This window comes from Rhizobium rosettiformans W3 (assembly GCF_004912135.1).
Lineage (GTDB): Bacteria > Pseudomonadota > Alphaproteobacteria > Rhizobiales > Rhizobiaceae > Allorhizobium > Allorhizobium rosettiformans.
This window is the reverse complement of sequence record NZ_STGU01000003.1, coordinates 1-57,494: the sequence shown is the minus strand read 5'-3', so window position 1 is coordinate 57,494 and position 57,494 is coordinate 1. Positions and strand designations below refer to the sequence as shown.

General features: G+C 62.0%; 51 protein-coding genes (1 of these 51 running past the window's edge). 25 read left to right on the top strand and 26 right to left on the bottom strand.

Features of this window, described 5'->3' with window-relative positions:
- Positions 1-344: the 3' portion of a dephospho-CoA kinase gene (gene coaE / locus FAA86_RS06385; RefSeq protein ID WP_136539118.1), read on the top strand. 262 nt of this gene lie to the left of the window's left edge; only the last 344 of its 606 coding nucleotides appear in the window; its start codon lies beyond the left edge, outside the window; it ends in the stop codon at positions 342-344.
- The gene (dnaQ, locus tag FAA86_RS06380; protein WP_136539116.1) at positions 337-1,035 is read left to right on the top strand and encodes a DNA polymerase III subunit epsilon; all 699 of its coding nucleotides are present in this window, start codon (positions 337-339) and stop codon (positions 1,033-1,035) included. Before coaE ends, dnaQ begins: the two co-directional genes overlap by 8 nt.
- A gap of 51 nt (positions 1,036-1,086) precedes the next feature.
- Here the strand turns inward: dnaQ and secB are convergent, their stop codons facing one another.
- Entirely contained in the window at positions 1,087-1,563 is a 477-nt protein-coding gene (secB, locus tag FAA86_RS06375; RefSeq protein WP_113459132.1) for a protein-export chaperone SecB, read from the bottom strand.
- Positions 1,564-1,650: 87 nt separating this feature from the next.
- Positions 1,651-2,154: an FxsA family protein gene (locus FAA86_RS06370; RefSeq protein WP_136539114.1), complete on the bottom strand. Its 504-nt coding sequence runs from the start codon at positions 2,152-2,154 to the stop codon at positions 1,651-1,653.
- 148 nt (positions 2,155-2,302) lie between these two features.
- On the opposite strand from FAA86_RS06370, the gene FAA86_RS06365 reads away from it, so the two are divergent.
- The 5 genes from FAA86_RS06365 (at position 2,303) to gyrB (ending at position 7,613) form a co-directional block, all read left to right on the top strand.
- Complete coding sequence (locus FAA86_RS06365; RefSeq protein ID WP_136539112.1) at positions 2,303-3,001, top strand: Tim44/TimA family putative adaptor protein; 699 nt, start codon at positions 2,303-2,305, stop codon at positions 2,999-3,001.
- Positions 2,998-4,113: a murein transglycosylase A gene (gene mltA / locus FAA86_RS06360; protein ID WP_136539110.1), complete on the top strand. Its 1,116-nt coding sequence runs from the start codon at positions 2,998-3,000 to the stop codon at positions 4,111-4,113. The genes FAA86_RS06365 and mltA overlap by 4 nt, the downstream gene beginning before the upstream one ends.
- Positions 4,114-4,671 (top strand): Smr/MutS family protein, encoded by a 558-nt coding sequence (locus tag FAA86_RS06355; protein WP_113459136.1) that lies wholly within the window; start codon positions 4,114-4,116, stop codon positions 4,669-4,671.
- Positions 4,671-5,036, top strand: a complete 366-nt coding sequence (locus FAA86_RS06350; protein ID WP_113459137.1) for a helix-turn-helix domain-containing protein — start codon at positions 4,671-4,673, stop codon at positions 5,034-5,036. Before FAA86_RS06355 ends, FAA86_RS06350 begins: the two co-directional genes overlap by 1 nt.
- Positions 5,037-5,177: 141 nt before the next feature.
- The gene (gyrB, locus tag FAA86_RS06345; protein WP_136539108.1) at positions 5,178-7,613 is read left to right on the top strand and encodes a DNA topoisomerase (ATP-hydrolyzing) subunit B; all 2,436 of its coding nucleotides are present in this window, start codon (positions 5,178-5,180) and stop codon (positions 7,611-7,613) included.
- A 113-nt stretch (positions 7,614-7,726) separates the two neighbouring features.
- On the opposite strand, the gene FAA86_RS06340 is transcribed toward gyrB, so the two are convergent.
- Positions 7,727-8,317, bottom strand: a complete 591-nt coding sequence (locus tag FAA86_RS06340; protein ID WP_136539106.1) for a nitroreductase family protein — start codon at positions 8,315-8,317, stop codon at positions 7,727-7,729.
- A gap of 275 nt (positions 8,318-8,592) precedes the next feature.
- Here FAA86_RS06340 and FAA86_RS06335 point away from each other — a divergent pair, with 275 nt between their 5' ends.
- From FAA86_RS06335 to FAA86_RS06300, 8 genes are all read left to right on the top strand, one after another.
- Entirely contained in the window at positions 8,593-9,876 is a 1,284-nt protein-coding gene (locus FAA86_RS06335) for a polyhydroxyalkanoate depolymerase (protein ID WP_136539104.1), read from the top strand.
- Between the two features lie 143 nt (positions 9,877-10,019).
- Positions 10,020-10,451 carry a DUF2852 domain-containing protein gene (locus FAA86_RS06330; protein ID WP_136539102.1) on the top strand — a complete coding sequence of 144 codons (432 nt, stop codon included), beginning with the start codon at positions 10,020-10,022 and terminating at the stop codon, positions 10,449-10,451.
- 94 nt (positions 10,452-10,545) lie between these two features.
- Positions 10,546-11,304 carry a M48 family metallopeptidase gene (locus FAA86_RS06325; protein WP_136539100.1) on the top strand — a complete coding sequence of 253 codons (759 nt, stop codon included), beginning with the start codon at positions 10,546-10,548 and terminating at the stop codon, positions 11,302-11,304.
- 73 nt (positions 11,305-11,377) lie between these two features.
- Positions 11,378-12,052 carry a phosphoribosylanthranilate isomerase gene (locus FAA86_RS06320; RefSeq protein ID WP_136539098.1) on the top strand — a complete coding sequence of 225 codons (675 nt, stop codon included), beginning with the start codon at positions 11,378-11,380 and terminating at the stop codon, positions 12,050-12,052.
- Positions 12,049-13,269 carry a tryptophan synthase subunit beta gene (gene trpB, locus FAA86_RS06315; protein ID WP_136539096.1) on the top strand — a complete coding sequence of 407 codons (1,221 nt, stop codon included), beginning with the start codon at positions 12,049-12,051 and terminating at the stop codon, positions 13,267-13,269. Before FAA86_RS06320 ends, trpB begins: the two co-directional genes overlap by 4 nt.
- A gap of 2 nt (positions 13,270-13,271) precedes the next feature.
- A complete protein-coding gene (trpA, locus tag FAA86_RS06310) occupies positions 13,272-14,111 on the top strand; it encodes a tryptophan synthase subunit alpha (protein WP_136539094.1) in 840 nt (279 codons plus the stop codon).
- A 38-nt stretch (positions 14,112-14,149) separates the two neighbouring features.
- Positions 14,150-15,058, top strand: a complete 909-nt coding sequence (gene accD / locus FAA86_RS06305) for an acetyl-CoA carboxylase, carboxyltransferase subunit beta (protein ID WP_136539092.1) — start codon at positions 14,150-14,152, stop codon at positions 15,056-15,058.
- Between the two features lie 40 nt (positions 15,059-15,098).
- Entirely contained in the window at positions 15,099-16,439 is a 1,341-nt protein-coding gene (locus FAA86_RS06300) for a bifunctional folylpolyglutamate synthase/dihydrofolate synthase (protein ID WP_183954614.1), read from the top strand.
- A 49-nt stretch (positions 16,440-16,488) separates the two neighbouring features.
- Here FAA86_RS06300 and trxA read toward each other — a convergent pair whose 3' ends face one another.
- The 12 genes from trxA to FAA86_RS06240 all read right to left on the bottom strand — a co-directional run bounded on the left by trxA (position 16,489) and on the right by FAA86_RS06240 (position 34,062).
- Positions 16,489-16,809, bottom strand: coding sequence for a thioredoxin (trxA, locus tag FAA86_RS06295; protein ID WP_113459144.1), 321 nt, complete (start codon positions 16,807-16,809; stop codon positions 16,489-16,491).
- Positions 16,810-16,883: 74 nt separating this feature from the next.
- Positions 16,884-20,441: a double-strand break repair helicase AddA gene (gene addA, locus FAA86_RS06290; RefSeq protein WP_136539090.1), complete on the bottom strand. Its 3,558-nt coding sequence runs from the start codon at positions 20,439-20,441 to the stop codon at positions 16,884-16,886.
- Positions 20,434-23,622, bottom strand: coding sequence for a double-strand break repair protein AddB (gene addB, locus FAA86_RS06285; RefSeq protein ID WP_136539088.1), 3,189 nt, complete (start codon positions 23,620-23,622; stop codon positions 20,434-20,436). Before addB ends, addA begins: the two co-directional genes overlap by 8 nt.
- A 1-nt stretch (position 23,623) precedes the next feature.
- The gene (locus tag FAA86_RS06280) at positions 23,624-24,358 is read right to left on the bottom strand and encodes a nucleotidyltransferase family protein (protein WP_136539086.1); all 735 of its coding nucleotides are present in this window, start codon (positions 24,356-24,358) and stop codon (positions 23,624-23,626) included.
- A 4-nt stretch (positions 24,359-24,362) separates the two neighbouring features.
- Positions 24,363-25,892 carry a tRNA (adenosine(37)-N6)-threonylcarbamoyltransferase complex ATPase subunit type 1 TsaE gene (tsaE, locus tag FAA86_RS06275; RefSeq protein WP_136539084.1) on the bottom strand — a complete coding sequence of 510 codons (1,530 nt, stop codon included), beginning with the start codon at positions 25,890-25,892 and terminating at the stop codon, positions 24,363-24,365.
- The gene (locus FAA86_RS06270) at positions 25,889-28,429 is read right to left on the bottom strand and encodes a PAS domain-containing sensor histidine kinase (protein WP_136539684.1); all 2,541 of its coding nucleotides are present in this window, start codon (positions 28,427-28,429) and stop codon (positions 25,889-25,891) included. Before FAA86_RS06270 ends, tsaE begins: the two co-directional genes overlap by 4 nt.
- Positions 28,430-28,669: 240 nt before the next feature.
- On the bottom strand, positions 28,670-30,067 hold the full coding sequence (gene ahcY, locus FAA86_RS06265) for an adenosylhomocysteinase (protein WP_136539082.1): 1,398 nt from the start codon (positions 30,065-30,067) through the stop codon (positions 28,670-28,672).
- 160 nt (positions 30,068-30,227) lie between these two features.
- Positions 30,228-30,506 carry an HPr family phosphocarrier protein gene (locus tag FAA86_RS06260; RefSeq protein WP_136539080.1) on the bottom strand — a complete coding sequence of 93 codons (279 nt, stop codon included), beginning with the start codon at positions 30,504-30,506 and terminating at the stop codon, positions 30,228-30,230.
- 6 nt (positions 30,507-30,512) lie between these two features.
- Positions 30,513-30,914 carry a PTS sugar transporter subunit IIA gene (locus FAA86_RS06255; RefSeq protein WP_113459152.1) on the bottom strand — a complete coding sequence of 134 codons (402 nt, stop codon included), beginning with the start codon at positions 30,912-30,914 and terminating at the stop codon, positions 30,513-30,515.
- A gap of 117 nt (positions 30,915-31,031) precedes the next feature.
- On the bottom strand, positions 31,032-31,490 hold the full coding sequence (locus FAA86_RS06250) for an HPr kinase/phosphorylase (protein ID WP_136539078.1): 459 nt from the start codon (positions 31,488-31,490) through the stop codon (positions 31,032-31,034).
- The gene (locus tag FAA86_RS06245; RefSeq protein WP_113459154.1) at positions 31,487-33,268 is read right to left on the bottom strand and encodes a sensor histidine kinase; all 1,782 of its coding nucleotides are present in this window, start codon (positions 33,266-33,268) and stop codon (positions 31,487-31,489) included. Before FAA86_RS06245 ends, FAA86_RS06250 begins: the two co-directional genes overlap by 4 nt.
- 68 nt (positions 33,269-33,336) lie before the next feature.
- The gene (locus tag FAA86_RS06240; RefSeq protein WP_205910028.1) at positions 33,337-34,062 is read right to left on the bottom strand and encodes a response regulator transcription factor; all 726 of its coding nucleotides are present in this window, start codon (positions 34,060-34,062) and stop codon (positions 33,337-33,339) included.
- Positions 34,063-34,401: 339 nt separating this feature from the next.
- Here FAA86_RS06240 and FAA86_RS06235 point away from each other — a divergent pair, with 339 nt between their 5' ends.
- The 3 genes from FAA86_RS06235 to FAA86_RS06225 all read left to right on the top strand — a co-directional run bounded on the left by FAA86_RS06235 (position 34,402) and on the right by FAA86_RS06225 (position 37,197).
- Complete coding sequence (locus FAA86_RS06235; protein WP_136539076.1) at positions 34,402-36,012, top strand: phosphoenolpyruvate carboxykinase; 1,611 nt, start codon at positions 34,402-34,404, stop codon at positions 36,010-36,012.
- A 116-nt stretch (positions 36,013-36,128) separates the two neighbouring features.
- Positions 36,129-36,563, top strand: coding sequence for an alternative ribosome rescue aminoacyl-tRNA hydrolase ArfB (arfB, locus tag FAA86_RS06230; protein ID WP_136539074.1), 435 nt, complete (start codon positions 36,129-36,131; stop codon positions 36,561-36,563).
- A 4-nt stretch (positions 36,564-36,567) separates the two neighbouring features.
- A complete protein-coding gene (locus FAA86_RS06225; RefSeq protein WP_246035013.1) occupies positions 36,568-37,197 on the top strand; it encodes an alpha-ketoglutarate-dependent dioxygenase AlkB in 630 nt (209 codons plus the stop codon).
- Between the two features lie 15 nt (positions 37,198-37,212).
- Here the strand turns inward: FAA86_RS06225 and coaA are convergent, their stop codons facing one another.
- The 6 genes from coaA to hisB all read right to left on the bottom strand — a co-directional run bounded on the left by coaA (position 37,213) and on the right by hisB (position 41,417).
- Positions 37,213-38,208 carry a type I pantothenate kinase gene (coaA, locus tag FAA86_RS06220; RefSeq protein WP_136539070.1) on the bottom strand — a complete coding sequence of 332 codons (996 nt, stop codon included), beginning with the start codon at positions 38,206-38,208 and terminating at the stop codon, positions 37,213-37,215.
- Positions 38,205-38,528 (bottom strand): phosphoribosyl-ATP diphosphatase, encoded by a 324-nt coding sequence (locus FAA86_RS06215; protein ID WP_136539068.1) that lies wholly within the window; start codon positions 38,526-38,528, stop codon positions 38,205-38,207. The genes coaA and FAA86_RS06215 overlap by 4 nt, the downstream gene beginning before the upstream one ends.
- Before the next feature lie 16 nt (positions 38,529-38,544).
- Complete coding sequence (gene hisF, locus FAA86_RS06210; protein ID WP_136539066.1) at positions 38,545-39,321, bottom strand: imidazole glycerol phosphate synthase subunit HisF; 777 nt, start codon at positions 39,319-39,321, stop codon at positions 38,545-38,547.
- Positions 39,322-39,331: 10 nt separating this feature from the next.
- Entirely contained in the window at positions 39,332-40,066 is a 735-nt protein-coding gene (gene hisA, locus FAA86_RS06205) for a 1-(5-phosphoribosyl)-5-[(5-phosphoribosylamino)methylideneamino]imidazole-4-carboxamide isomerase (protein WP_113459159.1), read from the bottom strand.
- A 17-nt stretch (positions 40,067-40,083) separates the two neighbouring features.
- Entirely contained in the window at positions 40,084-40,734 is a 651-nt protein-coding gene (gene hisH, locus FAA86_RS06200) for an imidazole glycerol phosphate synthase subunit HisH (protein WP_136539064.1), read from the bottom strand.
- An 86-nt stretch (positions 40,735-40,820) separates the two neighbouring features.
- The gene (hisB, locus tag FAA86_RS06195; protein WP_136539062.1) at positions 40,821-41,417 is read right to left on the bottom strand and encodes an imidazoleglycerol-phosphate dehydratase HisB; all 597 of its coding nucleotides are present in this window, start codon (positions 41,415-41,417) and stop codon (positions 40,821-40,823) included.
- A 203-nt stretch (positions 41,418-41,620) separates the two neighbouring features.
- On the opposite strand from hisB, the gene hslV reads away from it, so the two are divergent.
- The 6 genes from hslV to FAA86_RS06165 all read left to right on the top strand — a co-directional run bounded on the left by hslV (position 41,621) and on the right by FAA86_RS06165 (position 50,457).
- Positions 41,621-42,148 carry an ATP-dependent protease subunit HslV gene (gene hslV, locus FAA86_RS06190; protein ID WP_136539060.1) on the top strand — a complete coding sequence of 176 codons (528 nt, stop codon included), beginning with the start codon at positions 41,621-41,623 and terminating at the stop codon, positions 42,146-42,148.
- Positions 42,149-42,217: 69 nt separating this feature from the next.
- Positions 42,218-43,525 (top strand): ATP-dependent protease ATPase subunit HslU, encoded by a 1,308-nt coding sequence (hslU, locus tag FAA86_RS06185; RefSeq protein ID WP_136539058.1) that lies wholly within the window; start codon positions 42,218-42,220, stop codon positions 43,523-43,525.
- Positions 43,526-43,713: 188 nt separating this feature from the next.
- Entirely contained in the window at positions 43,714-44,640 is a 927-nt protein-coding gene (locus FAA86_RS06180) for a DUF1402 family protein (RefSeq protein ID WP_246035023.1), read from the top strand.
- A gap of 39 nt (positions 44,641-44,679) precedes the next feature.
- Positions 44,680-46,077, top strand: a complete 1,398-nt coding sequence (locus tag FAA86_RS06175; RefSeq protein WP_136539056.1) for a cytochrome P450 — start codon at positions 44,680-44,682, stop codon at positions 46,075-46,077.
- 104 nt (positions 46,078-46,181) lie between these two features.
- The gene (locus FAA86_RS06170) at positions 46,182-48,185 is read left to right on the top strand and encodes a hydantoinase/oxoprolinase N-terminal domain-containing protein (protein WP_136539054.1); all 2,004 of its coding nucleotides are present in this window, start codon (positions 46,182-46,184) and stop codon (positions 48,183-48,185) included.
- 103 nt (positions 48,186-48,288) lie between these two features.
- A complete protein-coding gene (locus FAA86_RS06165; RefSeq protein WP_136539053.1) occupies positions 48,289-50,457 on the top strand; it encodes a malate synthase G in 2,169 nt (722 codons plus the stop codon).
- An 81-nt stretch (positions 50,458-50,538) separates the two neighbouring features.
- Here the strand turns inward: FAA86_RS06165 and FAA86_RS06160 are convergent, their stop codons facing one another.
- Complete coding sequence (locus tag FAA86_RS06160) at positions 50,539-51,204, bottom strand: L,D-transpeptidase (RefSeq protein ID WP_113459166.1); 666 nt, start codon at positions 51,202-51,204, stop codon at positions 50,539-50,541.
- A 177-nt stretch (positions 51,205-51,381) separates the two neighbouring features.
- On the opposite strand from FAA86_RS06160, the gene FAA86_RS06155 reads away from it, so the two are divergent.
- The gene (locus FAA86_RS06155; protein WP_136539051.1) at positions 51,382-51,864 is read left to right on the top strand and encodes an MmcB family DNA repair protein; all 483 of its coding nucleotides are present in this window, start codon (positions 51,382-51,384) and stop codon (positions 51,862-51,864) included.
- A gap of 1 nt (position 51,865) precedes the next feature.
- Here the strand turns inward: FAA86_RS06155 and FAA86_RS06150 are convergent, their stop codons facing one another.
- The 4 genes from FAA86_RS06150 to lhpI all read right to left on the bottom strand — a co-directional run bounded on the left by FAA86_RS06150 (position 51,866) and on the right by lhpI (position 57,292).
- Positions 51,866-52,462 (bottom strand): ActR/PrrA/RegA family redox response regulator transcription factor, encoded by a 597-nt coding sequence (locus FAA86_RS06150; protein WP_113459168.1) that lies wholly within the window; start codon positions 52,460-52,462, stop codon positions 51,866-51,868.
- Positions 52,463-52,534: 72 nt separating this feature from the next.
- Positions 52,535-53,836, bottom strand: coding sequence for an ActS/PrrB/RegB family redox-sensitive histidine kinase (locus FAA86_RS06145; protein ID WP_136539049.1), 1,302 nt, complete (start codon positions 53,834-53,836; stop codon positions 52,535-52,537).
- A 22-nt stretch (positions 53,837-53,858) separates the two neighbouring features.
- Complete coding sequence (gene hrpB / locus FAA86_RS06140) at positions 53,859-56,342, bottom strand: ATP-dependent helicase HrpB (protein WP_136539047.1); 2,484 nt, start codon at positions 56,340-56,342, stop codon at positions 53,859-53,861.
- Complete coding sequence (gene lhpI, locus FAA86_RS06135) at positions 56,339-57,292, bottom strand: bifunctional Delta(1)-pyrroline-2-carboxylate/Delta(1)-piperideine-2-carboxylate reductase (protein ID WP_136539045.1); 954 nt, start codon at positions 57,290-57,292, stop codon at positions 56,339-56,341. The genes hrpB and lhpI overlap by 4 nt, the downstream gene beginning before the upstream one ends.
- Positions 57,293-57,494 lie beyond the last annotated feature (202 nt).

Here is a 57,494-nt window from a genome sequence, read left to right as displayed (position 1 = left end):
GGGCCAGAGAGAAGGCGTTTCTGGATGAGCAGCGGGCGCTCGGGAAAAAGGTCGTGGTGCTCGACATCCCGCTTCTTTTCGAAACGGGGGCTGATCGCCGAGTCGACAAGATCGTGGTGGTGAGCTGCGAGCCGGCCGTGCAGAGGCAGCGGGTTCTGTCCCGCCCCGGCATGACGCCGGAGAAGTTCGAGCTCATCCTGTCCCGGCAGACGCCGGATGCGGAGAAGCGTGCGCGTGCAGATTATGTGATCGACACCGGCCATGGGATTGACATGGCACGGTCACAGGTCAAAACCCTGTTGAAGAAACTGGGCGAGCAGGCGGAGCGAGCTAAAGATGCGTGAGATCATTTTCGATACGGAAACGACGGGCCTCGACAACAAGGCCGACCGCGTCATCGAAATCGGCGGCATTGAGTTGATGAACCACTTCCCGACCGGCCGGACATTTCACGTCTATATCAATCCAGGCGATCGGAAGGTGCATCCGGACGCGCTGGCCGTGCACGGCATCACGGACGAATTCCTGAAGGACAAGCCCTCCTTCGCGGGCATCGTGGCTGAACTTCAGGAATTCTTCGACGGTGCCAAGTGGATCGCCCACAACGCCACCTTCGACATGGGCTTCATCAACGCGGAATTCGACCGCCTAGGCATACCGCCAGTTCCGGCCGACATGGTCATCGACACGCTGGCATTGGCTCGCCGCAAGCATCCGATGGGCCCCAACTCGCTGGACGCGCTTTGCCGTCGCTATGGCATCGACAATTCGCATCGTACCAAACACGGCGCTCTGCTCGACTCCGAATTGCTGGCCGAAGTCTATATCGAGATGCTGGGTGGTCGCCAGGCGGCGCTCGGTCTGACGAGTGTGGACAACAGGCGCCAGACCACCGAGATCACGGAAGTCATCGAGATCAGCTACGAGCGGCCGAGACCGCTTGCGGCCCGTCTCTCTGCCGTCGAGGCCGAGGGTCACGGACGACTGGTGGCACGCCTCGGAGGCAAGGCGATCTGGTCGAAATACAGCGCATGAAAAAAGGGCCCGCTTGAGGGCCCTTTCTCATACAAGACTGCGGAACGCGTCTTAGTTCGGAGCGGCCTGGTTCTTGGCGCGCGACTGTTCTTCCGACACGCGCTGAGCAAACATCTGCGCGAAATCGATCGGGTCGATCATCAGCGGCGGGAAGCCGCCATTGCGGGTGGCATCGGCGATGATCTGACGTGCAAACGGGAACAGCAGGCGCGGGCACTCGATGAAGAGGACCGGCAGCATGTGCTCCTGCGGGAAGCCGGAGATGCGGAAGACGCCGCCATAGATCAGCTCGGTGACGAAAACGACCTTGTCGCCGTCCTTGGCCTCAGCGTTCAAGGCCAGCACGACGTCGAAGTCAGTATCCGAAAGCGGATTGGCATTCACGTTGACATTGATGTTGATGGCCGGCGCCTTGTCACGGGCCTGAAGCGACCGCGGTGCACCCGGATTTTCAAAGGAGAAATCCTTGATGTACTGGGCGAGAATATTGAGGGACGGAGAAGTCGTTCCCTGAGTGTTGTCGGCCATAGGGCGTGTCCTTGAAGATGAATTGCTAACGCCATCTAACATCTGAGACTTGACCTTACAACCCTGGGCGCCGGATGGCGGAGCCGCTTACTCGCGACCAATGCGCTGATCTCGCCAAGGCGAATCAGGCTTTCCCGGCTGGCTGCCAGGCTCGCGCTGAAACTCGTCATCGCCGAGATCGACGACGTTGTCATCAGGGCGCCGGGCGGTCCGGAAACCACCGTCGGCAAAGCCGCGGCTCACAACGATGCGCGGCTTGATCAGCCGCCAGGCGAAATCGCGGATGAAGGGGAGGAAGAGCAGAATGCCGATGATGTCGCCGAAGAAGCCGGGCACGATCAGCAGGAAGGCCGCAACGACGAGAAGCGCGGCATGCACCAGTTCCCGCCCCGGATCGACGCCGCGTTGGGCTTCGCTCTGAAGCCGACGCAGGATGCCCGCGCCCTGAAAGCGAAGCAGGGCAACGCCGGCGACGGCCGACAGCACGATGAGAGCAAGCGTCGGCAACACACCGATTGCCTGCCCGACAATGATGAAGCTCGCGATCTCGATGAGTGGTGCGATCAGGAAAAGCACCAGGGGAAGGCGCATGGCTTGCTCCAAACGCCTTTGTGATCCGGATATCGCAAGAGTCGGCGCTTACTCGATGCAAAGAATGCATTGCGCCATTTGAATGATGCGGCGCTGGAGACTATATGGGAGATGGAAAAATCAAATTCAATCAAGCCTGGCGGTATTCATGGGATCTAGCGATTTCGTTACATTGTTCTTCCTGGTCGCGGCGGTGCTGATCTTCTTTCAGCTTCGCAGCGTGCTTGGACGCCGCACGGGTCATGAAAAACCGCCATTCGATCCTTTTGCCCAGCGTGACCTGCCGAAGGGCGCGACCCGCGATGATGGCAAGGTTGTCACCCTCCCGCGGCGGGAAGAAGCGACAGGCGAAGAGCGTTTCACCGCAATCGATGCCTATGCACCGGCTGGAACGCCGCTGAACGACCAGCTGCGCGAACTGCTTCGTCACGATCCGAGCTTCAATCCGAAGGAGTTCCTCAACGGTGCGAAGATCGCTTACGAGATGATCGTGATGGCCTATGCCGACGGCGACCGCAAAACCCTGAAGGGTCTGCTCTCGCGTGAAGTGTTCGACGGCTTCGAAAGCGCCATCGCCGATCGCGAAAGCCGTGGTGAGAGTGTGAAGTCGACCTTTGTCGGCATCGAGAAAGCCGAGATCACACAGGCCTCTGCCCGTGACAACGAAGAGCAGGTCACCGTTCGCATCATCAGCCAGTTGATCACTGCCACCTACGACAAGGACGGCACGATGATCGACGGCGATTCCGAGGCGGTGTCTGAAGTCAACGACGTCTGGACCTTCGCACGCGATGTCCGCTCTCGCGATCCGAACTGGAAGCTGATCGCGACCGAAGCGGAACAATGAGTGTCGCATCCTCTTGCCGCTTGAAGCCGGTGTCGTTCGACGATCTGCCCGGCTGGCGCTCAGATGATCCGTCTCCCTTGTGGGATGCCATGGCCGACTGCCGGACTTACCTGCAGTCGGTCAAGCCGTATAAGGCCGGTGCTCTCGGTCTGACCGCCGATGATCTGCTGGCGCTTTTGGAACGAGCGGGCGAGACAAAGCCTGCAGGCGCCGACGAGGCGCGTTCTTTCTTTGAACGCGAAACCAGACCGTTTCTGATTGAACCGCGCGAGACTGCCTCAGGTCTGGTTACCGCATTCTACGAGCCGGAAGTCGCGGTCAGCGACCGGCGCGACGACGCGTACCGCCATCCCTTCTATCGCCGCCCCCGCGATCTGGTCGACATCGACGAGAGCAACCGTCCCAGTGGTTTCGATCCCGCCTATGCTTTCGCTCTGCAAACGGATTCGGGGCTCGCGCCCTATCCGGATCGCCGCGCGATCGACGAAGGCTGGCTTGAGGGCAGGGGCCTCGAGATCGCCTGGGCTCGGTCGAAGGTCGATGTCTTCTTCGCCCATGTGCAGGGTGCGGCCCGACTGCGCTACCCCGATGGAAGGTTGCGACGCATCACATATGCCGCGAAAGCGGGACATCCCTTCTCAGGCATCGGTCGCCTCTTGATCGACCTCGGCGAGATTTCCGAGGTAGAGATCTCTATGCAATCCATCCGCGCCTGGCTTGCTGCCCATCCCGAGCGCGTCGACGAGATCCTCTGGCACAACAGATCCTACATCTTCTTCCGAGAAGCGGAGGTCGATGATCTCTCCCGTGGCCCCATCGCAGCAGCCAAGGTGCCGTTGATTGCCGGGCGGTCGCTAGCCGTCGATCGTCAGATCCACACCTTCGGCTTTCCCTTCTTCATTCACGCCAGGGGCCTGACCCACATGGATGGGGGCAGGGACTTTGCCCGCACCATGATGGCACTCGACACGGGATCGGCGATTGTCGGTCCCGCTCGAGGAGACATCTTCACCGGTTCGGGAGATCAGGCGGGAGAACTGGCCGGCGCTGTGCGCAACGCGGCCGACTTCTATATACTGATCCCGAAACAGGCGGCAGAGAGGTTTGTTTGAGTGTCGGGTGGACCAAAGCTCAATCCGGAAGATCGCATTCTCTGGGGCAAGGTCGCGCGGTCGACCCGCCCCATGCCCGGGCGCATGGAAGAGCTTCTGGCCTTCGAAGATCAATTCGAAGCCCCGCCCGAAGAAAAGGATGTGCCTGCGCTGAACAGAGCTGCGCTGCCTTCCTCGACCGGCGGTACCGAAGCCGAGCGCAAACGCACGCAGCATCTGCATCATCCGTTGGAAAAACCGGTCAAGCGCAAGCTGTCACGCGGTCATCTGGCGCTCGAAGCGCGGATAGACCTGCACGGCCTCATCCAGAGCGAAGCGCATGGCATGCTCCTCGACTTCCTTATCCGAGCTCATGAGCGCGGCTTGCGGCACGTGCTGGTGATTACGGGCAAGGGAAGTTCGCTTGGCAGCGAAGGAGCCTTGAAGCGCGCGGTTCCCCTGTGGTTCGCCATGCCCGAATTTCGGTTTCTGATCTCGTCTTATGAACCGGCGGCCCGCCAGCATGGCGGGGAAGGCGCTCTCTACGTGCGGCTTTCTCGCCGCGGTCAGGAGCGCTGATGACACCCTTCGGCGACGCGCTTCGACAGCTCAGGGAACGAAAGGGCGTTTCCCAGAAGGAGATGGCTGCGGCGATCGGAGTTTCACCCGCCTATCTTTCGGCGCTGGAGCACGGCAAACGCGGCCTGCCGAACTTCGACTTTCTCCAGCGGGTGGCCGGCTACTTCAACATCATCTGGGACGAGGCCGAAGAGCTTTTTTCCGTGGCCGGGCGATCCGATCCCAAAGTGGTCGTCGATACCGCCGGCATGAAGCCGGAATACACCGCGTTTGCCAACGATCTGGCAAAGCTGATTCGCCACCTGTCACCGGATGTGATACGACAGATGCAGGATATTCTGGATAGCGCCAAAAAACGGCCTTGAAGGGGTTGAAAAGCCCTGTCTATCCACGAGAAACGACGCCCTCGCCTTTGGAACTCAGGCCAAAACCCATATAGTCGGGACGCTTGAAGCTGCTGATTCGGATCAGCCGGGCCTTTGAGAATTGACTGGAAAGATTGCTGAATGACCGACTTGCCGATCGCGGAAAATGGTGAACCGGCCGAATATGGCGCGGATTCGATCAAGGTTCTGAAGGGACTGGACGCTGTCCGCAAGCGCCCCGGCATGTATATCGGTGACACCGACGACGGTTCCGGCCTGCACCACATGGTCTACGAAGTCGTCGACAACGCGATCGATGAAGCGCTGGCAGGGCATGCTGATATCGTGACCGTCACCCTCAACCCGGACGGCTCCGTCACCGTGACCGATAACGGACGCGGCATCCCGACCGATATCCATACCGGCGAGGGCGTGTCCGCTGCCGAAGTCATCATGACCCAGCTGCATGCCGGCGGCAAGTTCGACCAGAATTCCTACAAGGTCTCGGGCGGTCTGCACGGCGTCGGCGTCTCGGTGGTCAACGCGCTTTCCGTCAGCCTCAGCCTGAAGATCCGTCGCTCCGGCAAGATCCACGAGATGAGCTTCACCCACGGTGTCGCCGATGCTCCGCTGAAGGTCACGGGCGACTACGAAGGCCGGTCGGGCACGGAAGTCACCTTCCTGCCGAGCCCGGAGACCTTCACCAAGACCGAATTCGACTACGGAACGCTCGAGCATCGTCTGCGCGAACTCGCCTTCCTGAACTCCGGCGTCCGCATCCTTCTGACCGACAAGCGCAAGTCCGACATCCGTCAGGAAGAAATGCTCTATGACGGCGGCCTCGAAGCCTTTGTCCGCTATCTCGACCGCTCCAAGAAGCCGCTGGTCGACAAGCCGGTCGCGATCAAGGGCGAGAAGGACGGCATCACCGTCGAAGTCGCCATGTGGTGGAATGACAGCTACCACGAGAACGTGCTCTGCTTCACCAACAACATTCCCCAGCGCGATGGCGGCACCCATATGGCCGGCTTCCGCGCGGCGCTGACCCGCCAGGTGACCTCCTATGCCGATACGTCCGGCATTACCAAGAAGGAAAAGGTCACGCTGCAGGGCGAAGACTGCCGCGAAGGTTTGACCGCCGTTCTCTCCGTCAAGGTTCCGGATCCGAAGTTCTCGTCCCAGACCAAGGATAAGCTCGTTTCCTCGGAAGTCCGCCCGGTCGTCGAAAACCTCGTCAACGAGGCGCTGAGCACCTGGTTCGAAGAGCATCCGACGGAAGCCAAGATCCTGGTCGGCAAGGTCGTCGAAGCGGCTGTCGCCCGCGAAGCAGCACGCAAGGCTCGTGAACTGACCCGCCGCAAGGGCGCTCTCGACATCGCATCCTTGCCGGGCAAGCTGGCAGACTGCTCCGAGCGCGATCCGGCCAAATCCGAACTCTTCCTCGTCGAGGGTGACTCCGCAGGTGGCTCCGCCAAGCAGGGCCGTTCGCGTGAAAGCCAGGCCATCCTGCCGCTGCGCGGTAAGATCCTGAATGTCGAACGCGCCCGTTTCGACAAGATGCTGTCCAGCCAGGAAATCGGAACCCTGATCACGGCCCTTGGCACCTCGATCGGCAAGGACGAGTTCAACGCCGACAAGCTGCGCTACCACAAGATCATCATCATGACCGATGCTGACGTGGACGGCGCGCATATCAGAACCCTGCTCTTGACCTTCTTCTTCCGTCAGATGCCAGAGCTGATCGAGCGCGGACACCTCTATATCGCCCAGCCGCCGCTCTATAAGGTCGCGCGCGGCAAGTCGGTGCAGTATCTGAAGGACGAAAAGGCCCTCGAGGATTACCTCATCACCATGGGTCTCGAGGAAGCCACGCTTACTCTCGCCAATGGCGAAGTCCGTGCCGGACAGGACCTGCGCGATGTCATCCAGGATGCGCTGCGCCTGCGATCCCTGATCGACGGCCTTCATTCCCGCTACAACCGCAATGTCATCGAGCAGGCAGCGATCGCCGGGGCGCTCAATCCCGAACTGACGGGCAACCGCGAGCAGGCCGAAGCCACGGCCGCTCTGGTGGCGAGCCGTCTGGACATGATTGCTGAAGACACCGAGCGCGGCTGGCAAGGTTTCGTCACCGATGAAGGCGGCCTGCGCTTCGAGCGCATGGTGCGCGGCGTCAAGGAAGTGGCCTCTGTCGACGTGGCGCTGATCGGCTCGGCCGATGCCCGCCATATGGACCAGATGTCGGCCCGCTTGCGCGAGATCTATTCGCAGCCGCCCGTGCTGACCCGCAAGGATGGCCGCAGCGATATGTCTGGTCCGCGGGCCCTTCTGGACTCGATCTTCGCAGCGGGCCGCAAGGGCCTGTCGATGCAGCGATACAAGGGTCTTGGCGAGATGAACGCCGAGCAGCTCTGGGAAACCACGCTCGATCCGAACGTCCGTTCGCTGCTGCAGGTAAAGGTCAATGATGCGACCGATGCCGACGGCCTCTTCTCGCGCCTGATGGGCGACGAAGTCGAACCGCGCCGCGAATTCATCCAGGACAACGCCTTGAGCGTCGCCAATCTGGACATCTAACCGCTGAAGCGGAGATGCGAAAAAGGGCCGCAAACATGCGGCCCTTTTGCTTTTCAACAGACTTGATGGCGCAGTTGGTTAACGTGATTCACGTGAAACCATTAATGCAGCGCTCAGAAGCCGCCTTCCAGCGCGACTTCCGCCAACGGCTTGCGATCATTCGGTGCCTCGCGGGCGCGCAAGCTTTCAGGAAGCACGCTTTTGTCACCCGGCTTGCCGATCGCAACGACGGCGTTGACATGGAACCCTTCCGGCGCACCGAGTTCAGAAAGCGCGCGGTCGAAACTAAAGCCAGTCATCGCGTGCGCGAAGTAGCCGGACTTGACCGCCTGCAGGGAAAGAAGTCCCCAGGCGGCACCCGCATCGAAGCTGTGGCTGCGAAAGGGCTTCGGCTCCGACCCGTCGGCCGGGCGGCTCAAGGTGTCCGAGAAAACGAAAACAAGCGCGGAAGCAGTCTTGGCCCAGCCTTGGTTGAACTCGTTCAGGATGTCGAGAAATTTGTCGAAGGCAGGTGTGCCCTTCAGTGCATAGACGAAGCGCCAGGGCTGGTAGTTGAAGGCGGAGGGTGCCCAATGGCCGGCATCCAGGATGGTAAGCAAGTCGTCTTTCGGCATGGTGCTGCCATCGAAGGCGCGGGGCGACCAGCGATCGAGGAAGATCGGATCGACATTGTATTCAGACGTACGGTGATTGCTGGTGGTCATGATGTTCCTTCATTTATGTCTTGGGACGACGCATGGAACAAACATCAATTCGCAAGCCTCGGAAAGGGTAGGGAGCGCACATTCGGTTGAACACAGTGAACGTTGATTAACTGCGTCCTGGGAGGGAACCTTAAGTCTTTTGGAACATCATCGGATGCCTGAGGCTTTTGGTGCCAAGCTCGCGAGGAGAAATCCGGGCTTTTGCGTTGCACAAAGTCTGTTAGTGTAGCGAATGAACGCGGACGACTTTGGTCCGGTACAAAGGTGCAGAACCCATGTTCTATCAGCTCTACGAACTCAACCATGCATTCATGGCACCCTTCCGGGCGACGGCTGATGCCATGAACCTTGCCTGGAAGAACCCCTTGAACCCATGGTCCCACACGGTCGTGGGTCGGTCCTTCTCAGCAGGCTTCGAGGTTTTCGAGCGCGTGACCCGTCGCTATGGCAAACCGGCCTTCGGATTGCCAACGACGACGGTAGAAGGCGAGAATGTTGCGGTCGAGGAAGAGATCGTCTGGCGCCGCCCCTTCTGTGATCTGATCCACTTCAAGCGCCACCTCCCGGCTGGAGCGGAAAAGGGCCCGCGCATCCTGATCGTCGCGCCGATGTCCGGCCACTACGCCACCTTGCTGCGCGGCACTGTCGAGGCACTGCTCCCGAGCGCCGACCTCTACATTACCGACTGGATCGACGCGCGCATGGTGCCTGTCACCGAGGGCGATTTCGATCTCGATGATTACATCGATTATGTCATCGAGATGCTGCATCACCTGGGTCCGGATACTCATGTAGTTGCCGTCTGCCAACCTTCGGTTCCGGTTCTGGCGGCCGTTGCCGTGATGGAAGGGGATGGTGATACCTGCGCCCCGTCATCGATGACGCTGATGGGCGGCCCGATCGATACCCGCATCAATCCGACCGCCGTGAACCAGCTGGCGCAGGACAAGCCGCTCGAATGGTTCCGAGACAACGTCATCATGCAGGTGCCGTGGCCACAGCCCGGTTTCATGCGCCAGGTCTATCCGGGCTTCCTGCAGCTCTCCGGCTTCATGTCGATGAACCTCGATCGTCACATGATCGCGCACAAGGACTTCTACATGCACCTCGTCAAGAACGACGGAGACTCGGCCGAGAAGCATCGCGATTTCTACGACGAGTATCTGGCCGTCATGGACCTGACGGCGGAGTTCTACCTGCAGACAGTCGACACCGTCTTCATCAAACATGCCCTGCCGAAGGGCGAGATGATGCACCGCACGAAGCGCGTCGACACCACGGCCATCCGCAACGTGGCGCTGCTGACCGTCGAAGGCGAAAACGACGATATTTCCGGCGTCGGCCAGACCAAGGCCGCACAGACGATCTGCACCAATATTCCCGACCATATGCGTCTGCATTACATGCAGCCGGATGTCGGCCACTACGGTGTCTTCAACGGCTCGCGCTTCCGCCGCGAGATCGCGCCGCGCATCGTCCAGTTTGCCAAGACGCACACCAAGAACGTCAAGGCGCAGACACCGGTCAAGCGCGTCATCAAGGGCGGCAAGGCTCTCTGATACTTTTGACAATCCGAATTTAAGAAGCGGATTCAGTCGGTTCTCCGATTGGGTCCGCTTCTTTCTTGAAGCCCGCCTGCGCATTTCCCACATCGAAACCATCGGACGGCATTCCGCCGCCCGCGAGAACGAGGTTATCGATGATGAACCAGTCAGCACTGCTTCGGCCGGATTGGACTCCGGCAACCGTCGCCCTGATGGTGCTCGGCTTCATGGTCTTCTGGCCGCTCGGTCTGGCCATGCTCGCCTACATCCTGTTTGGCGAGAAGTTTCAGAACTTCAAGCGCGAAGCCAATCGCAAGGCAGATACGGCTTTTGCCTGGTGCCGCACCAACAGCTACTCCGCCTCTGGCTCGACCGGCAACGTCGCCTTCGACGACTGGCGTAAAGCCGAGCTCGAGCGCCTGGACGAAGAGCGTCGCCGTCTGGACGAGATGCGTGCCGAATTCGACACCTATGCCCGCGAACTGCGTCGGGCCAAGGACCAGGAAGAGTTCGATCGCTTCATGCGCGATCGCCAGCAGGTGAAAACCGCGGACCAGTCCGGTCCGACCCAGGGCTTCACCGGCAACTGATCCGGCACATAGCTCTGAAAAGACGAGGTCGGCGCCATCGCGCCGACCTTTTTTCGTTGCTGTACAAGACCCAGAATCGGCTAGAACACGAATCATGTTCCCCCTGCTGAAAAAGCTGACACCGCAGAGAGCACCGGCGATCCAGCTGGAGCGGGCGATCGCCGTTGACGGCAGGTCCATCCCGCTCACCATTCGTAGGAACAGCCGCGCGACCCGGATCACGCTGAGGATAGAGCCCGGCGGACGCGCGCTGAAAATGACCATTCCGCCGGGACTGCGCGAACGCGATATCGACGACTTCCTCGATCGGCACCAGGGCTGGCTCAGCACCAAGCTCAAGCGCCAGAAGACCGCAGGAAGCATCGAGGATGGCGGTGAGATTCTCGTCCGGGGCGTCCCGCACCGCATCGTTCATACGGGACAGCTCCGCGGGCTGACCCAATCGATCGACAGCGATATCGGCCACGTCCTGAGCGTCAGCGGTCTTGAAGATCACTTGCCTCGGCGTGTCGCCGACTTCCTGAAGAAGGAAGCGCGCCGCGATCTGGAGCAACTCGTGGCGCTTCATGCCAAGACGGTCGGGAAGCCGGTCAAGAGCATGACCTTGAAGGACACCCGCAGCCGGTGGGGCTCCTGTTCCTGGGACGGCAAGCTGAGTTTTTCCTGGCGCATCGTCATGGCGCCGCCACTTGTCATCGATTATCTCGCAGCCCATGAAGTCGCCCATCTGCGCGAGATGAACCACGGTCCGGCCTTCTGGGCACTCTGCGGCAAGCTCTGCCCTCAGATGGATGAGGCCAAGGCCTGGCTGAAGCGCCACGGTTCGGCGCTGCATGCCATCGACTTCGACTGAGCGACCCTGAGACCTTTCAGCCTTTGTCGCAAATTGGCTCGACTCTTTTTTGATTTCGTGCGACTTCGCTGCCATGAGACCCGATATCAAGATCTGCGGACTGAAGACGCCGGAGGCGGTCGATCGTGCGGCTGACCGCGGCGCGAGCCATATCGGCTTCATCTTCTTCGAGAAGAGCCCGCGCAACATCGAGCCCGACATTGCAGGTACACTCGCCGATCGCGTCCGCGGCCGGGTGAAAAGCGTTGCGGTGACGGTTGATGCCGACAACGACGATCTCGATGAGATCATCGCCTTAATGCGTCCGGATATCTTGCAGTTCCATGGTCATGAAAGCCCGGAACGCCTTTTGACCGTCAAGGCAGTGACCGGTCTGCCGATTATGAAGGCATTTTCCATCCGCGATGCCGATGACCTGAAGCGGATCGAGCCCTATATCGGCATTGCCGATCGTTTTCTCTTCGATGCCAAGCCGCCGGTAGGCTCCGACCTGCCGGGCGGTAACGGCGTCACCTTCGATTGGCGTCTCCTGCGGTCGCTTGACGACAGCGTCGATTACATGCTTTCCGGAGGCCTCAACAAGGCCAACATCGCAGAAGCCCTGCGAGAGACCGGGGCGCGGGCGATCGACATCTCATCCGGAGTGGAATCTGCCCCGGGCGTCAAGGATCTGCAGATGATGGACGAGTTTTTTGCGGCCGTTGCCGAAGCAAGTCGTGCAAAGCCGGTTTCAGGGAGTGTCAAGTGAACCAGTCACCCAAGCCCAATTCCTTCCGTGAAGGTCCCGACGAAGACGGCCGTTTCGGCATCTTCGGTGGGCGCTTCGTCGCCGAGACGCTGATGCCGCTGATCCTCGACCTGCAGGCGGAGTGGGAAAAGGCAAAGACGGATCCGGAATTCCAGGCGGAGCTGGCGCATCTCAACACCCATTATACCGGTCGTCCGAGCCCGCTTTATTTTGCCGAGCGCCTGACGGAAGAACTCGGTGGCGCGAAGATCTACTTCAAGCGTGACGAGCTCAACCACACCGGCTCGCACAAGATCAACAACTGCCTCGGCCAGATTCTGCTCGCCAAGCGCATGGGCAAGACCCGCATCATCGCCGAAACCGGCGCCGGCCAGCACGGCGTTGCCTCAGCGACCGTCGCCGCCCGCTTCGGCATTCCCTGCGTCGTCTACATGGGCGCGACCGACGTCGAGCGTCAGGCGCCGAACGTCTTCCGCATGAAGCTCCTCGGTGCCGAAGTGAAGCCGGTCACCGCTGGTCACGGCACGCTGAAAGATGCCATGAACGAGGCTTTGCGCGACTGGGTCACCAATGTCGACGACACCTATTACATGATCGGCACCGCCGCCGGCCCGCATCCTTATCCGGAAATGGTCCGCGAGTTCCAGTCGGTCATTGGCCGCGAAACGCGCGAGCAGATGCTGGCTGCCGAAGGCCGCCTGCCGGACATGCTGGTTGCCGCCGTCGGCGGTGGTTCGAACGCTATCGGCCTCTTCCATCCCTTCCTGGATGACGAAAGCGTGCGCATCGTCGGCGTCGAAGCCGGTGGCAAGGGTTTGGAAGGCGAGGAGCACTGCGCTTCGCTGACCGCGGGCACGCCGGGCGTCCTTCACGGCAACCGCACCTATCTGCTGCAGGATGGTGACGGCCAGATCAAGGAAGGTCATTCGATCTCCGCCGGCCTCGACTATCCTGGCATCGGCCCGGAGCATTCCTGGTTGAAGGATATGGGCCGCGTCGAATACGTCCCGATCAAGGACGACGAAGCGCTTGCCGCCTTCCAGCTCCTGACGCGCACCGAAGGCATCATTCCGGCGCTCGAGCCGAGTCACGCGCTCGCCGAAGTCATCAAGCGCGCGCCTGGCATGGACAAGGACCAGATCATCGTGATGAACCTCTGCGGCCGCGGCGACAAGGACATCTTCACTGTCGGCAAGATTCTCGGTATGGGGCTCTGATCATGACTGCTCGTATGGACCAACGTTTCGCTGCTCTGAAGGCAGAAGGCCGCCCGGCTCTCGTCACCTATTTCATGGGCGGCGATCCGGATTACGACACGTCGCTGGCGATCATGAAGGCCCTGCCGGAAGCCGGCGCCGACGTCATCGAGCTCGGCATGCCCTTCTCGGATCCGATGGCCGATGGTCCGGCAATCCAGCTTGCCGGTCAGCGGGCGCTGAAGGCCGGTCAGACCCTCGTGCGCACGCTCGATCTCGCCCGCGAATTCCGCAAGACCGACAACGAAACGCCGATCGTCATGATGGGCTATTACAACCCGATCTACGTCTATGGCGTCGAACGCTTTCTCGATGATGCATTGGCTGCCGGCATCGACGGCCTGATCGTCGTGGATCTGCCGCCGGAAATGGATGACGAACTCTGCATCCCGGCCCGCAGCCGCGATATCAACTTCATCCGCCTGGCGACCCCGACCACCGACGACAAGCGTCTGCCCACCGTTCTCAAGAACACCTCGGGCTTCGTCTATTACGTGTCGATGAACGGCATCACCGGTTCGTCGCTGCCCGATCCGTCGCGTGTTGCCGGTGCCGTCCAGCGCATCAAGGCGCATACCGATCTGCCGATCTGTGTGGGCTTCGGCGTCAAAACCGCCGAACATGCGCGCCTGATCGGTGCCAATGCCGATGGTGTCGTGGTCGGTACTGCGATCGTCAATCAGGTTGCCACCAACCTCACAGCCGATGGAAAAGCGACGGCGGACACGGTTCAGGCCGTCGCCACGCTGGTGTGCGGACTGGCAAGCGGCGTGCGTTCCGCCCGCCTTGCTGCTGCCGAATAAGCACCCCATATGGGCTTCAAACATCAGGAGTAAGCCGCGTGAACTGGATCACCAACTATGTGCGCCCGCGCATCAATTCCATGCTGGGCCGCCGCGAAGTTCCGGAAAACCTCTGGATCAAGTGCCCGGAGACGGGCGAGATGGTCTTCCACAAGGACCTCGAAGAGAACAAGTGGGTGATCCCGGCTTCCGGCTATCACATGAAGATGCCGGCCAAGGCTCGCTTGGCGGACCTTTTTGACGATGGCGCTTACGAAGCCCTGCCGCAGCCGAAGGTGGCGCAGGATCCCTTGAAGTTCCGCGATTCCAAGAAATACACCGACCGCCTTCGCGACAGCCGCGTGAAGACGGATCAGGAAGACACGATCGTCGCTGGCGTCGGCACGGTGCAGGGCCTGAAGCTCGTGGCCGTCGTTCACGAATTCAATTTCATGGGCGGTTCGCTCGGCATTGCCGCCGGCGAAGCGATCGTGAAGGCCTTCGAACGCGCGATCAAGGAAAAGTGCCCGCTGGTCATGTTCCCGGCTTCGGGTGGCGCTCGCATGCAGGAAGGCATCCTCTCCCTCATGCAGCTGCCGCGCACGACGGTCGCCGTCGACATGCTGAAGGAAGCCGGCCAGCCCTATATCGTGGTTTTGACCAACCCGACCACGGGCGGCGTCACAGCGTCCTATGCCATGCTGGGCGACCTCCACATCGCAGAACCAGGTGCCGAAATCTGCTTTGCCGGCAAGCGCGTCATCGAACAGACGATCCGAGAGAAGCTGCCCGAGGGCTTCCAGACCTCGGAATATCTGCTGGAACACGGCATGGTCGACATGGTGGTCAAGCGTCACGACATTCCGGGCACGCTGGCGCGCGTCCTGAAGATCATGACCAAGCGCCCGGCAAACGACGTTGCCCTGCCTGTGACGGTTGCAAAGCCGGCCAAAAAGGCCTCGGCCTGAGCCGGTTTTTCTGTGAGGCCGCGGCAGCGGGACCAATGTGATGACAGCCCCCATCGTCAGTCAGGCCGATGCCGAGATCGAAAAACTCATGGGGCTGCACCCCAAGGGCTATGATCTCTCGCTCGACCGCATCCGTCGCCTCCTCGAGGTTCTGGGCAACCCGCATCTGAAACTGCCGCCGGTCATTCATGTGGCCGGCACCAATGGCAAGGGCTCGACCACGGCCTTCTGCCGTGCGCTTCTTGAAGCCCAGGGCCTCTCCGTCCATGTCCACACCTCGCCGCATCTCGTGCGCTGGCACGAACGCTATCGGATCGGCGTAAAGGGTGGCTCGGGTCAGATCGTCGATGATGCGATGTTCGCCGATGCCCTGCGCCGCGTGGCCGAGGCTAACGGCGGCAAGTCGATCACCGTCTTCGAGATCCTGACGGCGGTGACGTTCATTCTCTTTTCCGAACAGCCTGCCGACGTCGTCGTGCTGGAGGTCGGTCTTGGCGGCCGCTTCGACGCCACCAATGTCGTCGAAAAACCGGCTGTCTGCATCATTCAGCCGATCTCGCTCGATCACCAGGCCTATCTCGGGGATCGCGTCGAACTGATCGCCGCTGAAAAGGCCGGTATCATGAAACGCGGCGTGCCCGTGGTCATCGGTCACCAGGAATTCGACGGCGCCAAGGATGTGCTGATCAGCACCGCCGAGCGTCTCGGCTGTCCGCTCGCAGTTTTCGCCCAGGATTTCCTCGCTTATGAAGAATTCGGGCGGCTCGTCTATCAGGACGAGTTCGGTCTGATGGACCTGCCGCTGCCGCGTCTGCCGGGTCGTCACCAGATCGGCAATGCCGCCACCGCGATCCGTGCGGTCAAGGCAGCCGGCTATCCGGTGACGGAAGAAATTGCGGAAAAGGCGATGTTGTCGGTCGAATGGCCGGGCCGCCTGCAGAGGCTGACCGAAGGTCGGCTGGTGGAGCGTGCGCCGGCCGGTGCCGAAATCTGGCTCGACGGCGGGCATAATCCCGGGGCAGGCGAGGTGATCGCCGAAGCCATGGCTGCCATGGAAGAACGTCAGGCACGCCCGCTGCATCTCGTCATCGGCATGATCAACACGAAGGACCCGATCGGCTTCTTCCGCGCCTTTGTCGATATCGCCCATAATGTCTACACCGTGCCGATCTCAGGCTCCGATGTCGGCCTTGACCCGGTGGCTCTGGCCCAGTCCGCGGCAGAAGCCGGGCTGAAAGCCCTTCCGATGGGCTCGCTCGGTCAGGCGCTGGACGCCATCCGCGAGCGAAGCGAAGGCGGCATTCCACCGCGCATCATGATCGGCGGCTCCCTTTATCTCGCGGGCAATGTGCTCGCCGAAAACGGCACCATCCCCAAATGAAAAAAGCCCGGCGAGACCGGGCTTTTTCTTTATTCATCAGCGCTGAGACTTAGGCTGCGCCCGAGATCCAGCTGGACAGCGCGGTCTTCGGGGCTGCACCCACCTTGATGTCGGCCACTTCGCCACCCTTGAAGACGGCCAGCGTAGGGATCGAGCGAACGCCGAACTGGGCGGCCAGTTCCGGGTTCTCGTCGATGTTGAGCTTGGCGATCTTCACCTTGCCGGCGAGTTCGTTGGAGATTTCTTCGAGGCTCGGTGCAATCATCTTGCACGGGCCGCACCATTCGGCCCAGAAATCCACGACAACCGGTTCGGAAGCGTTGAGCACCTCGGCCTGGAAATTGGACTTGTCGACTTTAACGGTAGCCATGGGGCTCTCCTTCATAGATGCGGAATTGACTAGATATGTGATGCCGCACGGCAACGATTTCAATATGCGGTATCTCACGATGTTTCGAGGTCGGCAAGAGAGCGCTGAAGCAGCGCGTCATCAAGCCGGATGAGGCTCCCGTTTTCGGTGTAGATCAGCCAGCATTCGATCTGTTTGCCAGGGTAAAGCGGCTGCAGGATCTCCCGATAGATCGCAAGCTGCACCCGGTAGGAGAGGGGAGCTTGCGCGGCCTCCAGCGGCGGATTTCGGTTGGTCTTGTAGTCGGCGATGATCACCCGGTCGCCGAGTACGGCCATGCGGTCGATCCGGCCGGAGACCGCACGCAACTCGCCCTTGAGCCGCATGGTTCCCATGACCGACACTTCGGCACGGCTGCCGACATCGAACAGCGGGTGAAGCGCCTCGTCTTCCAGAGCAGCCATGACGGTAGAGACCAATCGCTGGCGCTGCTCTGCCGGCCAGAACCGGGCGGCCCGTTCCGCATAGCGCTCGGCTGCCGCACGGCGCTCACCTTCCGGAAAACCTGGCAGGTTCTGCAGCATGCGATGGATGAGCCGCCCACGCTGGAGGGCGAGATCCGCTTTCTCCGACGTGGAAAACAGCGCAGAGGCCGTCAGCGCATCCTCGTCTTCGTCCACGGTGATGCTGCCGGCACCCGATGGGCTGAGCGGTCGCGGCAAGCTGACCGGAGGCGGCAGCGGCTTCCAGAGCGCCTGGGGCAGGCTATGGCGCTCCTCAGCCTCGGCGCGCTCTTCCGTCACGGGCAGATCATCATCTGCCTCGCCGAGCGACCAGCGCAAACCGTTCCAGCTGCCATCGGGCCCGGAAAATTCGACCGGCTTGCAGCGCGTTTCGTCGGCACTGAGCGAGCGCGCGATCATCTTGTGCCAGATCTCGCCCGTGTCCTGCACGCCGCGATAGCCGCCGACGATCAGGCGATCGGCAGCGCGCGTCATCGCGACATAGAGCAGCCGGCGATATTCTTCCTCGGCCTGATCCTTGCGTCGATCCATATCGGCGGCTGAGATCGAATTGCCGAGTGATTTCGACGGCACCCAGATCGGGAAGGGCAGGCCCTCGGCCGTCTCGATGATCCGGAGCTTGGCCACGTGGTTCGAATTGAAAGGCTTCGAGCCGCCATCGATCAGGAAGACGATCGGCGCTTCGAGACCCTTCGAGGCATGCACCGTCATGATGCGGACTTCGTCGCGTTCCTTGTCTTGCTCACGCTTGACCTCCGGCGCCTCCATCTCGAGCGTTGAGACAAAGGATTGCAGCCCTGGCAAACCGCTGGTCTCGAAAGAAAGCGCAAAGGTCAGGAACTCGTCGATGATGTCGCTCACCTCGGAGCCGAGGCGACCGAGATAGGCCCTGCGGCCACCATGGACGCTGAGCACGCGAGCGTAGAAATCATGGACCGAGTACTCTCGCGCCTGTTCCAGAAACAGGGTGAGCCGGTCGCTGGTTGTCTTCCACGCCAAATCCGTCTCAGCCAGTGCCGTCAGTCTCGCCCAGAGGCTCTGCGCTTCCGGCCGCTCGGCTGCCAGCGCCATCAGATCGTCTTCGCTGTGATTGAAGAGCGGGCTCTTCAACAGGGAAGCCAGTGAGAGATCGTCACCGGGCAGCAGCAGAAAACGCCCAAGTGCCAGCATGTCCTGTACGGCGATATGGCTGGTCAGCTTCAGGCGGTCTGCACCGGCGACCGGAATGTTGTAAGGGCGTTTCAGCGCCCGGGTCAGCGCATTGACGAAGCCATCGCGCTTGCGCACGAGCACGAGGATATCGCCCGGGCGGATCAGACGCTTGTTGCCCTTCTCGATGATCGTTTCCCGTCCGACGATCTGGCTGATCTGATGCGCCACGCGTCGTGCAAGGATCGCGGACGGTGCGCTTTCCGGCGTCGCGTCGAAGGGCGCGGTCCAGTCCTCGTCCTTCTCCTGCTTTTCGGCAGCGATCATGTCCCACACATCGACCGTTCCCGGATGGCCGATGCGGCTCGACTGGTGGATGACGGGGTCGCCACTGGCACTGAGGCCACGGCTATTTTCCGGCAAGCTGAAGACCTGGTCGACGGCCGCGAGCACCGATTGCGTCGAGCGGAAGGACAGCGGCAGACGCACCGTGTTGAAGCTTTGCCCGCTTTCGGTGACCGCGCGTTCCGTCTGGCGGGCTTCCTGCGAGAACTGCTCCGGACGTGCGCCCTGGAAGGAATAGATCGACTGCTTCTCGTCCCCCACGGCAAAGAAGGTGCGGATCCCAGGCCGGGCGCTTAATCCCGTGAAAAAGTCTTCCCGCAGCGATCGGATGACATCCCATTGCACCGGGCTCGTGTCCTGTGCCTCGTCGACGAGGATATGGTCGATGCCCTGGTCGAGCTTGTAATGCACCCAGGCGCCGACATCGCCGCGCGTCAGCAGCCGGGCGGTGCGCACGATCAGATCCTCGAAATCGAGCTGCGAGCGTCGCTTCTTCAGTTCCTCATAGTCCGTGTCGAGACGTACGGCGAGCGTCAGTGCAGACCGCGTTGCCTCATACATGCGGAAGATCCGCAGCCGGTCCCGCATGGCGACCACATGGTCGCGCGCCGCAATCACGGAATCCTTGAGATCCGGGGCCACCTTGGTCATGGCGGCGGCAATGAGCGAGCTGTCGGCTTTCGGCGCTTCCTGCGCCGTCAGGAAAGCCTGGTCCAGAAGCTTCGACCGCTCCAGGGCATCGGTTTCCACCAGCGCCCGTTCCAGCACTTCCGCGACGGCGCGCACTTTCTCGCCGCCCTTTTCAAGCGCAAGCTGGATGTAGCGGCTGAAATTGCCCCCCGAGAGGCCGGCAAGCGGCCAGTAATCCTCGGCGCGACTGATCTCGCTCTCCAGCGGACCGATGCCCAAGCCCTTCCGCAGGGTCGCATCAAGCCCACCCGCCCGTTCCGCCCGCTGCCGAAACTCGCGAATCGCATGCCGGTTGGCCACGGTATCGGCGATCAGACCTTCGAGCCCGCTTTCATCGGCGATGCTCAGGACCTGCGAGAAGGCTTCGGCGAGTGCTGCATCATTCTCCGTCGATGTGGCCGTCAGCAGCGATCGTCGTGCTTCGGCAAGAACGGTGACGGCAGCACGATCGTCGAGCACGTTGAAATGCCCGGCGACATTGGCCTCCAGGGGAAACTGGTGCAGCAGCGCTTCGCAGAAGGCGTGGATGGTCTGGATCTTCAGGCCACCCGGCGTTTCCAGCGCCTTGGCAAAGAGCCGCCGGGCGGCCGCCAGCGTTGCCCGATCCGGCTCCTTCTGCTCGATGGCAGCAATCCGCTTCGCCAGTTCCCGGTCATCCAGCGTCGCCCATTCCGCCAGCCGCTCGAAGACTCGGTTCGACATTTCGGACGCCGCAGCCTTGGTGTAGGTGAGGCAGAGAATGGAGGAGGGGCGGGCACCGGCGAGCAGAAGCCGGATCACCCGCTGCGTCAGCACATGCGTCTTGCCGGAGCCGGCATTGGCCGACACCCAGGCCGACTGGCCGGGATGGGATGCGCGCGATTGGGCAAGTGTCGTCCAGCCAAGCCAAGTGGCGGGATCGTTGCCGGTCGGCAGCTTGTCCAGGGCGAAGCGCTGGTCACTCATCGCCGGCTCCTTCCTCGGCTTCCGCCGTCGACCACTCCGCGACACGCGCCAGATGATCGTATTCGCCGCCATAGGCGTTCTGTTCGGCCGGGATGAGACGGGAGACATAACCGCGCTCGCCGCTCTGCAGGGCGTGGACGAAGCGACCGAGCTCGTCGACTGATTGTGTGGCAAGCTCAAGCGCAGACTTCTTGTTGTCGCCCCGCGTCGCCATCTCGTTGTTCACCTGATCCGCCGAAAATCGATCGCCGGGTCGCAGCCGGACATAGGTCAGGTTGAGCGGCTTGATGTCACCGGCCGGCTTGAAGGCGCCTTGGAGAAGGGCTGCCGCTTCCAGGGCCAATTGCGGGTCGAGCAGGCTGCGCGCCTGGTTGACGCTGGGGTTGAGCCCCGTCTTGTAGTCGATGATGTCGGCAAAGCCGCCGCCCCTGATATCGATCCGGTCGGCGATCCCGCTGATGGTGATATCAACAGGGCGGAGCAGCACATTGCCTCTGACTTCCGTCAACGAGCGCTTGATCTCCGGTCTCCGCTGCCGCTCCCAGCCAAGGAAAGCCGAGGCGACGCTATAGAAGCGCTGCCGCCAGACGATGTCGATGTGGAGCGGCAGAGCTTCTTTCAGAAACTCCTCGTCGGTGATCCGGTGCAGGATATCGAGTGCGTCCAGCCGGGCCGGGTCATGATCCTCTCGGATGAAGCGCTCGACGATCCGGTGATAGAGCGTCCCGCGTTCGGCAGCCCCCGGATCCTGGTTGAAGGGATGGACGGGATCGAGACGCAGGATACGCCGCGCATAGATGGAATAGGGGTCCCGACGGAAGCGCCCGACTTCGGAAAAGCTGAAACTACGCGGCTGCAGTTCCGCGCGCGGCCTTGGCGCGGGGCGTTGCGCCGGAGCCTGATTTTCGCCCTCGTCGATCAGGTCCGCATAGCGCCGGTAGATCTGGCCGCGCTTTCGCATCTCGTCTTCAAGCAGGGGTCCGCCAAGCGCCATCAGACGCTGGAGCCAGCGCGAGGCAACCGTCGGTGCCGATCCCTGTCGCAGCGCGCGCGAAAAGATCAGCTTCCGCGTGCCACAGGCCATCTGGAAATCATGCGCCACCTGGCCGATCTGCCGTTCCGGTGGCTCAAGCCCGACTTCCGTTTTCATCACGCGCGAGAGGAAAGGGTTGTTCTTGGTCTGGCCGGGCCAGCTCCCTTCGTTCATGCCGCCGATCACCATCATGTCGACATTCTGCAGGCGTGCTTCGAGCGTGCCGAAGATGAAGACGCGCGGATGCCGCATGGCCCGCGGCTTCACCGCCTGGCCGGCCATCAGCGCCGTCAGGATATCGACCCATTGCGGGCCGTCGGCCTCGATCTGCCCGTCTGTCTCCAGGACTTCCGCGAGAAGCCGTGCCAAAGCCTCACCCGCCGCATCGCCCCAGAGGCCGGCAAGGTCACCGCGCTCGTCGACCGTGACCGCCTCCAGCACGCGACCCGTGCGCTCGGCCCAATCGCTCACGGTCAGACTCTGCGACAGCACACCCCCGTCGGTTGACCGGATCACCGCCGAGACGAGCGGCTCGACAGCTTGCGTCACACGGCTCGCGAGCAGACGAGCGAGCTCAATCTCTTCGGGCGTAATCGAAATGCGCCATTGCGGCTTGTGGCGGTCGGCCAGATGCGCCTCGAGCCCCTCGGCAAACAGCGGTTCCATCTCGGCAAGATCGAGGCTCTTCAGGCCCCCACGCAGCGCGATGCGTTCCAGCGCGTCGGCAGCCTTGCGCATCTCCTCGGCGGTGAAGCCGAAACGGGCCAGCGGATGTTTGATGAGCGAGACGATCGCCACCGGGTCACCCGGACGCAGGCAGGCCTCGGCCACCACCTGGGTCAGCATGGCAGCCTGGGTACCGGTCATCGGCGTACCCGCCGAATCATCCGCCTCGATCCCGAACCGCGCGAGTTCGGACATCACACGCCGCGCCAGCGCGCGGTCGGGCGTGATCAGCGCCACCCGGCTTTCGGGATTGTCGGAAACCTCCTCAAGCCCCAGCCGCAGCGCAATCGCAATCGCCGTTGCTTCCTCGCGCTCATTGGCCGTCTCGATCAGCGCGACATCCCCCAATGCCGCAAGCACGCGGGAATCGTCGATGTCCTGCCGCCAGGCCTTCCAGCTATCGGTCGCCTCGGCGGGCGCCATGGCGCGCGACAGAAACTCAGCCCGGTCCTGAAGCGCCGGATCGGAGGTTTCGAGAACCCGAACGTCAGCGCGTCCCAGTTTCATGTGCCGCAGCAGATGGGCAAGACCATATTGCGGATGCCCGCGCACGGCAGGGCTTGGACGGATCACCGAGATCTCGCGGTCGTTGAGCTTCGCCCAGTCCTCCTCCGGCATGTCGAGATCGAGCCCGGGCAGCACCACGACACCCTGGTCTAGCTCGGCAATCGCGGCAATCAGTTCGGCCGCTGCCGGGATCGAGCCGGTGGAGCCTGCGACGATGACGGGACCGGAAGCACCCTGCCTGCGGAAGCGTTCCGCCTCGGCCCGGAGTACCGCATCGCGGTGGCGCGCCGGAGAGGACCGCACCAGTTCCTGTAGTCGTGCCGGCCAGAACTGCGTCGCGATGGTGAGAAACTCAAGCGTCAGCTGCCACCAGGAGCCGAAATCCGCCGATTGCAGATTGTCGAGATCCTTCCAATCACAGCCTTCGGTTTCCGCCGCTTCGATCAGCTCGACCAGCGCTCGGGCCAGCCAGACGGCGTCGGCGGGGCTTGCGGGTGCGACGAGCGGCGTGTCCGAATGGATCGACCGGACGATCTCGGGAAGCTGGTTGCGCCAGGCCAGGATCAGCCGAGCGAGCTCCAGAAGCATGACGGTCCCGCTTACCGGCGGAGCGAGATCCATCAGCTGCGGCGCATCGAGATCGAAGAAACCGCTGTCGTCATCCGTTTCGCCCAACGTGCGAATATCGGGGAGGATCGCAGCGCGTCCGCCGAGCAGATCGACGAATTCCGAGCGCAACACGCGGGCCGCGCGCCGGGTCGGAACCAGCAGAGTGACGCCTGCCAGAGAAAGCGGATCCGTGGGGTCGTAGCGAAAACCATCGGTCAGGCGACCGTCGAGCAGCGCCTGCGTGAGCGTCCTGAGAAAAGGCCGGCCCGGAGGGATCGTCAGGAGACGCGGCGCCTTGCCCACCATTTCAACGGCTCCTGCCGTAGCGGGCCACCACGGCTTCGGCAGGCGCGATCGCATCGGGGGTGCCCACGGTCAGCCACTGTCCAATAAGGTCCGTACCGAACAGCCGGCCTGCGGCAATCGCACGATCGAAATAGATGTTGAGGTTGAAGGGACCATCGGGCGCGTCATCGAAGAGATGCGGCATCAGCGCGAGAGCCCCGGCATAAACGACCGGGTTCGGCGCGCCCGAGACATAGCGGGTGAGCCGACCGTCATCCGCCATCGAGAAATCATTCTTGCCGTTATGGCCCGTGGTCCGTTCCTGCTCGACACAGAGCATCGCCATGTCCATCCGGGAAGGATCGAACTGCTGCGCCAGCCGGACAAGATTGCTCGGCTCATCATGCCGCTCGCCGACCCAGAAGAGATCGGCATTCATGACGAGTGCCGGCTGGTCCGGATCAAGCAGCTTGAGGCCCTTCACGAGACCACCGCCCGAATCCATCAACTGAGCCCGTTCGTCGGAAATGCGGATCCTGGCGCGCGTCTCGTTCGTCAAATGCGCTTCCATCTGGTCCGCATGGTGGTGAACGTTGACGGCGACCGTCTCGACGCCAGCTTCAACAAGCGCGTCGAGCACATAGTCGATTATCGGCTTATCCCCGATGCGGACCAGTGGCTTCGGCATGGTCTCTGTAATGGGGCGCATCCGCGTGCCGAGGCCGGCCGCGAGCACCATGGCTTGCTTGATGATCATTTGCTCAGGCCGGTGATTCGGGAAGCTCGATTCCAGCCTCTATGCACCAGTTCCGCAAGGGGGCGAGCACAGGATGTTCGAAAGCAACATTTAAGTGCCAGAGTGTGCGGGGAAGATGGCGCAAATAGCCCGGCTTGCCGTCCCGCTCCTTCAACCGCACCCAGAGCCCGTTCAGCTTGCAGGCACGCTGCGCGGACATGATCGCCCAGCTCTTCAGAAAGGCGGCTTCATCGAAATCGGGTTTTGTGGCGCGTGCCGAAAGATAGTTTGCCATCAGCTGATCCATCAACGGTCGCTCGATCGTCACCCGCGCGTCCTGGACCAGTGAAACGAGATCATAGGCCGAGGGGCCGATCATCGCGTCCTGGAAATCGATGAGGCCGACCCGGTCATGACCTTCACGATCATCGCGCCAGATAATGTTGGGCGAATGAAAGTCACGCATGACGATGGATGTATCGGAGCCCGCCAACTCGTCGATCAACTGGTCCCAGATGGCGAGATAGCGGGCACGTTCCTCCGCCGTTGCCGGTTGCCCGTCGCGTTTCCACGGCAGGTGCCAGTCGAGAAGCAGCTCTACCTCGAACTTCATCGCCGCACGATCGAAATCGGGAATGACATGTTTATGCCCGCCGGCAATGACGATCTCCCGATCGAAGGGCGTGTCATGAATGGCCGCGAGACAGGCCGCGCTGGCGCGGTAGCGATCGGCAATCGGCTTTCCCTGTTCGTCGAGAACACTACCTTCGCCGAGATCTTCGAGAAGCAGGATCCCGGCATCCAGATCCTGAGCCAGGACTTCGGGAGCCGCAAAGCCCCGCTCGCGCAGCGCCTGTCCGATGGCCACGAAGGGACGCACGTCCTCCGCCAGATGCACGAGCTTCGAATAGGGTTTGCTGTCGCGGATCGGCGGACCATTCGGCCGCTTCGGCGCGTCCATCAGGACTAGGCGGGCGCTTCCGTCGGCCGGATAGACATGCTCATAGGCGCGGTTGGAGGCGTCGCCCGTCAGATGACGTCTCTGCGCACCCTCTTGATGATGCCCGTCGAGGAAGCGGCGGATCTCAGTGACGCGCCGCAGCCGCGCAAGCTTGGCCTCCGGCGCGTTGATGGTGACGGTCCTGCCGCCGGTGGCAGCAAAGGCGATATGGATGTCGATCCGGGTCTTCGGCAGCGCACGGCCGGCCTTGCTTGGCCATTCGATCAGGCAGATCCCGTCGGCCAATGCTTCCTGAAGGCCAAGCTCATCCAGCTCGCTTTCGTCGGAGAGCCGGTAGAGGTCGAAATGGGCAACGGGGATCGTAAGGTCGTAGGTCTGGACCAGGGTGAAAGTCGGGCTCGGAACCTCAAGCTCCGGATCATCCGCCAACGCCCGGATCAGGGCTCGACTGAGGGTCGACTTGCCCGCGCCGAGATCGCCATGCAGCGCGACACAATCGCCGATCTCAAGGGCAAGCAGCAGATCCTCGCCGAGCAGGGCGGTGGCGCGATCGTCGGCGAGATCAATGGCAAGCGGGGCGGGCTCGACGCTCATTCCGCGGCGGCGATCAACTGCGGTAGACTGGCATTGGGAATGCGGCAATGAACCGTGGTCCCACGTCCCGGCTCGCTTTCGATCTTGACCTCGCCATTGTGCAGGTTGACGAAGCTCTGCACGATCGAGAGGCCGAGACCCGGTCCACTGCGCTTGCCGCCCTTGGCGCTTGTCGAGAAGCGGTCGAAGGCCGAGGAAACGAGATCCGGGCTCATGCCGCAGCCGGTGTCACTGACGGAAAATGCGAAATCACTGCCATCACGCCAGCACTTCATCGAGACAACAGAGCCCTCGGGCGCGAAATTGACGGCATTGGTCAGGATCTTGATCAGGATCTGCTTCAGCCGCTGCCGGTCGGCAATCAGGTGGCCAAGCTGTGCGGGTGCCGCGATCTCCAGCGTCACGCCGCCTTCCTGCAGCCGATCGGTCATCTGCATGGAGACGTCGTCCAGCAGATCGCTCAGGTCGATCTCCGAATAGTCGAGCTGCATGATGCCGGCATCGACGGTCGCGAGATCGAGGATGTCGTTGACGATCGTCAGCAGCACCGAAGACGAGGTCGAGATATGGTCGATATACTCGGCCTGTCGCTCGTTGAGCGGGCCGATCGCCGAGGTCTTCAGGAGATCGGTAAAGCCGATGATATTGGTGAGTGGCGAGCGCAGTTCGTAAGAGACGTGCTGGACGAAATCGTTCTTCAGCTCGTCTGCTTTCCGCAGCGCTTCGTTTTTCTCCTTCAGCGCCCGCTCTGCGCGAACACTGTCGGTCATGTTGACGAAGGTCAGCATGGTCTGCGCGTTCGGGAGTGGTGTGACCGCATAGTCGAGCACGAGGCCGGAATAGAGCTCCAGCGTTCCCTGGCTCGACGGCCGCTCGTCTTCGAAGCTCGTGATCATCTTGCCGAAGGCCTTCCAGCCGTCGGGCTTGTCATAGGACGGACCGCAGGCTGCTTCGAGCAGCCGGATATGGGTGCCGACAGCGGCTTGCGCCTCGGTGATGCCCCAGAGCGCGCGGAAGGCGGGATTGGACAGCTGGATCCGGCCATCGGGGCCGAACACGGCAACGCCCTCGGACAAGTGGTCGATGGTCTCGCCCTGAACCTGAACCAGCGTGTTGTAACGCGTCTCCAGATTGACCTGCTCGGTCAGATTTTCGAAGACCCAGGTCGCACCGCCCTGCGGATGCGCTGATGCGATCACGCGCAAGGTCTGGCCGTTCGGCAGATGCCAGAGATCGGTCTGCGTTTCGAGCGCGCGGTAGACGGAAAGGCAATTCTCTTTCCACGCCTTCCAGCTGAGCTGTTCCGGCAGCTTGTGGGCGGCGCGCAATCGGTCGAGCAGTTCGGCATGATCGGGCCGGCTCTCGAGGAACTTGGCTTCCAGGCCCCAGAGCTGCTGGAAGGCCTGATTGTAGAACTGCAAGCGCCGTTCAGCGTCGAAGATTGCAACGGGCGTCGCAAGATGGTCCAGGGTATCGGCGTGGCTCTTGAGCGTGCGTCCAAGCTCTTCACGAAGGGTTTCGGAGGCCGAGACGTCGATCGCCATGCCACAGGAGCCCGCGGGACCTCTGACATCAACCACGTCGAAGAAGGTCCGCGCGCCACGAACTGCGGTCGAGACGGTATCCTGGAAGGGGGATTCCGGTGTTGCGGAAGCCCTGATCTTTTCACGGGTGAGGGTCCCCAGGATCTCGCGCCCCTCCTGCACCGCCTGTTGCGGGGAGCTTGCCTCCACAGCGTCACAATAGGCCTGGTTGACCCAGACGAGACGGCCGTCACCATCACGCTGCCAGACGGGTTGCTCGATGGAATCGAGCAGTGATTCAAAGGTTGCAATCGAGCTGCGAAGACGGTTGCGTTCGATCTTCAGCTCGGCAAGTTCTGCCCGCAGATTGTCGAGCGCGACGAAATGGGCGTAGGCGCGACCGCCATAGAGCTTGCCCTGAACCTCCAGAACCTCACCGCGCTGGGTTTCCACGACGAGCTCGAAGGACTTTGCGTTCAGTCGCAGCCCTTCGATGGCGCGCTCGACCTCGCTTGCGGAATGCGGCTTCAGCCAGCGACCGAAGGCCAGGAAATCCGGATCGTGCTGGGGTGCGCCGGTCTCTGCGGGGAGATGGCCAAGCAGCTCGGCCTTGCCGTCATGACCGTCCCAGATGACGGTGCGCCGGTTCTTGTCGGCAATCAGGGTCTGGTAACGGGAGATCTTGTGCTGGCAGTCGGAAAAAGCAGTCCGAAGTTCGCGCACCTCGACATCCAGCCTGTTGCGCTGGCGAAGGAGGACCGCTGCGAAGATCAGCGCTGCAGAGACGCTGCCGAGCAAGACCGCATAACCGGCAACATCCGCACTGTCGAAGCCCCGCATTGGAGTGGCGGATTGCGCAAAGGCAAAGCCTGGAAGAAGGGCACCGGCAAGCGCGCTGCCGCAGGCAAGCAAGCGCTTCACACAGGCTGTCGTGGAGCGTCGTGCCGTGAGGCGCAGCGCCACGGGTGTCAGGTCTTTACAGGGCCGCCAAAGGCTTGAAACACCGGCCGTCATAGCCGTATCCCGCTGACGCGGGGCGCGTTGATGTACCGACATTCTCGGTCTGTCCTCGTCTTATTATGTGCCGCATCGTCGACAAGACATCCGTGTCCGTGGACCGCTCGTGCGGTTCACGAATCAAGTTCTAAAACAATACCGCTGATGGAAAGTGTCGGGAAGGCCGGGCCCCAAAAAAGAAAGCGGCGCCTTTGTCAAGGCGCCGCCTACTACATCTTGATATTATCCAGCTATATTTTAATAGCGGTAGTGTTCTGCCTTGAACGGTCCCTGCGGCGTGACGCCGATATAGGCGGCTTGCTCGTCAGAAAGCGTAGTCAGCTTCACACCGAGCTTTTCGAGATGCAGACGGGCGACCTTTTCATCGAGGTGCTTCGGCAGAACATAGACGCCGGGCTTGTACTCGTCGGTCTTGGTGAAGAGCTCGATCTGACCCAGAACCTGGTTGGTGAACGAAGCCGACATGACGAAGGACGGGTGACCTGTGGCGTTGCCGAGGTTCAGCAGACGACCTTCCGAAAGGAGGATCATGCGGTTGCCCTTCGGGAACTCGATCATGTCGACCTGCGGCTTGATGTTCGTCCACTTCAGGTTCCGGAGCGAGGCAACCTGGATCTCGTTGTCGAAGTGGCCGATGTTGCCGACGATCGCCATGTCCTTCATCTCGCGCATATGCTCGATGCGGATGACGTCCTTGTTGCCGGTCGTGGTGATGAAGATGTCGGCGGAGGAAACGACGTCCTCGAGCGTGACGACTTCAAAACCGTCCATGGCGGCCTGCAGGGCGCAGATCGGGTCGACTTCGGTCACCTTGACGCGGGCGCCGGCGCCGCGAAGCGAGGCAGCAGAACCCTTTCCGACGTCGCCGTAGCCGCAGACGACTGCAACCTTGCCGGCCATCATCACGTCGGTACCGCGGCGAATGCCGTCAACCAGCGATTCCTTGCAGCCATACTTGTTGTCGAACTTCGACTTGGTGACCGAGTCGTTGACGTTGATGGCCGGGAAGGGCAGGAGGCCCTTCTTGGCGAGCTCGTACAGACGATGCACGCCGGTGGTGGTTTCTTCAGTCACGCCCTTGATGGCATCGCGCTGCTTGGTGAACCAGCCCGGCGAAGCGGCGAGGCGCTTCTTGATCTGGGCGACCAGAATTTCTTCTTCTTCCGACTGCGGGTTGGACAGGACGTCCTCACCGGCTTCGGCGCGGGCGCCGAGCAGGATGTACATGGTGGCGTCGCCGCCATCATCGAGGATCATGTTGGAGACGCCGCCATCGGCCCACTGGAAGATCTTGTCGGTGTATTCCCAGTAGTCGGTGAGCGACTCGCCCTTGATCGCAAAGACCGGGATGCCGGCAGCGGCGATCGCGGCAGCGGCATGATCCTGGGTCGAGAAGATGTTGCAGGATGCCCAGCGGACATCAGCGCCGAGCGCGACGAGGGTCTCGATCAGAACGGCCGTCTGGATCGTCATGTGCAGCGAACCGGTGATCCGGGCGCCCTTCAGCGGCTTGCTCGCGCCGAACTCCTCGCGGCAGGCCATCAGGCCCGGCATTTCGGTTTCAGCGATGCTGATTTCCTTGCGACCGAAATCGGCAAGACCGATATCAGCGATGACATAGTCATGTTTGCTCATGGGATTCTCCGGCTGGATCCGACCCGATCCGCATCTCATGGCGGACGGATAAACTGGCTCTCCCGCAGGTCTAGCTGCAGGGCTGGTCGTCTTCTAGCAGGGAACGGGCTTGAACGCAATCTGACATAAAGAAGTCTTTATGTCTTTATGTCGCGATGCTTTACATCTCTTCACCGAAGCGATCCGCAACAAGCGCTTCCAGCGCATTCATCACGTCTTCGGCCTGATTGCCTGAGGCGGAGACGCAGATGGAGCAGCCGGGGCTGGCGGCCAGCATCATCAGGCCCATGATCGAGGTACCGCCCACCGTCGTGCCGTCTTTGGAGACGCTGACATTCGCGTCGAACCCGCTGACGGTCTGGACGAATTTGGCAGACGCGCGCGCATGCAGGCCGCGCTTGTTGATGATCAGGAGATCGCGGGAAATCGGGTCAGTCATCTGCTGTCACTTACCACTCAGCACGCGGCTTGCGACATTGATGTATTTCCGGCCGGCCTCGGACGCCTCGACAAGCGCGCGATCCATGTCGTTGTCGCCACGCACGCCGGCAAGCTTGATCAGCATGGGCAGGTTGACGCCGGCAATGACTTCGATGCGGCCGGTATTCATGACGGAAATCGCAAGGTTCGAAGGTGTGCCGCCGAACATGTCGGTCAGGATGATGACGCCATGACCATCATCCGCACGCGTGACCGCTTCGAGAATGTCCTGGCGGCGCTGATCCATGTCATCTTCGGGGCCGATAGAAACGGTCTCGATGAATTTCTGAGGGCCTACGACGTGTTCCACCGCGTGATGAAACTCTTCAGCCAGCTTGCCATGAGTGACAAGCACAAGTCCGATCATTCTCTACTGCCCCTTAGCGCAACTCTCGCCAAATAGCTCAGGATTGGCGTTTCGTCCATCAGTGGGACGCCATCTTGTCGATGAAAGCAGGAAGTGCAAGCCAAAACAGCGTGTATTTTAGCGCTTATCATTCAGGTGGCGAAGCCGTGCGAAGATGAGACTGAGCGGAAAGCGGCTCCAGGATGGCACGCGCACGACCGGAAGGCGAACCCCGTCAAGGAGGTCGAAATGCTCGTCATCGGGCGGCAATCGCTGTGCTTCGTCGGATTGAACGGGCAGGACAGCATAGTGCAGCTCGGCGTTTGCGACGTGATCGACAGAGACGATGCCGCTGTATCGCAATTCGATCAGTCCGCGGATCGTCTCGGGAGCGGATGCAAAAACTCTGCCCTGCTCGAGAGAGATGAGGACACGGTCGTCGGCGATCAGCGCATGCGAGAGGTTGGAGAGCCTCGCTTCTGCGAGACAGTCGAAGGCAAGTGCCGACTTGCCGCTGCCGGATGGTCCGAGAAAGAGAAGCCCCGTGCCGTCGACGGTGATCGCCGTGCCGTGAATGTTGGTCTGGCCCGCACTCATGCGGCAGCCGCGACCGGCAGCGAAAGGATGAACCGGGCCCCGGTGATCCGCCCGGTCGCGGGATCCATCACATTCTCCGCCCTCAGCGTTCCACCATGTGCTTCAGCGATCTGCCGGCTGATCGAGAGACCAAGCCCTGAGTTCTGACCGAAGCTCTCGCCCTCCGGGCGGTCCGTGTAGAAGCGCTCGAAGATGCGATCGATGTCTTCCGCCTGGATCCCTGGTCCATTGTCTTCGACCTGGATCAGGTAGCGGCTGCGACTGCGGGACAGCTTGACCAGAATGCGCCCGGTCTCCTCGGGCACGAAGGACCGCGCGTTCTCGATCAGGTTCGTGACGATCTGGCCGAGACGAAGGTCATGGCCGTGGACGATGAAGGCATGGTTCGCGCCCGGCTTTTGCTCCACAACGCAATCGATCTTGACCGCCTTCTTGCCGCTGCGGATCTCGCGGGAAATGTCGACAAGGCTGGAAATGAGCACTTCGAGATCGACCGGCTTGGCATCCGAGCGCGCGAGTTCCGCGTCAAGGCGCGAGGCATCCGAGATGTCGCTGATCAGGCGATCGAGGCGACGCACGTCGTGCTGGATGATGTCCATCAGCCGCTGTCTCGACTGATCGGTCTTGGCAAGCGGCAGCGTTTCGACGGCAGAGCGCAGCGACGTCAGAGGGTTCTTCAACTCGTGGCTTACGTCTGCGGCAAAGCTCTCGATCGCGTCGATGCGGTCATAGAGCGCCGTTGTCATTTCGCGCAGCGCAATTGAGAGGTTGCCGATTTCGTCCTGGCGGATGGAGAAATCCGGGATCTCCTCGCGCTCCTTCGAGCCCCGACGCACGCGGATGGCCGCAGCCGAAAGGCGGCGCAGCGGGTTGGCGATGGTCGAAGACAGAAGCAGCGACACGACGATGTTGACGAGCGTTGCGACCCCGAAGACGCGCAGGATGGCGAGGCGCTCGGCATGAACGATCTTGTCGATATCGCCGGCCTGCGTGGAAAGGAGCAGAACGCCGAGAACGGCGCGCGAGCGCTGGACCGGAACCGCGACGGAAACGATTAGCTCCCCCTGGTCGGTCATGCGCACGACTGCGCCGCGAACACCGGTCAGCGCGTTCATCACTTCCGGATAGATCGAACCGTCGCCACCCGGGGCTTCGCGATAGACTGGTAGGTTGCCCGGCTGCAGGATCGTGTTGAAGAGGCGGGTGATCCAGTCGGTCAAACTGGTGGAATCATTGTCGACCGGCGGCAGGTCGAACCGCAGCACCTGGCCGCGCGAATAGAGATGCCGCGAATCAAGCAGCAGATTGGCATCGGCATCGAAAAGGCGGGCGCGAATGCGGGTCGGCGAGATCAGACGTCGCAAAACCGGCGCCACGCGCTCCGGGTTGATCGGGAATTCGAGATCCTCGTCGTTCGGGACGGGCGTGATGCTCTGACCGGCCTGCAGTTCGAGCAGCTTTTCCGGATCGATGGTAATCGAATTCGTATCGACGGAAGCGGACGCCGAAACGGCCGCCGCGATGATCTCGCCCTGCGTCAAAAGGCTCTCGACGCGAGCGTCGATCAGTCCCTCGCGGAACTGATTGAGATACATGATGCCGCCCACGAGGACGATGAGAGCCGCGAGGTTGAAGAAGACGATGCGGCGCGTCAGGCTGGAGAACAGCGCATGCCCGAAGATTCGGCGGATCAGCGTGAAGGGATGGCTGAACAGCCGTCGCTGCTCGGAGCCGGAATCCGTCTCCTCCAGATGTCCCTCGTCAACCTGCTGGGTCAAACCTTTGCCTTTCGCCCATACGCCTCGATAACCGGCCTGATGGCGGATAAACCGAGGCGATTGGGATCTTACGCTGCTTCGCGGAAGCGGTAGCCCACACCGTAAAGCGTTTCAATCATGTCGAAGTCGGTATCGACCATCTTGAACTTCTTGCGCAGGCGCTTGATGTGGCTGTCGATCGTGCGGTCGTCCACATAGACCTGCTCGTCATAGGCCGCGTCCATGAGCGCATCGCGGCTCTTCACCACGCCGGGGCGCTGCGCCAGCGACTGCAGGATCAGGAATTCGGTTACCGTCAGGGTCACCGGATCGCCCTTCCAGGTGCAGGTGTGGCGTTCCTGATCCATGACCAGCTGCCCACGCTCGAGCGTGCGGGCCTGCTGTTCAGCACTTCCCTTGGCGGGGCTTCCGCCGGCCGCGAGGTTTTCCCGGCTCGCCGAGCGGCGGAGGATCGCCTTAACGCGTTCGACCAAGAGACGCTGGGAGAAGGGCTTGGTGATGAAGTCGTCGGCGCCCATCTTCAGGCCAAAGAGCTCGTCGATTTCCTCGTCCTTGGAGGTGAGGAAGATCACCGGGATATCGGACTTCTGACGCAGGCGGCGCAGCAGTTCCATTCCGTCCATGCGCGGCATCTTGATGTCGAAGATGGCAAGCTGCGGCGGGCGGGCGAGAAGGCCGTCGAGAGCCGAGGCGCCGTCGGTGTAGGTTTCGACCTTGTAGCCTTCTGCTTCGAGAGCAATCGAAACCGAAGTCAGAATGTTGCGGTCGTCATCCACGAGGGCGATCGTCTGCATAGTGTACGTCTCCGTCATCGTTGCGCTGCTCCTGGTCTCTCCAGCCCAGCTCTGGTTCCATGGCAGTGCGATATGAGGATAAAGGTGGAACAAATTGTGGCAGAGGGGAAGGGGTACGGCGCGGAGTTTCTATTCGCAGACGATTATTGTGGGGGCTGAACGTGGTTTTTCGAGAGGAATGGAAGCGGAACTAAACGATTTAAAATGGCGCTTTTCAGTTTTAAATCGATTAAATAATTGATATTATTATATTTTTCGAGTTCGCGTCTTGCTTTCGGGTCATCTCCCGTTTAGTTTTCACGCATTCAAGGTCCAGACCATGTGAGAGGAAGGCGCACCATGGAGGAATTCGGCGTGAGGAACCCGGCTGCGGGGATCGCGGATATCGGCTTGGGGAAAGCCGCCAGCGTTCGCTACAACTTCCTGGAAGCTGCTCTTTATGAAGAAGCGATCCGCCGGGGCGAGGCCGAACTGACGGCCGATGGTGCTTTGCGTGCCCTGACGGGCCAGCACACCGGCCGCTCCGCCAAGGACAAGTTCGTCGTCCGCGACGGCAAGACCGACGACCAGATCTGGTGGGACAACAACAAGCCGATGTCGCCGGAGCATTTCGCCGTGCTGCATCAGGACATGTTGGCCCATGCGGCAGGCAAGGATCTTTTCGTCCAGGATCTGATCGGCGGCGCCGATGCGGACAATGCCCTTCCGACCCGCGTCGTCACGGAATTCGCCTGGCACTCGCTGTTCATCCGCAACCTGCTGATCCGTCCGGAGCGTCAGGCTCTCGAAGGTTTCCAGCCGAAGCTGACGATCATCGATCTACCGAGCTTCCGCGCCGATCCTGCCCGTCACGGCTGCCGCACCGAAACGGTCATCGCCTGCGACCTGACCAATGGCATCGTCCTGATCGGCGGTACCTCTTATGCCGGCGAGATGAAGAAGTCGGTCTTCACCGTTCTCAACTACCTGCTGCCGGAAAAGGGCGTTATGCCGATGCACTGCTCGGCGAATGTCGGCCCCGAAGGCGACGCGGCCGTCTTCTTCGGCCTGTCCGGCACCGGCAAGACCACGCTCTCGGCCGATCCGAAGCGCACACTGATCGGCGATGACGAGCACGGCTGGGGCGAAAACGGCATCTTCAACTTTGAGGGTGGCTGCTACGCCAAGACCATCCGTCTCTCGGCAGAAGCCGAGCCGGAAATCTACGCAACGACCAAGCGCTTCGGCACTGTTCTCGAGAACGTCGTCCTTGACGAGAACCGGGTTCCCGACTTCAACGATGGCTCGCTGACGGAAAACACCCGTTGCGCCTATCCGCTGCACTTCATTCCGAATGCGTCGGAGACCGGCATCGCGCCGCACCCGAAGACGATCATCATGCTGACGGCCGATGCCTTCGGCGTGCTGCCGCCGATCGCCAAGCTGACGCCGGAACAGGCCATGTACCACTTCCTCTCCGGCTACACGGCAAAGGTCGCCGGCACGGAAAAGGGCGTGACGGAGCCGGAAGCAACCTTTTCCACCTGCTTCGGCGCCCCCTTCATGCCGCGTCATCCGACAGAATACGGCAACCTGCTGCGTGACCTGATCGCCCGCCATGAGGTCGATTGCTGGCTAGTCAACACCGGCTGGACCGGCGGTGCCTATGGCACCGGCAATCGCATGCCGATCAAGGCGACCCGCGCTCTGTTGACGGCCGCCCTGACCGGCGAGCTGAAGAAGGTCGAGATGCGCACGGATGCGAACTTCGGCTTCGCCGTTCCGGTCGCGGTCGCCGGTGTCGATACGAAGATCCTCGATCCGCGTTCGACCTGGGCCGATGGTGCCGCCTATGACGCCCAGGCCAAGAAGCTTGTTGGCATGTTCATCGACAACTTTGCCAAGTTCGAAGCGCATGTCGACGGCAAGGTTCGGGACGCAGCCCCCGGCATCCGCCTGGCCGCTGAATAAGACACTGCTTTCCGGAGGTGGAGAGAGGCCTGGCAGCTTTGCCGGGCCTCTTTTGCTTGATGCTTGCCTTTGCCGCTGTCGCGGCCGATATGGGATCGAAGAAAGAGACCGAAGACATGGCAAGCGAACCCCTAGAGATCAACAACCGCATCACGATTGCCGGCTGGGAGCTGACAGAGCAATTCGTGCTGGCCGGCGGCCCGGGCGGCCAGAACGTCAACAAGGTCTTCACCGCCGTTCAGCTCTTTTTTAACCTGCTCGGCTCGCCCTCACTGAATGATCGGGTGAAGCAAAACGCCGCCAAGCTTGCTGGCAAGCGCCTGTCGAAGGAAGGCGTGCTGATGATCGAGGCGAGCCGCTTTCGCAGCCAGGATCGCAATCGCGAGGATGCGCGCGAGCGGTTGAAGGAGCTGCTGCTCGAGGCTGCCAAGCCACCACCGCCGCCACGCAAGAAGACAAAGCCGACCAAGGGCTCGATCGAGCGGCGCCTTAAGGAAAAATCCGGGCGCTCGGATGTTAAGAAGATGCGCAGCAAGCCGACGGGGGATTGAGAAGGTGGCCGGAGCAAAAGCCGAAATCACTCTGCAATCCGGCCTGCGATATCTGCCGGGCCGTCTCTCGCGGCCGGAGCAGGAAGATCTCGTTGAAATCATCCGTCAGGTCGTGGCCGAAGCGCCGCTCTACGTCCCGGTGATGCCGGGCTCGGGTCGACCTATGTCTGTTCGGATGACAAATTGCGGTCCGCTCGGCTGGGTGACGGACAAGGAGCGCGGCTATCGCTATCAGACGACACATCCGGTGACGGGCCTCCCTTGGCCCGCCATCCCGCAAGTGCTGATGGACCTTTGGCGGGACATCTCGGGCCACCCGAAGGACCCTGAGGCTTGCCTGGTCAATTTCTACGCCGACGACGCCAAGATGGGGCTGCATCAGGACCGCGACGAGGCCGATTTTTCCGCCCCGGTGCTCTCGATTTCGCTGGGCAATACCTGCCTCTTTCGCATCGGCGGCCTGGCACGGACGGAGCGCACCAGATCATTGAAACTGGAAAGCGGTGACGTGTTTCTGCTGGGAGGGGAGGGGCGCCTGTGTTTCCACGGCGTCGACCGGATCTATCCGGGAACGTCGACCCTGTTGAAGTCCGGCGGCCGCATCAATCTGACCCTCCGTCGGGTCAATCCATAGCCGGCGATCGATCGCTTACAGTTTTCTCAAGGCGACCGTCTCGACGAGGTGATTATCACCCTTGCGCAGGATGAGATCGGCGCGCGGACGGGTCGGCAGGATGTTTTCGCGCAGGTTCTTGAGGTTGATATTCGCCCAAAGCCCCTCGGCAATCTCCGTCGCCTCGTCCACGCTGATCGTGGCATAGCGGTGGAAGTACGAATTGGGGTCGCGGAAGGCCGTCTGCCTGAGCTTCATAAAGCGATCGACATACCAGCGATGGATCGCATTCTCGTCCGCGTCGATATAGATCGAGAAGTCGAAGAAATCCGACACCATCGGCACGATCTTGCCGTCAACCGGCAGATTGCGTGACTGCAGGACATTGATGCCCTCGAAGATCAGGATGTCGGGGCGATCGATAATCCGGTGCTCGTTCGGCAGCACATCATAGGTCAGGTGCGAGTAGCTCGGCGCCTTGACGTTCGGCAGCCCGGCCTTGATCGCCGACAGGAAGCGCAGGAGTGCGCCGATGTCGTAGCTTTCCGGAAAGCCCTTGCGGTTCAGGATGCCGTTCTTCACCAGATGCGCGTTGGGATAGAGGAAGCCGTCGGTGGTGACGAGGTCGACCTTCGGGCTCGACGGCCAGCGTGCAAGCAGTTCTTTCAGAACACGCGCCGTCGTCGATTTGCCCACCGCAACGGATCCGGCGATGCCGATCACAAAGGGCGTCTTGAAAACGTCGGAGAGGCTGAGGAAGCGGTTGCGTTGCTCGAACAAAAGCTGCGAGGATTCGACATGCGACGACAGGAGGCGCGACAGCGACAGATAGATCCGCCGCACCTCATCGAGATCGATCGGGTCGTCGATCGAGCGTAGCCGTTTCACTTCGTCGGCTGTCAGCGTCAGAGGCGTATCGGCGCGGAAATGCGCCCATTCCTCGCTATCGAAGAAATGGTAGGGGGAATAGCCGTTCGCCTGGAAATGGTCGAGGACGTCTGGCGTTTCGGAGTCCCGCATAGCTATCGTCATGGATCCTGCCGACTGGCCTTTTCGCTCAGGCCTGTCTGAGCCGTCCGGCGCTCGAGTTCCTGCATCACTGCTTGTAAAGGGATGTCAGCGATTTTCAATACGACCATCAGGTGATAGAGCAGGTCCGCGCTCTCGTAGACGAGGTTTTCGCGATCGTCCTTGACGGCCGCCATCACGGCTTCGATCGCCTCTTCACCCAGTTTCTTCGCCGCCTTGCCCTGACCGCCTGCAACAAGCTTTGCCGTCCAGGATTGGCTCGGATCCGCCTGAGCGCGGCTGGCAACGATGGCTTCCAGATCGGCGAGGGTGAAACTGCTCATCAGGGGTCCTTCCGCGTCAGTCGAGACGCATGGCGATGCCGGCTGCGGCCATGTGGGCCTTGGCCTCTGCGATCGAATAGGTGCCGAAGTGGAAGATCGAGGCAGCGAGAACCGCCGTCGCATGGCCATCGCGAACACCCGCAACCAGATCGTCGAGATTGCCAACGCCGCCCGAGGCAATGACCGGCACGCGAACGCTGTCGGCGATCGTCCGGGTGAGGCCGATGTCATAGCCGCTTTTGGTGCCGTCCCGGTCCATGGAGGTGACCAACAACTCGCCGGCGCCGCGCTCGACCATCTTGATCGCAAAGTCCACCGCATCGATTCCGGTCGGCTGGCGGCCGCCATGGGTGAAGATCTCCCAGCGATCCGTTTCGCCGGAGCCAGATACCTTCTTCGCATCGATCGAGACGACGATGCACTGGTTGCCGAACTTGTCGGCGGCTTCTGCCACAAAATCTGGGTTCTTCACCGCTGCCGAATTGATCGACACCTTGTCCGCGCCACAGAGCAGGAGCTTGCGGATATCGGCAACCGCGCGAACGCCACCGCCGACCGTCAGCGGCATGAAGCAATGATCGGCTGTCTGCGCGACCACATCGAAGATCGTGTCGCGGTTGTCCGAGGATGCGGTGATGTCGAGAAAGCAGAGTTCGTCCGCACCGGCAGCGTCGTAGGCCTTGGCCGCCTCGACCGGGTCACCGGCATCGATAAGATCGACGAAGTTGACGCCCTTGACGACGCGGCCGTCCTTCACGTCGAGGCAGGGGATCACGCGGGCCTTGAGTGTCATGGTCTTGTCCTCAGCCTCTCGCAGCCTTGATCAGCGCCAGCGCCTCTGCAGGGTCGATACGCCCATCATAAAGCGCGCGACCGGAAATCGCACCTTCGAGCTTCCCAGCATCCGGCTCGAGCATGCGCTTGATGTCTTCGATGGAGGCGAGGCCTCCCGATGCGATCACGGGGATCGAAACGGCGGCGGCCAGTTCCAGCGTCGAGGCCCAGTTGATCCCGGTCAGGATCCCGTCGCGGTCGATGTCGGTATAGATGATCGCGGCGACCCCTGCGCCTTCGAAACGCTGAGCGAGTTCGATGACGCCGAGTTCTGACGCTTCCGCCCAGCCTTCGACCGCAACCTTGCCGCCCTTGGCGTCGATGCCGACGGCGACCTTGCCGGGGAAGCGCTTACAGGCTTCGATGACGAGGGCCGGATCACGCACGGCAACCGTACCGAGGATCACCCGCGACAACCCGCGCGACAGCCAGCTCTCGATGTGGTCGAGCGTGCGAATGCCGCCGCCGAGCTGCACCGGGTTCTTCGTTGCCTTCAGGATCGCATCGACGGCGGCGCCGTTGACGCTCTCTCCGGCAAAGGCACCGTTGAGATCGACGACATGCAGCCATTCGAAGCCCTGGTCTTCGAAGGCGCGCGCCTGCGCGGCTGGATCGGGATTGTAGACGGTCGCCTGGTCCATGTCGCCCAGCTTGAGGCGAACGCACTGGCCGTCCTTGAGGTCGATGGCGGGAAAGAGGATCATTGGTGTATCCGTGCCCTTCAGGGCGTCCAGGTCAGGAAATTGGCGATGAGCTTCAGGCCGAGTGCCTGGCTCTTCTCGGGATGGAATTGTGCACCCACCATGTTGTCGCGCCCGACAAAGGCAGTCATTGCGCCACCGTAATCGGTCGTCGCGATCACATCCTCCGGCTTGCGCGCGGCAAGGTGATAGGAATGCACGAAATAGGCGTGCAGCCCGTCCGGGCCCGTCGGAATGCCGTCGAAGAGCGGATGCGGTCGATTGAGCGTCAGCGTATTCCAGCCGATCTGTGGGATCTTGAGGGACGGATCGGAGGGCGTCATCTCGACGACATCACCTTCGATCCAGCCGAAGCCGTTGGTCACGGTCTTCTCTAGCCCCCGCGATGACATCAGCTGCATGCCGACGCAGATACCGAAGAAGGGACGGCCCTTGTTCTCGACGACCTCGGTGATCGCGTCATGCATGCCAGGAACGGCATCGAGCCCCTGGCGGCAATCGGCATAGGCCCCGACACCCGGAAGCACGATCCGATCGGCGGTTGCGACCCGGTCTGCCTTGTCGGTGAGTTCGATCTCAGCATCAAGCCCAGCCTCGCGGGCGGCCCGTTCGAATGCCTTGGTGGCCGAGCGCAGATTGCCCGAGCCGTAATCGATGATAGCTACTCGCATAATGTCCAGTCCTTTCTGCTCGACGGTCCGGGTTCAACGCCCGAACCGGAGCAAGGTGGCATTTCCCCCGTGGGGGAAGACGCCCCTTAAACCAGGGTGCCCTTGGTGGAGGGGATACGGTTTGCCTGCCGCGGATCGACTTCGGTTGCCGTGCGAAGCGCGCGCGCGACCGCCTTGAAGCAGGTCTCGGCGATATGATGATTGTTCGCGCCGTAATGGTTCAGCACATGCAGTGTGATCCCGGCATTCTGCGCAAACGCCTGGAAGAATTCACGCACCAGTTCGGTGTCGAAGGTGCCGATTTTTGGCGCGCTGAAATTGACGTTCCAGACGAGGAACGGCCGACCGGAAACGTCGATGGCCGCCTTGGTCATCGTCTCGTCCATGGCCAGATCGATCGAGGCATAGCGCGTGATGCCCTTGCGATCGCCGAGCGCCTTGGAGATCGCCTGGCCGAGCGCGATGCCCGTATCCTCGACGGTATGGTGATCGTCGATATGCAGGTCGCCCTTCACCTCGATGTCCATGTCGATCAGCGAGTGACGGCAGAGCTGGTCGAGCATATGGTCGAAGAAGCCCACGCCCGTCGAAACCTTGCCCGTGCCGGTGCCGTCGATATGGACGGAAACCGAGACCGAGGTTTCGTTGGTCTTGCGGAAAACTTCGCCTTTACGCTCTGCCATCTGGCTGCTCCATGAGGATCTCGGCCCTCCCATAACAGCAGGGCGGTGAAATATCCAGAAGTTACATTGCGCTGCCGCAAGGCGCGGGCCCTGAGCCTATGGCCCAGATTGCAATCGTTGAAAGCCCACTTACATAGGAACCGACAAACCCGGGCCCTCGTGCCCGTTCCACAAGGCCCGCGTCGGCGGGTGACAGGTGACTGATGACAACGATTATTACCGTACGCAAGGACGGCAAGGTGGTGATGGCCGGTGACGGACAGGTCAGCCTCGGCCAGACCGTCATGAAGGGCAATGCCCGCAAGGTCCGCCGCATCGGCAAGGGCGGCGAGGTGATCGCAGGCTTCGCCGGCGCAACGGCCGATGCCTTCACGCTGCTGGATCGTCTCGAAAAGAAGCTCGAACAGTATCCCGGCCAGCTGATGCGCGCTGCCGTCGAACTCGCCAAGGACTGGCGCACCGACAAATATCTGCGCAATCTCGAAGCCATGATGCTGGTGGCCGACAAGTCGATCACGCTGGCGATCACCGGCAATGGCGACGTGCTGGAGCCCGAACACGGCACGATCGCAATCGGCTCCGGTGGCAATTATGCCTTCGCCGCCGCCCGCGCCCTGATGGATACCGACCGTTCCGCCGAGGACGTTGCGCGCCGGGCGCTGACGATCGCCGGCGAGATCTGCGTCTACACCAACAACAACATGGTGGTTGAGACCCTCGACGCCGAGTAACGGCTGCCGGGGACTGTGCCACCGCAAGCGACGATGCGCGGGTTCGCGGCATCGTGAGGAGCAGACTGAATGACCAATTTTTCTCCGCGCGAGATCGTCTCCGAGCTCGATCGCCACATCATCGGCCAGCATGAAGCCAAGCGGGCTGTCGCCATCGCTTTGCGCAACCGCTGGCGCCGCCAGCAGCTTTCGGAAGACCTGCGCGACGAAGTCATGCCGAAGAACATCCTGATGATTGGCCCGACCGGTGTCGGCAAGACGGAGATCTCCCGTCGCCTCGCCAAACTCGCCGGCGCCCCCTTCATCAAGGTGGAGGCCACCAAGTTTACCGAAGTCGGTTACGTCGGCCGTGACGTCGAGCAGATCATCCGTGACCTCGTCGAGGTCGGCATCGCCCTGGTGCGCGACAAGAAGCGGCAGGAGGTGCAGGCCAAGGCGCATCAGCTGGCTGAAGAGCGCGTGCTTGACGCCCTGGTCGGCGCAACCGCCTCGCCCGCCACACGCGACAGCTTCCGCAAGAAGCTGCGTAACGGCGAGCTCGACGACAAGGAAATCGACATCGAGGTTGCCGACAGCGGGGCCGGCATGCCGGGCTTCGAGGTTCCGGGCATGCCGGGGGCCAATATCGGCATCCTCAACATCTCCGAAATGTTCGGCAAGGCCATGGGCAACCGGACGAAGAAGGTCCGCACCACGGTCAAAGCCTCTTACGGCGATCTGATCCGCGATGAGTCCGACAAGCTGATCGACAACGAGGTGATCCAGCGAGAAGCTCTGCGTTCGGTCGAGAATGACGGCATCGTCTTCCTGGACGAAATCGACAAGATTGCCGCGCGCGAAGGCGCGATGGGCGCTGGCGTTTCGCGTGAAGGCGTGCAGCGTGATCTGCTGCCGCTTGTCGAAGGCACGACCGTTGCCACCAAGTATGGCCCGGTCAAGACCGACCATATCCTCTTCATCGCCTCGGGCGCCTTCCACGTGTCCAAGCCGTCCGACCTCCTGCCGGAGCTCCAGGGCCGCCTGCCGATCCGCGTGGAGCTGAAGCCGCTGACCAAGGAAGACTTCCGCCGCATCCTGACGGAAACGGAGGCAAGCCTGATCCGCCAGTACAAGGCGCTGATGGCGACCGAAGAGTTGAACCTCGACTTCACCGAAGACGCGATCGACGCGCTCGCCGATGTCGCCGTTCAGCTCAACGAGACGGTCGAGAATATCGGTGCGCGCCGCCTGCAGACGGTCATGGAGCGGGTGCTCGACGAGATCTCCTTCCATGCACCGGATCGCGGCGGCTCGGAGGTCATGATCGATTCGAGCTACGTGCAGGAGCATGTCGGGGATCTCGCGGCCAATGCCGATCTGAGCCGCTACATCCTGTGATCTTTGTGCATCTATGGGTCGCTTTCGCCGCCGGCGTGCCGGGAAAGTGAAAGCGACCCATATCGACAATACAGGTGCCCCTTATGTAAGGAGTGCCGCTGTCGGATGACGGTCGCCCTGCGTCGCCAATCCGTTGAAGGACAAATGTCCAGGGGCCGCCCATCGTGCTGAACATTGCCAGAAATCTCATCGTCGCCTTTACGCTCGCTGGGCTTGTACCCGCCGTGTCGCTTGCTGACGACAAGGTCCCCTCGGGAAATCGCAATGCTGAGCAGCCGGCGATACCCGGCGCGTCCGTGCGCCGCACAAAGGCGGGCAAGACCAGCTTCGATCTGAAATATGAAAAGGTCCGCGATCTCCTGAAGACCGACTCCAAGCTGGTCGGCAAGATCAAGAAGACGGCAGCGGCCTATGGCATAGCGCCGATCCACATGGTGGGCGCGATCGTCGGTGAGCACACCTACAACGTCGATGCCTATGACAGCCTGCAGAGCTACTATGTGAAGGCGGCCTCCTACGCCGGCAACAGCTTCCGCTTCGGCTACAAGGACGAGAGCATCGGCGAATTCGTCAGCCGGCCGGAATTTGCGGAATGCAACGGCTATTCGGATTCCTATCGTCTTTGGACCTGCCGCGAAGACGTCTGGCAGGATCGCTTCCGCGGCAAGACCGTGGGCGGCAAATCCTATCCCAACAACCGGTTCAGCGCGGTTTTCTTTCAGCCCTTCTATGCCGGCCAGACCTTCGGCCTCGGGCAGATCAATCCGCTGACGGCGCTGATGCTGTCGGATCTCGTGCATGAGAAGTCCGGCTATGCCAAGCTCGACGAGAACGATGCTGCCGGCGTCTACAAGGCGATCATGGATCCCGATATCTCGCTCGCCTTCATGGCGGCGGTGATCCGCAAGTCGATCGACGACTACCGTCAGATTGCCGATGTCGATATCTCGGGCAATCCGGGTGTCACGGCCACGCTCTTCAACATCGGCGGATCGCAGCAACGGGCGCGGGCGCTTGCGTCCAAGCGCGCCAGTGGTGCGGCGAATTGGCCGGAAGAGAACTATTACGGCTGGCTGATCAATGATCGGCTGGACGAGTTGGAAGCGCTGCTCTAACTCATTGAGGGGGGCTCCAACCCTTCGAGGGAGCATCACATGGACGCCAGTCTGCGCAAATCGACCTTCGAGCCGCCGGCACCCGTGCCGCGGACGGTCCCGCCCAGCCGGCTGGAAATCATTCGCACGGTCCTGAAGAACCCGCTCGAGCTCTGGGGACAGCCGTCCTACACCTGGCCTTGGATCGTCACACGCTTCTTCGGCCAGACAACGATCATCGCCAATGATCCCGGTCTCATCCGCCATGTGCTCGTCGACAATGCGTCGAATTACGAGATGTCGGAGATCCGCCAGCTCGTGCTGCGGCCCATCCTGCGTGATGGATTGCTTACGGCAGAGGGCCCCGTCTGGAAACGCTCCCGCAAGGCCATGGCGCCTGTCTTCACGCCGCGTCATGCGCGCGGTTTTGCGCGGCAGATGCGTGAGCAGAGCGAGCTTTTTCTCAATCGCTATCATTCGGACGGTGAAGGTGTCGTGCGCGACATCGCGGTCGACATGACCGAACTCACCTATGCGATCCTGTCCGAGACCCTGTTTTCGGGTGGGATCATCTCGGAGCAGGGCGATTTTGCGAGAGATGTCGATGATCTGCTCCACAGCATGGGTCGCGTCGATCCGCTCGATCTGCTGAAGGCCCCCAAATGGATCCCGCGCCTGACGCGCATCCGAGGTCTGGGCGTGCTGCGCAAGTTCCGAGAACTCGTGCGCCGAACCATGGATCACCGCCGTTCGCTCATCCAGACCAACCGCAGCGAGGCGCCGGATGATTTCCTCACGCTTCTGCTCGAACTCGAAGGTCCGGATGGGCTCACCTCGGAAGAGATCGAGGACAATATTCTGACCTTCATCGGTGCCGGCCACGAGACCACCGCGCGTGCTCTGGCCTGGACGCTCTACTGCGTGGCTCATTGTCCGGATGTCCGGGATGCCATGGAGCGCGAGATCGACGAGGTCATTGCCTCGGGTGCCGATCCCGTGGAATGGCTCGATCGCATGCCGCATGTCCGCGCCTCCTTCGAGGAAGCGATGCGGCTCTACCCGCCGGCCCCGTCGATCAACCGTGATGCCATTGCAGACGATCGGTACACGGCGCCGAACGGCGAAGTCGTAGAGATCGCGAAAGGCACGACGGTGCTGGTCATGCCTTGGACGCTGCATCGCCACGAACTCTACTGGGAAAAGCCACGCCTCTTCGATCCCTCCCGCTTCTTGCCCGGCGCGCGGGAAAAGATCGGCCGTTTCCAGTATCTTCCCTTCGGTGCCGGCCCCCGCGTCTGCATCGGCGCAACCTTCGCGCTGCAGGAAGCGGTCATCGCATTGGCAGTTCTGATGCAGAAATACAGGTTTGCGACGACGCCGCAGACCAAGCCCTGGCCCGTTCAGAAGCTGACGACTCAGCCGGCCGGCGGCCTGCCGATGCGGGTCACGCCGCGCTAGCCGTAAAGCGGCGTGATCCTGCCGCTGTCTCGCTGGAATTGGTAACAGGCCCTGTGCCATAAGGGATGCCGCGCCATTCCGGCGGGCACCATGGGGAAGACTGCGTGACATCCGATTACATGCTGGGCATCGATACCGGCGGCACCTACACCGACGCCGTGATCTACAGCGAGACCCATGGGATCCTGGCCAAGGCGAAATCGCTGACGACCCGCCACGATCTCTCGATCGGGATCTCGGGAGCGCTGGAGAGCGTGCTTTCGGCATCGGCCATCGATCCCTCGGCCATCGGACTGGTTTCTCTCTCCACCACGCTCGCAACCAATGCACTCGTGGAAGGGCAGGGTGGTCGCGCCGGCTTGATCATGATCGGCTTCGGGCCGGAAGACCTCAAGCGCGATGGTCTGGCCGAAGCCCTGGGCAAGGATCCCGTGCTCTTCATTGTTGGCGGCCACGATGTCCATGGCAACGAGACCCCCTTCGATGCGGCCGCGCTGGAAGCCGCCTTGCCGGAACTGTCGGCCGATGTCTCCTCCTTTGCCATTGCCGGCTACTTCGCCGTCCGCAATCCCGCCCATGAGCAGCGCGCGCGAGATATCATCCGCCGCCATTCCGGCCTGCCTGTCACCTGCAGCCACGAGCTTTCCTCCAAGCTGGGTGGGCCACGCCGTGCGCTGACCACATTGCTCAATGCCCGGCTGGTCGCCATGATCGACCGCCTGATCGGCTCGGCGGAGCGCTACCTCCTCGAGCGCGGCATTCACGCGCCGCTGATGGTCGTCCGGGGCGATGGTGCCCTGATTTCGGCGGCCGAAGCACGCCTGCGGCCCATCGAAACCATCCTGTCGGGCCCGGCGGCAAGCCTTGTCGGTGCGCGTCACCTCACCGGCCTCGATGATGCCGTTGTCTCCGATATTGGCGGCACGACGACCGACGTCGCGGTCATGGAAGCCGGCCAGCCGCGGCTCGATCAGGATGGCGCCGTCGTCGGCGGTTACCGCACCATGGTGGAAGCTGTCGCCATGCGCACTTTCGGCCTCGGCGGCGATTCGGAAGTCCGCTTCGACGACCGCGGCCTCGCGGCGAAGATCGAGCTCGGCCCACGCCGTCTCGTCCCGTTGAGCCTCGCAGCCGCTCTCCATGGAGCGGCCATCACCGATGTGCTCGAGCGCCAGCTGCGCGCGCCGCATCTCGGTCGCCATGACGGGCGCTTCGCCGTCCGCACGGGCGTGCCGGATCACCTGGCAGCCGGTCTGCAGCCTCAGGAGGCAGCTCTTTTCCAGAAGATCGGCCCGGTGCCGCTGCCGCTCGACCAGTTGATCAGCTTCACCCAGCAGAAGGCGACGCTCGACCGTCTCGTCGCCCGGGGCCTCGTCCATATCTGCGGGCTGACCCCTTCTGATGCCATGCATGTCCTGGACCGGCAGGGGCAATGGGACCGGAGAGCCGCCGAACTCGGCATGACGCTCGCCCTTCGCCAGAAGGATGGCGCGGGTCAGCCGATCGCCCAGACGGTCGAGATGCTGAGCCAGATGATCGTCGATCGTCTGACGCGCCAGTCTGCCGAAGTCATCCTGTTTGCGGCTCTTGCCGAGGATGGGCTGACCGATGTCGATCCCGCACGCTCCGTGCTGATCGACCGGGCGCTGCGTCGCCAGGCAGGCATTGCGCGCTTCAACCTTTCGCTCGATCGGCCGCTCATCGGTCTCGGAGCCTCTGCCGGCGTCTGCTATCCCGCCATCGCCGATATGCTGGCATCAGATTGTGCTGTTCCGGCAGACGCCGATGTCGCCAATGCGGTTGGCGCGGTCGTCGGCCAGGTCCGAAGCAGTGTGTCCGTCACCGTCAGTTCGCCGGAGGAAGGCCTCTTCATCATCACCGGTGCCGGCGAGGGAGACCGGGTTACGGATGAAGCGCTCGCGCTGGAGAAGGCACGCGCTCGTGCCAGTGACCTTGCGCGCACAAGAGCGGAGGCCAGTGGCGCGGTCGATGTCGTACTGCTCCTCAAGGAAGAGCTCGATGCACCGGAGATCGAGGGGCGGCGCAAGCTCGTCGAAGCCCGCATCACAGCCACGGCCACGGGCCGGCCGAGGACAGCCCGCAACTGACTTTCCAAAACGGAAACAATATTTCTAATTTATGCAAGATTGACTAGGAATGCATTTCAGCGATGCTGTGGCCAACAGCGACATCAGTATGAGGAGTGACGTCATGACATCCGTTTCAGCCCATGGTCTTTCGATCGACAAACGCCTCTACGAGTTCATCGTCAACGACGTCATCCCGGGCACGGACGTCGAGGCTGAGGCCTTCTTCGCCGGCTTCTCGAAGATCGTGCACGAGCTGGCACCGAAGAACCGTTCCCTGCTGGCCAAGCGCGATGAACTGCAGGCTCAAATCGATGCCTGGTATCGCAAGAACGGGGCTCCCTCTGATCTCGGGGCCTATGAAAGCTTCCTCCGCGACATCGGTTATCTTCTGCCGGAAGGCCCCGACTTCAAGATCGAAACGGCCAATGTCGATCCGGAGATCTCGTCGATCGCTGGGCCGCAGCTCGTGGTTCCGGTGATGAACGCGCGTTATGCCTTGAACGCTGCCAATGCCCGCTGGGGTTCGCTTTACGATGCGCTCTATGGCACCGACGCGATTTCCGAAGCCGACGGTGCGGAGAAGGGCAAGGGCTACAATCCGGTTCGCGGCGGCAAGGTCGTCGCCTGGGCGAAAGCCTTCCTCGACCGGAGCCTGCCGCTCGCCGGCGGCAGCTGGGCGGATGTCACCGGCTTCGATTTCGAAAACGGAGCGCTGTTTGTCGAGACCTCCAACGGACGGACCGGCCTGTCCAGCCCCGACCAATATGTCGGTTTCAAGCGCGAAAATGAAAAGGCGTACCGCCTCTACTTCCGCACCAACGGACTGCACACCCTGGTTTTCGTTGATCCGGACAGCCTGATCGGCAAGGACGATCCCGCCGGCATCGCCGATGTCGGGCTGGAATCGGCACTCACCACGATCATGGACTGCGAGGATTCGGTTGCCGCCGTCGACGCAGAGGACAAGGTCACCGTCTATTCCAATTGGCTCGGCCTGATGAAGGGCGATCTGACCGAGGAAGTCACGAAGGCTGGCAAGACCTTTACCCGTGCGCTGAGCAAGGACGTCGATCTGACTGGCGTTGACGGCGACAAGGTGACGCTTCCGGGCCGATCCCTGATGCTCGTTCGCAATGTCGGTCACCTCATGACCAATCCTGCGATCACCGACAAGGACGGCAACGAGGTGCCGGAAGGCATCATGGATGCGGCGATCACCGCACTCATCGCTTTGCACGATATCGGCTCGAACGGTCGCCGCAAGAATTCCCGCGCCGGCTCAATGTATGTCGTGAAGCCCAAGATGCATGGGCCGGAAGAAGTGGCCTTCGCCTGCGAAATCTTCTCGGCGGTAGAACAGCTGATCGGAATGGCGCCCAACACGATCAAGATGGGCATCATGGACGAAGAGCGCCGGACCACCGTCAATCTCAAGGAATGCATCCGCGCTGCCCGCGAGCGCGTCGTCTTCATCAACACCGGTTTCCTTGACCGCACCGGCGACGAGATCCACACCTCGATGGAAGCTGGCCCCATGATCCGCAAGGGTGATATGAAGCAGGCGGCCTGGATCTCGGCTTACGAAAACTGGAACGTCGACATCGGCCTCGAATGCGGCCTCTCCGGTCATGCCCAGATCGGCAAGGGCATGTGGGCCATGCCGGATCTGATGGCGGCGATGCTGGAGCAGAAGATCGCTCATCCGAAAGCCGGCGCCAACACGGCCTGGGTTCCGTCACCGACGGCGGCCACGCTGCACGCTACGCATTACCACAGCATCAATGTCGCGGACGTCCAGAACAGCCTGAAGTCCCGCGCGCGGGCCAAGCTCTCGGACATTCTTTCCGTTCCGGTCGCAACGCGTCCGAATTGGACCCCGGAAGAAATCCAGCGCGAGCTCGACAACAACGCGCAAGGAATCCTCGGTTACGTCGTGCGCTGGATCGATCAGGGCGTCGGCTGCTCCAAGGTGCCGGACATCAATAATGTCGGTCTGATGGAAGACCGTGCAACCCTGCGCATTTCCGCGCAGCACATGGCCAACTGGCTGCATCATGGCGTGGTGACGGACGAGCAGGTCATCGAAACGCTGAAGCGCATGGCCGTCGTTGTCGACGGCCAGAATGCCGGTGATCCCGCTTATCTGCCGATGGCGAAGGATTACGAGGGATCGGTCGCCTTCCAGGCCGCTCTCGATCTCGTCCTGAAGGGCAGGGAGCAACCCAATGGCTATACCGAGCCGGTGCTCCACCGTCGCCGCATCGAGCTGAAGGCGAAGTCGGCGGCCTGATCGCCGGCGACTGAAACCCATAACAACGAGGCCCGCCGGAGCGATCCGGCGGGCCTCTTTGTGGAGTGTAGTATCGGAAGCTTACTGCTGCACAACGACCTTGGAGTTGCGGCCCGGCTTCACGCGATTGTAGAGGTCGATCACGTCCTGGTTCATCAGGCGGATGCAGCCCGAAGACGCAGCCGTACCGATCGAAGCCCATTCCGGCGTGCCGTGCAGGCGGAACAGCGTGTCCTGGCCCTTTTCGTTGAAGAGATACATGGCGCGGGCACCGAGCGGGTTGCGCAGGCCGGGATCCATGCCCTTCTCGACATACTTGGCCACTTCAGGCTTGCGCTCTGCCATCTCCTTCGGCGGATGCCAGGTCGGCCAGGCCTGCTTCCAGGCGATATAAGCTTCACCTTCCCAGGCAAAGCCCTGCTTGCCGACGCCGATGCCATAACGAACGGCCTTGCCGCGCGGCAGAACGTAGTAAAGGAAACGCTCGCGCGTATTCACGACAATCGTGCCCGGCTTTTCCTTGGTCGCATAATCGACAATTTGTCGGTGAAACTTCTTGTCGACCTTCTGAATCGGAATCGCGGGCAGGGCATAACCAGCATCGGTTACGGAGCCATAGGAATCGCTGAAGATCTCGATCTTGGTGGTTTCGGCGACTTCTGTCTTTTCACCGGTCGTCGTCGTGCAGCCCGCAAGGCCGATGGACATAACCAGGCCGAGCGCAGTCAGGATATTGCGGAAGCGCATAAGGAAGCTCTTGGGTGATGGCTGGAAGATGGCTCGGTGACCATCCTTGATTATGGTTTATTTTGAATTAATCTCGGCAGTGCAAGTGCCGTACTTCAGCCGAATGTCTTCGGCGGTGCAAAATGACTCCGCATTGCTTTTTTGCAACAGACTTCGGCGCGCGGAGCGGAGTTTTCCATGACCTTGATCTCTGTAGCGGTAAACAATCCCTTAATCGACGGACGTCAGTCCGATCGCGCGATGATGATTCGCCGCGGTGTACAGATCCTCCTGGCGGAGATGCGTTTTGCCATTCTTCCCGAACTCACCCTGTCCAATGGGCGTCGGGCGGATCTGATCGCGCTCTCGGAAAAAGGGGAAATCTGGATCGTGGAGATCAAATCCTCGATCGAGGATTTCAGGGTCGACCGCAAATGGCCCGACTACCGTCGCTACTGCGACCGTCTCTTCTTCGCCACCCATGCGGGCGTTCCGCTCGACATCTTCCCGGAGGACTGCGGGCTGTTCCTGTCGGACGGATATTCCGGGCATGTTGTGCGGGAAGCGCCGGAGCATCGCCTGCCCCCCGCCACGCGCAAGGCCGTCACCCTCGATTTCTCGAGGGCCGCCGCCCAAAGGCTGATGGCTGCGGAGTGGGCTGCGCAGTTGAAGACGCTGTAAGTTACTTCGGCGCGCGCTTCGCCAGAATGCGCTGCAATGTCCGGCGATGCATGTTGAGCCGCCGTGCTGTCTCCGAAACATTGCGGTCGCAGCTTTCATAGACGCGCTGGATGTGCTCCCAGCGAATCCGGTCCGCGGACATCGGGTTCTCCGGAATTTCCGCCTTTTCACCGGGCCGCTGGGTCAGGGCGAGATAGACATCGTCGGCATCCGCAGGCTTTGCGAGATAATCAAGCGCTCCGAGTTTCACGGCGGTGACAGCGGTGGCGATATTACCATAGCCCGTCAGCACGATGATGCGGGTGTCGGATCGACGCTCACGGATCGCCTCGATGACATCGAGCCCGGTGCCGTCGCCGAGTCTCAGATCCACCACGGCGTAGGCCGGTGCTGCTTCCTTGGCTTTGGCGATCCCTTCGGCGACGGAGCCCGCAAGCTCCACCGCAAATCCGCGGCTTTCCATGGCGCGTGCCAGCCGGCGCAAAAACGGCGCATCGTCGTCAACGATCAACAGGGACGGGTCAGGCCCGAGATCGGGATTGCCTGCCTGCTGTGTGCCGGTGGCGGATTTTGCGACCTGTGATGCTGCGTCTGCCATGTTCTGTGTTCCTGCGACTGTACGAAAAGTCTGCGATAAACCATATGCGATCCTCAGACCGCAGAGGTAAAGTCATATCGACGTGTCCAATTCCATGTATTCGCGTGGCCAGTTGACCACCACCCGGGCTCCGGAACCCTCGGGGCTTCGATTTTCGAACCGGAGGCTCGCGCCGGACCGCTCCAGCAAGGTCTTGGCGATGAACAGTCCGAGCCCGAGCCCACCGGCGCGCGTATCGCTTTGTCTGCTGGTAACATAGGGCTCGCCAATTCTTTGCAAGACCCCGGCAGAAAATCCGGCCCCGTCGTCCTCGATGGTCACCGTGACATCGGCCGCCGTATGCTCGACACTGACGGTCACCTTCGAGCGGGCATAATCGACCGCATTCTCCAATAGATTGCCAAGCCCATAGAGAATCGCGGGGTTGCGGCTGCCCACCGGCTCCTCGGCACGCGCAGACAGCTCGATCAGCTCCACCTTCACGCCAAACTCGCGATGCGGCGCGATGACTTCCTCGATCATCGAGGACAGAGGAAGCTCACGCATATGCGCCTCGCCTTCCGTGGCGAGCGAGGTCAGGCGGCGCAGGATATCGCGGCAACGCTCGCTCTGGCTGCGCAGCAGCTGCACGTCTTCGCGGAAGCGCTCGTCCTGTCCGAGGTCGCGCTCCATCTCCTTTGCCACCACACTAATCGTTGCCAGCGGCGTACCCAGCTCATGCGCTGCGGCAGCCGCAAGCCCGTCCAGCTGATGCAGGTGTTTCTCCCGCTGGAGGATGAGCTCGGTCGCGGTCAGTGCATCGGCAAGAAGAGTGGCTTCCTGGGACACGCGATAGGCGTAGAAGGCCGCAAAAGCCGTCATCGACACGATCGAGCTCCACATGCCGAGCTGTAGCAGCGGATGCACTTCGAGGCTGCGCCCCTCGAACCAGGGCAGGGGATAGGGCGTGAAGGCGAGCAGGGTGATGAAGGCAAGCGCGGTGACGAAGAGCGCGATCGAATGCCGGCTCGGCTGCGATGCGAAGGAAATGATGACGGGAATGCAGATCAGCGGCGCGAAGGGATTGTTCAGCCCGCCGGTGATGAAAAGCAGGGCGCCCATCTGGAAGAGGTCGAGGGACAGGACGGCAAAGGCCGCGGCCGGCTCCAGTCGGTAGGTCGGCGGGAAGGCGACGGACAGAAGCGAATTGGCCGCCGCCAACGCCGCGATCAGACCTAGGCAGGTCATCAACGGCAGGGGGAATTCGAACCACAGCGCCACGACCAGGATTGTCAGCAACTGGCCGGCGACCGCCACCCAGCGCAGCTTGACCAGCGTCTCCAGTCGCAGCCGACGGCTGGTCGGTCCGAACTTGGCAGCCAGATCCATGTTCATCCTGTCGCCTTCCTCTTAGACCTCAGGTCCCGCGCGGTTTCGCTCGTGTCGTCGGGGCCGCCGCAGCCGGATCCTCCGGCCAGGGGTGTTTCGGATAACGCCCGCGCATGTCGGCGCGCACATCCTTCCACGAGCCCGCCCAGAACCCGGGAAGATCCCGTGTCGTCTGAATGGGTCGATGCGCCGGCGAGGTCAACTCCAGGACCAGTGGCAATTTGCCGCCGCCGATCGTCGGATGGGTCTTCAGCCCGAAGAGCTCCTGCACCCTGATCTGCAGGACAGGCTCGTCACCATCATAATGGATCGGATGCGACTGCCCCGTCGGTGCGGTGAAATGGGTGGGCACGAGACGGTCGAGCTCGCGGGTCGCGCCCGCCGGCACCAGCGCCATCAATCCGTCATGCAGACTGCCTGCCGTGACCTCCTGAAAACTGGTGACGCCGGACTGAAAGGGGATGAACCAGAGATCGAGCTGTTCGAGCAGGCCGTGATCGGATGTATCCGGCCAGGGTTCACCAAGCGTCCGGTGCAGGAAACCGAGCCTTTGCCGCAGCTGCGCGGCGGCCTTGGAAAACGGCAGAACCGCCAGCCCCAATTGCTGCACGCCTTCCGCCAGCGCGCGCGCGGCCTCTTCTCCCTTCGGCTTTGGCAGGGGCTGTTCATCGAAGACGATGGCGCCGAGCCGCGTCACCCGCCGTGCCCGAACCTGCCGGCTGGAGAGATCGAAGCCGCTTTCATCCTTGGTCGTAATGGCATCGGGACGCAGGGCCTCGATATCGCCGCGCGTCACTTCCGCAGCCGCCAGCACGCGGCCTTGGGCGGCCTTGCCTGTCAGGTCGGCGACGACGAGCAGTTCCGCGCCGGCCAGTCTCTCGCTCCCGGCAATCTCGGCACCGCGTCCATTCGCCAGCACGAAACGCCCCCGCCCGCCGCGTTGCCGCGCGATCCGGTCGGGAAAGGCATGAATGAGCAGTGTACCGGCAGATGCAGGCAGTTCGCCATCCCCATTGCTTGCGCCCGATGAGCCCGACGAAAGGCCGGACGACAGACGCTGGGCGAGGTTGCGGGCATTGCGAGCCCTCTCTCCCCGATCCCGCCGGAATTGCCGCAGCCTCTCGTCCAGATCGAGGTCGCTGCCACCCAGTCCCTGTTCGGTCAGAAGCACGGCCAGTTCCGCCGCGGCGCGCGCCTGCCCCTGCTCGGCAGCCCCGAGCACCATCGCGGCCAGCCGGGGCGGCAGACCGAAATCGCGCATCCGCCGACCCTTGGCAGTCAATTGCAAGCGCTCGTCCAGAGCTCCGAGCCCGAACAGAAGCTGCCGCGCCTCCTTCAAAGCGGCCTCGGGCGGCATATCAAGAAGCAGCAGCTGTCGCGGATCCGCCACCCCCCAATGGGCCATGTCGAGCGCAAGTCCGGAGAGATCGCTGGACAGGATCTCCGGTGGCGTGAAAGCCGGAAGCGCTGCCGTCTGTCCCATATGCCAGAGGCGCACGGCAATGCCCGGTTCGGTTCGGCCCGCACGCCCTGCGCGCTGGTCCGCCGAGGCGCGCGACACGCGGACCGTCTCAAGCCGGGTGATCCCGGTCGAAGCTTCAAAGACCGGCAGCCGCTGCAAGCCGCTGTCGATCACGACGCGCACGCCATCAATGGTGATCGATGTCTCGGCAATCGAGGTCGACAGGACAACCTTGCGAAAACCGGATGCCGCCGGCTTGATCGCTGCATCCTGTTCGGCCTGGCTCAGCATGCCGTAGAGCGGCGCGATCAGTATGTCCGGCCCGACCCTGGTTTCGAGCCGCTCCGCCACGCGGCGGATTTCGGCCTGCCCGGGAAGGAAGGCGAGGATGGAACCGGTCTCTTCGGCGAGCGCCTTCATGATCGCCGCCGTCACCGCGTCTTCCACCCGCTCGTCGCCCGGCCTGTCGCGATAGCGGATCTCGACGGGGAAACTGCGCCCCTCGCTGACAATAACGGGTGGGTTCGCAAGCAGGGCCGTGATGCGCTCGACATCGAGCGTTGCCGACATGACGAGGATGCGCAGATCCCCCCGCAGCGCCGATTGGGCATCGAGCGCCAGGGCAAGCCCCAGATCGGCATCGAGCGACCGTTCATGAAATTCGTCGAACAGGACCGCCGCCACGCCCCGCAGCTCGGGATCGTCCAGGATCATCCGCACGAAGACCCCTTCCGTCACCACTTCGATGCGGGTTTGTGCGCTGATCCTGGTGTCGAGCCGCATCCGGTAGCCGACGGTCTGGCCCACAGGCTCGCCGAGAAGGGCAGCCATGCGCGAGGCCGCAGCGCGAGCGGCAAGTCGTCTCGGTTCGAGCAGGATGATCCGCCCGTCTCCCCGCCAGGACTGCTGAAGGAGATGGAGCGGAACGAGCGTCGTCTTGCCCGCGCCGGGCGGCGCAGAGAGAACCGCCCGATTCCCAGCCGCGAGTGCCTCGGCCAGCGCCGCAAGGCGATCGGTGATCGGCAAATGAGGAAGCACGCGCGGTGTCACGCGCTGACCTTGTTCTGTGTCGCGGTCTCGTAAGCCAGAATTGCGCCGGCCAAATCCTCGAGTGCTGCCCCGACGGACTTGAACAGCGTGATGTCCTCGGCGCTGCGGCGGCCTTCTGTCCCGTCGACCAGCTCGGACAATTCGGCGACCACATGATCGGCATCGATGACACCGGCGGCCATGGGCTGCAGGAGGTCGCCGGCCTCGGCAAAGGCGCCTGCACGAGTATCGACGAAGACACGGGCACGCCGGACAGCCTCGTCGTCACTCTCGCGCATGTCCTTGTTGAAGGCCCCGATCAGGTCGAGATGGCTGCCGGGCTTCAGCCACGCGCCGCGGATGAGAGGCGCACGCGACAGCGTCGCGCAGGAAATGATGTCGGCCTGACGGGCGGCCGCTTCGAGATCCTCGGCGACATCGGCCGCATAGCCGAGCGCCCGGGCTTCGGAAACAGCCTGTTCAGCCTTTGCTCGGTCACGTCCCCAGATCATCACCTCGGTGATGGGCCGCACCCGGCTATGGGCTTCGATCAGGTTCACCGAGAGACGGCCGGTTCCGACCACCAGCAGGCTCGAGGCGTCTTTCCAGGCAAGATGGCTGGCTGCGAGCGCCGAAGCCGCTGCGGTCCGCCGGGCCGTGAGCTCGCCGCCATCGATGACGGCCAGCAATTCCCCCGTGCGGCCGGAGGAGAGGAGATAGCTGCCATGGATTGCGGGCAGGGATCTGAGGTGATTGTCCGGAAAGACGGAGACGAGCTTGACGCCCATATACGCTCCAGGCTGCCAGGCCGGCATCAGCAGCAAGGTTGCATCGGCTTCCCGGGGAACGGCAACGCTATGATGATGGCGAACCGGCATCACGCAGCCGGTCTTGAACATGGCGGCGAGCGCCGCGATGAGCGCGTCCCAGGGAAGGGCCTGTCTGGTCTGGTTCTGATCGAGAATGAGCATGCGTCGGTGCACTCCTTATAGGGACGCAGACACTATCAAGGAGCGTTCCGCTTGCAAACGGAAGCAAGCGAGCCGAAATGAAGTGTGGGAGGGCCATTCGTCGACCGTTCCATGGTTCCGTTTGACACGACTCAACATAACATTCAGGAAAATTCTGTTCATCTTCAATGGGTTGTTCGTTTTTTGCAATTTTGTGAAAACG

What these genes read in the sequence shown, in the direction of transcription:
- dnaQ (WP_136539116.1), top strand. Translation starts at nt 337, where the DNA reads ATGCGTGAGATCATTTTCGATACGGAAACGACGGGCCTCGACAACAAG.
- secB (WP_113459132.1), bottom strand. Translation starts at nt 1,563, where the DNA reads ATGGCCGACAACACTCAGGGAACGACTTCTCCGTCCCTCAATATTCTC.
- FAA86_RS06370 (WP_136539114.1), bottom strand. Translation starts at nt 2,154, where the DNA reads ATGCGCCTTCCCCTGGTGCTTTTCCTGATCGCACCACTCATCGAGATC.
- FAA86_RS06365 (WP_136539112.1), top strand. Translation starts at nt 2,303, where the DNA reads ATGGGATCTAGCGATTTCGTTACATTGTTCTTCCTGGTCGCGGCGGTG.
- mltA (WP_136539110.1), top strand. Translation starts at nt 2,998, where the DNA reads ATGAGTGTCGCATCCTCTTGCCGCTTGAAGCCGGTGTCGTTCGACGAT.
- FAA86_RS06350 (WP_113459137.1), top strand. Translation starts at nt 4,671, where the DNA reads ATGACACCCTTCGGCGACGCGCTTCGACAGCTCAGGGAACGAAAGGGC.
- gyrB (WP_136539108.1), top strand. Translation starts at nt 5,178, where the DNA reads ATGACCGACTTGCCGATCGCGGAAAATGGTGAACCGGCCGAATATGGC.
- FAA86_RS06340 (WP_136539106.1), bottom strand. Translation starts at nt 8,317, where the DNA reads ATGACCACCAGCAATCACCGTACGTCTGAATACAATGTCGATCCGATC.
- FAA86_RS06335 (WP_136539104.1), top strand. Translation starts at nt 8,593, where the DNA reads ATGTTCTATCAGCTCTACGAACTCAACCATGCATTCATGGCACCCTTC.
- FAA86_RS06330 (WP_136539102.1), top strand. Translation starts at nt 10,020, where the DNA reads ATGAACCAGTCAGCACTGCTTCGGCCGGATTGGACTCCGGCAACCGTC.
- FAA86_RS06325 (WP_136539100.1), top strand. Translation starts at nt 10,546, where the DNA reads ATGTTCCCCCTGCTGAAAAAGCTGACACCGCAGAGAGCACCGGCGATC.
- FAA86_RS06320 (WP_136539098.1), top strand. Translation starts at nt 11,378, where the DNA reads ATGAGACCCGATATCAAGATCTGCGGACTGAAGACGCCGGAGGCGGTC.
- trpA (WP_136539094.1), top strand. Translation starts at nt 13,272, where the DNA reads ATGACTGCTCGTATGGACCAACGTTTCGCTGCTCTGAAGGCAGAAGGC.
- FAA86_RS06300 (WP_183954614.1), top strand. Translation starts at nt 15,099, where the DNA reads ATGACAGCCCCCATCGTCAGTCAGGCCGATGCCGAGATCGAAAAACTC.
- trxA (WP_113459144.1), bottom strand. Translation starts at nt 16,809, where the DNA reads ATGGCTACCGTTAAAGTCGACAAGTCCAATTTCCAGGCCGAGGTGCTC.
- addA (WP_136539090.1), bottom strand. Translation starts at nt 20,441, where the DNA reads ATGAGTGACCAGCGCTTCGCCCTGGACAAGCTGCCGACCGGCAACGAT.
- addB (WP_136539088.1), bottom strand. Translation starts at nt 23,622, where the DNA reads ATGGTGGGCAAGGCGCCGCGTCTCCTGACGATCCCTCCGGGCCGGCCT.
- FAA86_RS06280 (WP_136539086.1), bottom strand. Translation starts at nt 24,358, where the DNA reads ATGATCATCAAGCAAGCCATGGTGCTCGCGGCCGGCCTCGGCACGCGG.
- tsaE (WP_136539084.1), bottom strand. Translation starts at nt 25,892, where the DNA reads ATGAGCGTCGAGCCCGCCCCGCTTGCCATTGATCTCGCCGACGATCGC.
- FAA86_RS06270 (WP_136539684.1), bottom strand. Translation starts at nt 28,429, where the DNA reads ATGACGGCCGGTGTTTCAAGCCTTTGGCGGCCCTGTAAAGACCTGACA.
- ahcY (WP_136539082.1), bottom strand. Translation starts at nt 30,067, where the DNA reads ATGAGCAAACATGACTATGTCATCGCTGATATCGGTCTTGCCGATTTC.
- FAA86_RS06260 (WP_136539080.1), bottom strand. Translation starts at nt 30,506, where the DNA reads ATGACTGACCCGATTTCCCGCGATCTCCTGATCATCAACAAGCGCGGC.
- FAA86_RS06255 (WP_113459152.1), bottom strand. Translation starts at nt 30,914, where the DNA reads ATGATCGGACTTGTGCTTGTCACTCATGGCAAGCTGGCTGAAGAGTTT.
- FAA86_RS06250 (WP_136539078.1), bottom strand. Translation starts at nt 31,490, where the DNA reads ATGAGTGCGGGCCAGACCAACATTCACGGCACGGCGATCACCGTCGAC.
- FAA86_RS06240 (WP_205910028.1), bottom strand. Translation starts at nt 34,062, where the DNA reads ATGCAGACGATCGCCCTCGTGGATGACGACCGCAACATTCTGACTTCG.
- FAA86_RS06235 (WP_136539076.1), top strand. Translation starts at nt 34,402, where the DNA reads ATGGAGGAATTCGGCGTGAGGAACCCGGCTGCGGGGATCGCGGATATC.
- arfB (WP_136539074.1), top strand. Translation starts at nt 36,129, where the DNA reads ATGGCAAGCGAACCCCTAGAGATCAACAACCGCATCACGATTGCCGGC.
- coaA (WP_136539070.1), bottom strand. Translation starts at nt 38,208, where the DNA reads ATGACGATAGCTATGCGGGACTCCGAAACGCCAGACGTCCTCGACCAT.
- FAA86_RS06215 (WP_136539068.1), bottom strand. Translation starts at nt 38,528, where the DNA reads ATGAGCAGTTTCACCCTCGCCGATCTGGAAGCCATCGTTGCCAGCCGC.
- hisF (WP_136539066.1), bottom strand. Translation starts at nt 39,321, where the DNA reads ATGACACTCAAGGCCCGCGTGATCCCCTGCCTCGACGTGAAGGACGGC.
- hisA (WP_113459159.1), bottom strand. Translation starts at nt 40,066, where the DNA reads ATGATCCTCTTTCCCGCCATCGACCTCAAGGACGGCCAGTGCGTTCGC.
- hisH (WP_136539064.1), bottom strand. Translation starts at nt 40,734, where the DNA reads ATGCGAGTAGCTATCATCGATTACGGCTCGGGCAATCTGCGCTCGGCC.
- hisB (WP_136539062.1), bottom strand. Translation starts at nt 41,417, where the DNA reads ATGGCAGAGCGTAAAGGCGAAGTTTTCCGCAAGACCAACGAAACCTCG.
- hslV (WP_136539060.1), top strand. Translation starts at nt 41,621, where the DNA reads ATGACAACGATTATTACCGTACGCAAGGACGGCAAGGTGGTGATGGCC.
- hslU (WP_136539058.1), top strand. Translation starts at nt 42,218, where the DNA reads ATGACCAATTTTTCTCCGCGCGAGATCGTCTCCGAGCTCGATCGCCAC.
- FAA86_RS06175 (WP_136539056.1), top strand. Translation starts at nt 44,680, where the DNA reads ATGGACGCCAGTCTGCGCAAATCGACCTTCGAGCCGCCGGCACCCGTG.
- FAA86_RS06165 (WP_136539053.1), top strand. Translation starts at nt 48,289, where the DNA reads ATGACATCCGTTTCAGCCCATGGTCTTTCGATCGACAAACGCCTCTAC.
- FAA86_RS06160 (WP_113459166.1), bottom strand. Translation starts at nt 51,204, where the DNA reads ATGCGCTTCCGCAATATCCTGACTGCGCTCGGCCTGGTTATGTCCATC.
- FAA86_RS06155 (WP_136539051.1), top strand. Translation starts at nt 51,382, where the DNA reads ATGACCTTGATCTCTGTAGCGGTAAACAATCCCTTAATCGACGGACGT.
- FAA86_RS06150 (WP_113459168.1), bottom strand. Translation starts at nt 52,462, where the DNA reads ATGGCAGACGCAGCATCACAGGTCGCAAAATCCGCCACCGGCACACAG.
- FAA86_RS06145 (WP_136539049.1), bottom strand. Translation starts at nt 53,836, where the DNA reads ATGAACATGGATCTGGCTGCCAAGTTCGGACCGACCAGCCGTCGGCTG.
- lhpI (WP_136539045.1), bottom strand. Translation starts at nt 57,292, where the DNA reads ATGCTCATTCTCGATCAGAACCAGACCAGACAGGCCCTTCCCTGGGAC.